This is a genomic window from Glycomyces sambucus (assembly GCF_900102815.1).
Classification (GTDB): Bacteria; Actinomycetota; Actinomycetes; order Mycobacteriales; family Micromonosporaceae; genus Glycomyces; species Glycomyces sambucus.
Window position 1 is genome coordinate 113,058 of record NZ_FNGF01000007.1, and the last position, 56,166, is coordinate 169,223.

Consider the following 56,166-nt stretch of genomic DNA (forward strand, 5'->3'; position numbering starts at 1 on the left):
TGATGTACGTGCCGTCGGGACGGCGCGTCTCCTTGACCGTGCGGACGATGACGGCCTTGACGACGTCACCCTTCTTCACCCCGGCGCCCGGGGTGGCGTCCTTCACGGAGGCCACGATCGTGTCGCCGATACCGGCGTAGCGTCGGCCGGAGCCGCCGAGCACCCGGATGCACAGGATCTCCCGCGCCCCGGTGTTGTCGGCGACCTTGAGCCGCGACTCTTGCTGAATCACGTCCCGGTCCCCCTACTTCGCCTTCTCGAGGATCTCGACGATGCGGAACCGCTTGGTCTTCGACAGCGGGCGCGTCTCCATGATGGTGACGCGGTCGCCGATGCCGGCCTCGTTGTTCTCGTCGTGAGCCTTGTACTTCTTGTTGGACTTGATGACCTTGCCGTACAGCGAGTGCTTCTTGCGGTCCTCGACCTCGACGACAGCGGTCTTGTCCATCTTGTCGCCGACGACCAGGCCCTCGAGGACCTTGCGCCGACCGCGAGTCTGAGTTTCCTCGCTCACTTCTCAACCTCCTCCGGCGCGGCGCTGAGGCCCAGCCGGCGCTCGTTCATGACGGTGTAGATCCGCGCGATCTCCTTGCGGATCAGTCCGAGCTGGTGATTGTTCTCCAACTGACCGGTCGCGTGGCGCACCCGGAGGTTGAACAGCTCTTCCTTCTTCTCCAGGAGCTTCGCCTGGAGTTCCTTCTCGCTGAGCTCGCGCAGCTCACCGGTGTCGATACCAGTAGCCATCACTACTCACCTGCCCCTTCGCGAGAGACGATGCGGCACTTCATGGGGAGCTTGTGGATCGCCCGCTGGAGCGCCTCGTGGGCGGTCTCCTCGCTGGGGTACGACAGCTCGAACATGACGCGGCCGGGCTTGACGTTGGCCACCCAGTACTCGGGCGAGCCCTTACCGGAGCCCTGACGGGTCTCGGCCGGCTTCTTGGTGATCGCGCGGTCCGGGAAGATCGTGATCCACACCTTGCCGCCACGCTTGATGTGGCGGGTCATGGCGATACGAGCGGACTCGATCTGGCGGTTGGTCACGTAGCTGTGCTCCAGCGCCTGGATGCCGTACTCGCCGAAGGAGACCTTCGTGCCGCGAGTGGCCTTGCCCTTGCGCTTCGGAGCGTGAGGCTTCCGGTAACCGCGCGGCGGTTTCCGTGGCATGAGCATGTCGCTTAGCCCTCCTGCTTCTCAGTGGCGGGCGCGGCGGCGGCGGCCTCGGCAGGCTGCGCGGCGGCTCCGCGGCCACCACGGCCGCGTCCACCGCGGGCGGCGCCACCGGCACCGCCGCGGCCGCCGCGTCCACCGCGGTCGCCCCCGGCGTCGCGACGACGCTGCACCTGCTCGGCCTGCTCCTTGAGCGTGGCCTCACCCTTGTAGATCCACACCTTCACGCCGATGCGGCCGAAGGTGGTGGCGGCCTCGAACAGGCCGTAGTCGATGTTCGCGCGCAGCGTGTGCAGCGGGACCTGGCCCTCGCGGTACTGCTCCGAACGGCTCATCTCGGCGCCGCCGAGACGGCCCGAGCACTGCACCTTGATGCCCTTCACGGTCGGGTTGCGCATGGCCGACTGGATGGCCTTGCGCATCGCGCGACGGAAGTTGACACGGCTGGACAGCTGCTCCGCGACGCCCTGGGCGACGAGCTGCGCATCGATGTCGGGGTTCTTGACCTCGATGATGTTCAGCTGGACCTGCTTGCCGGTCAGCTTCTCCAGGTTGCCGCGCAGACGATCGGCCTCGGCGCCCTTGCGGCCGATGACGATGCCCGGGCGGGCGGTGTGGATGTCGACGCGGACCCGCTCGCGGGTGCGCTCGATGTCGACCTTGCTGATGCCGGCGCGCTCGAGACCCTTGGTCATGAGCTTGCGGATCTTGACGTCCTCGCCGACGTACTCGGCGTACTCCTTGTCGGCGTACCAACGCGAGGTCCAGTCGGCGCTGATGCCGAGGCGGTACCCGTGCGGGTGGATCTTCTGACCCATTAGGCGGTCTCCTCCTTCTCAGCGGACTCGGACTTCACGTCGGCCTCGACCGGCTTGGGCGAGGCGGCCTTGGGGCGGCGCACCGACGGCGCGGCGGAGCCCTTGGCCTGGATCGACTCGACCACCACGGTGATGTGGCTGGTGCGCTTGTTGATCCGGTAGGCGCGACCGTGGGCGCGCGGACGGTACCGGCGCATGGTCGGGCCCTCGTCGACCTTGATCTCGGACACCAGAAGCGATTCCGGGTCCAGACCGAGGTTGTTCTCGGCGTTCGCCTGAGCCGACGCGATGACCTTGTAGACGACCTCGGCCGCGCTGAACGGCGCGAACTCCAGGGTCGTCAGGGCCTCGTCCACAGGCAGGCCACGCACGAGGTCGACGACGCGGCGCGCCTTGCGAGGTGCTACGCGGACGTACCGCGCCACCGCGCGCGCCTTCGGAGCCTCCTGCTCCACTGTTGCCATCGTTCTAATCCTTCGTTCGTTTCTCAAACCCGTGGCCTAGCGGCGACGGCTCTTCCGGTCGTCCTTCTCGTGCCCCCGGAACGTGCGGGTGGGAGCGAACTCGCCGAGCTTGTGCCCGACCATGTTCTCCGTGACGTAGACCGGAACGTGCTTGCGACCGTCGTGGACGCCGAAGGTCAGCCCGATGAAGTCGGGGGTGATCGTCGAGCGGCGCGACCAGGTCTTGATGACGTTCTTGCTCTTGGTCTCGACGGCGACGTCCACCTTCTTCTGCAGGTGGTCGTCGACGAACGGGCCCTTCTTGAGGCTGCGAGCCATGGCTTACTTACCCCGCTTCCGGTTGGCGTGGCGACGGCGCACGATGAGCCGGTCGGTCGGGTGGTTCTTCTTCCGGGTGCGACCCTCGGGCTTGCCCTGCGGGTTCACCGGGTGGCGACCACCGGACGTGCGGCCCTCGCCACCACCGTGCGGGTGGTCGACCGGGTTCATGACGACACCGCGGACGGTCGGGCGCCAGCCCTTCCAGCGCATGCGGCCGGCCTTGCCCCAGTTGATGTTGCCCTGCTCGGCGTTGCCGACCTCGCCGATGGAGGCGCGGCAGGTGACCTGGACCAGGCGGATCTCGCCGGAGGGCATACGCAGGTGCGCGTACTTGCCTTCACGGGCGAGGAGCTGGATCGAGGCGCCGGCCGAGCGGCCCAGAGCGGCACCGCCGCCGGGCTTGAGCTCCACCGCGTGCACCGTGGTACCGACCGGGATGTGGCGCAGCTCCAGCGAGTTGCCGGGCTTGATGTCCGCCTCGGGGCCGTTCTCGATGGTGTCACCCTGCTTGATCCCCTTGGGGGCCAGGATGTAGCGCTTCTCGCCGTCCGCGTAGTGCAGCAGCGCGATGTTCGCGGTGCGGTTCGGGTCGTACTCGATGTGCGCGACCTTCGCCGGCACGCCGTCCTTGTCGTGGCGGCGGAAGTCGATCACCCGGTAGCGGCGCTTGTGGCCGCCACCGCGGTGACGCGTCGAGATCTTGCCCGAGTTGTTGCGGCCGCCGGTCTTGGAGATCGGGCGCAGCAGCGACTTCTCGGGGGTCGAACGGGTGATCTCGGCGAAATCGGAGACGCTGGAGCCACGACGCCCGGGCGTCGTCGGCTTGTACTTGCGAATAGCCATATCGGTTAACTCCCTGCGTCTCTTAGGCGATCTGTCCGCCGAAGATCTCACCGAGGCGACCGGGGTCGCCTTCGACGGTGACGATCGCGTGCTTGACGCTCTTGCGCTGGCCCCAGCCGGTGCGGGTGCGCTTGCGCTTGCCCGACCGGTTCAGGGTGTTGACGCTCTTGACGTCCACGTCGAAGATCTGCTTGATCGCGATCTTGATGTGGCTCTTGTTGGCGCGCGGGTCGACCTCGAAGGTGTACTTGCCCTCGCCGAGGAGGGTGTAGGTCTTCTCCGAGATGACCGGCTTGATGATGATGTCGCGCGGGTCGGCGACGGTCACTTCGCTCACGCCGCGACCTCCTGGTCCGTCCGGTCCGCGATGAACGCCTCGATGGCGGCCTCGCTGAACACGATGTCCTCGTTGTTGAGCACGTCGTAGGTGTTGACCTGGCCCCAGTCGAGCAGGTGCACCTCGGGGAGGTTGCGCAGGCTCTGGGCCGCGGTCTCCTCGTCGCGGGACAGGACCACGAGGACCTTCTTCGCGCCGGTGATCGCCTCGAGGGCGGCCTTGGCGGTCTTGGTCTTCGGGGCCTCGTCCGCGATAAACGCGTCGATGACGTGCACGTTCTCGCCGCGGACCCGGTCGGTGAGGGCACCCGCGAGCGCGGCGGCCTTCATCTTCTTGGGGGTCCGCTCGGCGTAGGAGCGCGGCTGCGGGCCGTGGACGACGCCGCCGCCCGCGAACTGCGGGGCGCGGGTCGAGCCCTGGCGCGCGCGGCCGGTGCCCTTCTGCCGGTACGGCTTGCGACCGCCGCCGCGGACCTCGCCGCGGGTCTTGGTCTTGGCCGAGCCCGAACGGGCGGCGGCCAGCTGGGCCGTCACGACCTGGTGCATGAGCGGGATGTTCGGCTCGACGTCGAAGATCGACGCCGGGAGCTCGATGGTCTTCCCGGTCGATTCGCCAGAGGCGTTCTTGACGGTGATTTCAAGGCTCATGGTTATGCCACCTGCTTCACTGCGGAGCGGACGAGCACCAGGCCGTTCTTGGGTCCGGGAACGGCGCCCACGATGAGCAGGAGCCCGCGCTCGGCGTCGACCGCCTGGACGCGCAGGTTCTGCGTCGTGTGGCGCGAGCCGCCGTGGCGGCCGGCCATGCGCATGCCCTTGAAGACGCGGCCCGGGGTCGCGCAGCCGCCGATGGAACCGGGGGCGCGGTGGACCTTGTGCGCGCCGTGGCTGGCGGGGAGACCGCCGAAGCCGTGGCGCTTCATGACACCGGCGAAGCCCTTGCCCTTGGTGGTGCCCGTGACGTCGACGATCTGGCCGGCCGTGAAGGTCGTGGCCTCGATCGTCTGGCCGAGCTCGTAGTCGGCGGCGTCCGAGGTGCGCAGTTCGACGAGGTGGCGCCGCGGAGCGACACCGGCCTTCTCGAAGTGGCCCTGGAGCGGCTTGGTGACGTTCTTGAGTTTGATGTCGCCGAAGCCCAGCTGGACGGCCGAGTAGCCGTCGACGTCGGGCTTGCGGACCTGGGTGACCACGTTCGGGCCGGCCTGCACCACAGTGACGGGAACGGCGCGGCCGTTCTCGTCCCAAACCTGGGTCATGCCGAGCTTGGTGCCCAGGATTCCCTTGATCTGCCTGTCCATTGGTCCCCTACAGCTTGATCTCGATGTCGACGCCGGCCGGGAGGTCAAGGCGCATCAACGAGTCGACCGTCTTCGGGGTCGGGTCGAGGATGTCGATGAGGCGCTTGTGCGTGCGCATCTCGAAGTGCTCGCGCGAGTCCTTGTACTTGTGCGGCGACCGGATAACGCAGAAACGGTTGATCTCGGTCGGCAGCGGCACCGGCCCGGAGATGGCAGCACCGGTACGGGTGACCGTCTCCACGATCTTGCGGGCCGAGGAGTCCACGACCTCGTGGTCGTAGGCCTTCAGCCTGATGCGGATCTTCTGTCCCGCCATGTGTCCTAACCTAACGTAAATTGGCTGTTCAGACCGCTCCACGCGGTCGGGCGTGTCGCGAGTTTGAGACTGGCTCGGGCACGCGAATGCCCTCTGCCGGCCTTTCTGGCTCGCCCGCCTGCCCGTCGTGAACGGTCCCTCTCAGCACAGCAACAGCGCCTACTCGGGCCCGCGGGCCGGGCGTGAGCACCGCGCACGTCGAAAGCGCGCTGGTGCGAACGCAACCTGAATATTATGCCTGGTCTCCCGAATGCCCAGCAAGCTGGGGTCGGGGAACAGTGGGGCAGGTTACGCGGATGCGGGTCTCACCGCGTCCGGGACGTCACAGGGCGACGCGGTCCGGAGGCGAATGAACCGGGGCGGCCCGTTGCGGGGCCGCCCCGGTGTGCGGTCTTACTTGACGACCTTGGTGACGCGGCCGGAGCCGACCGTGCGGCCGCCCTCGCGGATCGCGAAGAGCAGGCCCTCGTCCATGGCGATGGGCTGGATGAGCTCCACCTTCATGTCGGTGTTGTCACCCGGCATGACCATCTCGGTGCCCTCGGGGAGGGTCACGACGCCGGTCACGTCGGTGGTGCGGAAGTAGAACTGCGGGCGGTAGTTGTTGAAGAACGGGGTGTGGCGACCGCCCTCGTCCTTCGACAGGATGTACACCGCGGCCTCGAAGTCGGTGTGCGGGGTGGTCGTACCGGGCTTGACGACGACCATGCCGCGCTCGACCTCTTCGCGCTTGGTGCCGCGGAGCAGGAGGCCCACGTTCTCACCGGCGCGCGCGTCGTCGAGGGTCTTGCGGAACATCTCGATGGCGGTCACCTTGGTGGTGATGGCGCCCTCGCGGATGCCGACGATCTCGACGTCCTCGTTCGGGAGGAGCACACCGCGCTCCACACGACCGGTGACGACGGTGCCGCGGCCCGTGATGGTGAAGACGTCCTCGATCGGCATGAGGAACGGCAGGTCGGTGGCGCGCTCCGGCTCCGGGACCGAGTCGTCGACGGCCTGCATGAGCTCGGCCACGGCGTCGACCCACTTCTGCTCGCCCTCGAGGGCGCCCAGCGCGGAGACCTGGACCACCGGCGCGTCGTCGCCCGGGAAGCCCTGGTCGGACAGCAGCTCGCGGACCTCCATCTCGACGAGCTCGAGGATCTCCTCGTCGTCGACCATGTCGGACTTGTTGAGCGCCACCACGACGTAGGGAACGCCGACCTGGCGGGCGAGCAGGACGTGCTCGCGGGTCTGCGGCATGGGGCCGTCGGCGGCGGACACGACCAGGATCGCGCCGTCCATCTGGGCCGCGCCGGTGATCATGTTCTTGATGTAGTCGGCGTGCCCGGGGCAGTCGACGTGCGCGTAGTGACGCGCCTCGGTCTGGTACTCGACGTGCGAGATCGAGATGGTGATACCGCGCTGGCGCTCCTCGGGAGCGTTGTCGATCTCGTCGAACGGCGTGTACGGGTTCAGGTCCGGGAACTTGTCGTGCAGGACCTTGGTGATCGCCGCGGTGAGCGTGGTCTTGCCGTGGTCGACGTGACCGAGCGTACCGATGTTGACGTGCGGCTTGTTCCGCTCGAACTTGGCCTTTGCCACTTCGTCCTCCTGTGGACTGGGTAAATCTGGTTTGACTTATCTGACCTATTGCGTCGCGTTGGAACTCAGCACCTCTGCTGGCAACAGGTGGTCAGCGGTCCCGCCCAGGCTCGGGCGGGGAGCCGCTTACTCGCCTGTCGCCTTGGCGATGATCTCCTTGGCGACGTTCGTCGGGACTTCGGCGTAGGTGTCGAACTGCATCGAGTAGTTCGCGCGCCCGGCCGTCTTCGACCGCAGGTCGCCGACGTAACCGAACATCTCCGACAGCGGCACGACGGCCTTGACCGTGCGGTCGTTGCCCCGCTCGCCCATCTCCTGGACCATGCCGCGACGGGAGTTGATGTCGCCGATGACATCGCCCATGTTGTCCTCAGGGCAGATGACCTCGACGGCCATCATCGGCTCGAGCAGCACCGGACGAGCCCGCTTCGCGGCCTCCTTCAGCGCCATCCGACCCGCGATCTTGAAGGCCATCTCCGAGGAGTCGACCTCGTGGTACTGACCGTCGATCAGTTCCATCTTCACGCCCACGAGCGGGAAGCCCGCCAGGACGCCGTCCGGCATCGCGGACTCCGCGCCGGCCTTGACCGACGGGATGTACTCGCGCGGGATGCGACCCCCGCTGATCTTGTCGTCGAAGGCGAAGACCTGGTCCTCGTTCGACTTCATCTCGAGCGGCTCGAGGTTGATGAGCACCCGCGCGAACTGACCGGAACCGCCGGTCTGCTTCTTGTGCAGGTACTCGACCTTCTCGACGCGCTGCGTGATGGTCTCGCGGTAGGCCACCTGCGGCTTGCCGATGTTGGCCTCGACGTTGAACTCCCGCTTCATGCGGTCGACCAGGATGTCGAGGTGCAGCTCGCCCATGCCGGAGATGATCGTCTGACCGGAGTCCTCGTCGGTCTTGACCCGGAAGGTCGGGTCCTCCTCGGCGAGTCGCTGGATGGCGGTGGCCAGCTTGTCCTGGTCGGCCTTCGACTTGGGCTCGATGGCCACGTCGATCACCGGCTCGGGGAAGACCATCGACTCCAGGATGACCTGGTCGTTCGAGTCGCTCAGCGTGTCACCGGTGGTGGTGGCCTTGAGGCCCTGCACCGCGATGATGTCGCCGGCCTGCGCGTCCGAGCGCTCTTCGCGCTTGTTCGCGTGCATCTGGTAGATCTTGCCGACGCGCTCCTTGCGGCCCTTGGTCGAGTTGATGACCTGGGTGCCGGACTCCACCGTGCCGGAGTAGATCCGGACGTAGGTGAGGCGGCCGAGGTGCTTGTCGGTCTGGATCTTGAAGGCCAGGCCGGCGAAGGGCTCCTCGACGTCCGCGTGGCGCTCGGCGGGGGTCTCGTTGTCGGTGAGGGTCCCCTGGATAGCCGGGATGTCGAGCGGGCTCGGCAGGTAGTCCACGACCGCGTCGAGCAGGGGCTGGACGCCCTTGTTCTTGAACGCGGTGCCGCAGAGCACCGGGTTGATCTCGTTCGCGATGGTGGCCTTGCGGATCGCGGCCTTGACATCGGCGACGGAGATGTCCTCGCCCTCGAGGAAGCGCTCGGCGAACGCGTCGTCGACGTCGGAGAGGGTCTCCATGAGCTTCTCGCGGTACTCGGCGGCCTGGTCGGCCAGATCCGCGGGGATCTCCTCGACGGTGTACTCCTCGCCGAGACCGGTCTCGCCGCGCCACACCTTGGCGTGCATCTCGACCAGGTCGACGACGCCGATGAAGTCGGCCTCGTTCCCGATCGGGAGCTGGATCACCGCGGTGTTGGAGTTGAGGCGGTCCTGCATCATCTCGACGCAGCGGAAGAAGTTCGCACCGGTGCGGTCGAGCTTGTTGACGAAGCACATGCGCGGGACGTTGTACTTGTTCGCCTGGCGCCACACGTTCTCGGTCTGCGGCTCCACGCCGGCCACGCCGTCGTAGACGGCGATCGCGGAGTCGAGCACGCGCAGCGAACGCTCCACCTCGACGGTGAAGTCGACGTGGCCGGGCGTGTCGATGATCTGGATGGTGTGGTCGTCCCACTCGCACTTGGTGGCAGCGGAGGTGATGGTGATGCCACGCTCCTGCTCCTGCTCCATCCAGTCCATCGTGGCGGCGCCGTCGTGGACCTCACCGATCTTGTGCGACACGCCGGTGTAGTACAGGATGCGCTCAGTGGTGGTGGTCTTACCGGCATCGATGTGGGCCATGATGCCGATGTTGCGGAGCTTGGCGAGTTCCGCGTTGGCCTTGTTAGCCACGATGTCTCCTTCTCACTACCAGCGGTAGTGCGCGAACGCCTTGTTGGAATCGGCCATCTTGTGGGTGTCCTCGCGCTTCTTGACCGCGGCGCCGAGGCCGTTCGAAGCGTCGAGGATCTCGTTCGTCAGGCGCTCGACCATGCTCTTCTCGCGGCGGTCGCGGGAGTAGCCCACGAGCCAGCGGAGACCGAGGGTGGTGGCGCGCTGCGGACGGACGTCGACCGGGACCTGGTAGGTCGCGCCGCCGACGCGGCGGGAGCGGACCTCGAGGGTCGGCTTGACGTTGTCGAGGGCGCGCTTGAGGATCACCACGGGGTCCGAGTCGGCCTTCTGGCGGCAGTTCTCGAGCGCCTCGTAGACGATGCGCTCGGCGAGGCGGCGCTTGCCGTCCTTGAGCACCTTGTTGATGAGCTGGGTGACGAGCACCGAGTTGTAGACCGGGTCGGCGGTAAGCGGCCGGCGCGGCGCGGGACCTTTACGCGGCATGCCTACTTCTCCTTCTTCGCGCCGTAGCGGCTGCGGGCCTGCTTGCGGTCGCGGACGCCCTGGGTGTCCAGCGCGCCGCGGATGATCTTGTAGCGCACACCGGGGAGGTCGCGGACACGGCCGCCGCGGACCAGCACGATCGAGTGCTCCTGGAGGTTGTGGCCGACGCCCGGGATGTAGGCGGTGACCTCGGTGCCGTTCATGAGCCGCACGCGGGCGACCTTGCGCATCGCCGAGTTCGGCTTCTTGGGCGTGGTGGTGTACACGCGCGTGCACACGCCGCGGGCCTGCGGCGAGCCCTTCAGCGCGGGCGTCTTGTTCTTGCTGGTCTTGGCCTGGCGGCCTTTGCGGACCAGCTGCTGGATAGTCGGCACTAGGCGGACCCCTCTCAACAGTCGACGGTTGCGTATTCCTGTGTCGGCGCCATCTGTCCCCCACGTTCGAGCCGCACGGAAGTGCAGCTCAGGTGCCGTGGGTTCCCGTCCCCCGCGTTCGGGCGTGTCGCGTCTCTCCGGACCCATACCCGCGGCCCGGCAGACCGAAGTCCGCCAGAGTGCGAGTTCAGACGCGTTCGTGAAGCGATCTCCTCGGAGACCGGCTAAAGAGCCGTGTTCACGAAGCCCCCAGTGCGAGGGATGCGTGCCGATGGCGCCGGCCTGCGGGACCGAGATCCCGCTGCCTTGCAGGCACGCAACCTGGCCTGGCTCTCACGGGGACCGAGCTGCCGGAGTTGACAGGGCCACCATGCCGCTCAAAGCGGTGTCCAGGCGCAAGGGAGAAGCCTACCTACCCTAACGAACAAGGTCAAAGCCGATTTCGTCCCGAGCGGCATCCGTGTTCAGAGTCACGGAGGCCGGGACGAGGGGGCGGTGTCCCGTTCGATCGGTGCGGTAAGCACACCGCAGCCATCTTATCTCGCGGGACGCGCGCGCCCCGCGCGGGGAGGCCGGTAGGAGTGCTTGTTCACCAGGGCTTCCCCGGGACGTCAGGCGACGTCGCCGCCGTAGGGCGCCTGGCCCGACGCCCGCGCCATCGCGAGTACCCACAGCAGCAGCGCCGCAACCGCAACGGCGCCGGCGATCCCGATCGCGGTCCAGGCGGTGCGCCTGATCGCGGGGAGGCGCGAGGCGCCCAGGAGGAAGCCCTCGGAGGCGCGGATGTCGGCCTCGGCCTGGCGGGCGAGCATGAGCGCGATCACCGCCGGGATCACGCCCCCGACGAAGACCGACAGCGCCGCCCCGACCCCCGCCAGCATCCTGGCCGCCACCACTTTCGTGGACTCCACCGGCTCCGGATCGTCCGGATGCCTGACCCCCTGCTGCACCTGCGTCACCGGGCCATCCTATGGCCCACCGATACACGTGACATGACACACCCTCGACACGCCCTTCAGGATCCTCCTTTGAGGGTTTACCTGAAGGTAGGAGTTACAGGTATGATGACAAGTATGAAAGTAAGCCTGAGCATCCCCGACGAGGACATCCGTTTCCTCGACAACTTCGCGCGCGACCACGGGATCGCCTCCCGCTCCGCCGCGATGCAGCACAGCATCGCGCTGCTGCGTGAAGCGGAGCTCAAAGAGCAGTTCAAGATCGCGATGCAGGAGTGGCGGGAGTCTCCGGACTCCGAGCTCTGGGAGAGCACGGTGGGAGACGGTCTCACCGATGCGTAGAGGCGACATCTACCAAGTCGACTTCGAACCCGTCCGCGGCGCCGAGGCGAACAAGGCGCGACCGGCGATCATCGTCAGTCACAACATGCTCAACGAAGCCGTGGAGGAGTTGCAGTACGGCGTCATCACCGTCGTGCCGCTCACTACGAACATCAAGCGGGTCCTGCAGTTCCAGACCCTGCTCTACGCGAGCGACACCGGGCTTGCGTCCGACTCCAAGACGCTCACCGAGCAGATCAGGGCGCTCAGCTACGAACGGCTCCTTCACCCGGTAGGGGGGCTCAACGCCGAGCTGCTCGCCCGCGTCGACGCCGATCTCCGGCTCTGCCTCAGCCTGTGACGGCGACTCCCCCGTAGCCGCCGTCGGCCGCCGCCGTTTCGAGCAGCGCCAGCAGATACTCCTGCAGCGTCATCCCGCAGAGGGCCGCGCCTGCCGCCAGCAGTTCGTACAGGTCCTCTGGGACATCGCGAATCTCGATCGTCGCCATGCTCATGTTCTACATGCCCGAGACGATCGTTCCGCCCGTGAAACGCCGGTGGGGCCGGCGGCGCTTTCGCGCCGCCGGCCCCACCGGTTCTTGCATGCCGTCGGGATTCGGCGGGTGTTGCTTAGAACGTCCCCAGGTCGTACGAGTCCTCGAGGCTCACGGCCGGGCCGCCGCCGTAGGCGAAGGCCGACGCGGTGGACTCCTCGTAGCCGCCGAGGGAGTAGACCGCGGCCTTGGCCTCCTCGGTGGGCTCGACGGAGACGTTGCGGTACTTGGCGATGCCGGTACCGGCCGGGATCAGCTTGCCGAGGATCACGTTCTCCTTCAGGCCGACCAGCGAGTCGGACTTGCCGGAGATCGCGGCCTCGGTGAGCACCCGGGTCGTCTCCTGGAACGAGGCCGCGGACAGCCACGACTCCGTCGCCAGCGACGCCTTGGTGATGCCCATGAGCTGCGGGCGGCCGGAGGCCGGCTCGCCGCCGTCGGCGATGATCTTGCGGTTCTGCTCCTCGAACTCGAGGCGGTCGACCAGGGAGCCCGGCAGGAACTCCGAGGTGCCCGAGTCGATGATCGTGATCCGCTTGAGCATCTGGCGCACGATGATCTCGATGTGCTTGTCGTGGATCATCACGCCCTGCGACCGGTACACGTCCTGGACCTGCTCCACCAGGTGGCGCTGGACCTTCCGCGGACCGAGCACGCGCAGCAGCTCGTGCGGGTCGATCGTGCCCTCGACGAGCTTCTCGCCGACCTCGACGTGCTCGCCCTCGCCCACGCGCAGGCGCAGACGGCGCGGCACCTTGTCGACCACGATCTCCTCGGAGCCGTCGTCCGGCGTGATGATGATCTTCCGGCTCTTCTCCGCGTCCTCGATGCGCACGGTACCGCTCGCCTCCGCGATCGGCGCCTTGCCCTTGGGGATGCGGGCCTCGAAGACCTCCTGCACACGCGGCAGGCCCTGCGTGATGTCGTCGCCCGCCACACCACCGGTGTGGAAGGTGCGCATCGTCAGCTGGGTGCCGGGCTCGCCGATCGACTGGGCCGCGATGATGCCGACGGCCTCGCCGAGGTCCACCTTCTCGCCCGTGGGCATCGAGCGGCCGTAGCAGGCCGCGCACACGCCCTGGCGGGACTCGCAGGTGAGGACCGAGCGCACCTTGACCGACTCGACGCCGGCGGCGACGAGCTGGTCGATGTGGTCGGAGTTCAGCGGCGTGTTCCGCTCCAGCAGCACCTTGCCGTCGACCTCGACGTCGTCGCCCAGGTTCCGGGCGTCGATCGCGGTCTCGACCTGGTCGGACACGATGAAGCGCCCGTCCACGACGGTGCCGACCTGGAAGTCGAGCGCCCGGTCGGTCCCGCAGTCGTCCTCGCGGATGATGACGTCCTGCGACACGTCCACCAGGCGGCGGGTCAGGTAACCCGAGTCGGCGGTCCGCAGCGCGGTGTCGGCGAGGCCCTTGCGGGAGCCGTGGGTCGAGATGAAGTACTCGAGCACCGTCAGGCCCTCGCGGAGCGAGGACTTGATGGGGCGCGGGATGATCTCGCCCTTCGGGTTCGCCACCAGGCCGCGCATGCCGGCGATCTGGCGGAGCTGGAGCATGTTGCCCCGGGCCCCGGAGTTGATCATCTGCCACAGCGGGTTCTCCGGCTGGAGCGTCTCGTTGAGGTCGTCGAGCACCTCGGCCGTGGCCTTGGTCCAGATCTCGGTGAGCTCGCCGCGCCGCTCCTCGGCCGTCATGAGGCCGCGGATGTACTGCTTGTCGATCTTGGCGGAGTCGGCCTCGTACTTCTCGAGGATCTCGGCCTTGTGGGCCGGCTCAACGACGTCCTCGATGCCGATGGTCACGCCGGACCAGCCGGCCCAGCGGAAGCCCGCGGACTTCAGCGCGTCCAGGCAGGCGCCCAGCTGCACCTTCGAGTAGTGCTCGGACAGGTCGTGGATGATGTTCGACAACTGGCCCTTGCGGACCTCGTAGTTGACGTACTCGAAGTCCGGCGGCAGGCACTCGTTGAAGAACACGCGGCCCAGCGTCGTCTCGACCAGCAGCGGCTCGCCCGGCGTCCACTCCTCCGGAGCGGTCCACGCGTCCTTGCCCGGGCCGTTGTTGATCGACTCGATGCCGTCCAGGCGGATCCGGATGGGCGCCTGGAGGTCCAGCTCGCCGCGGTCCTTCGCCATCTGCGCCTCGCCGACGTCCGAGAACGCCCGGCCCTCGCCCGCGCGCCCCTCGGAGAGGTGCGTCAGGTAGTACAGGCCGATGATCTGGTCCTGCGTGGGCAGGGCCACCGGCTTGCCGTCCGAGGGCTTGAGGATGTTGTTCGACGCCAGCATCAGGATGCGGGCCTCGGCCTGGGCCTCGGCCGACAGCGGCACGTGCACGGCCATCTGGTCGCCGTCGAAGTCCGCGTTGAAGGCGGTGCACACCAGCGGGTGCAGCTGGATGGCCTTGCCCTCGACGAGCTGCGGCTCGAACGCCTGGATGCCGAGGCGGTGCAGCGTGGGCGCGCGGTTGAGCAGGACCGGGTGCTCGGAGATGACCTCTTCGAGCACGTCCCACACGACCGGGCGCGCGCGCTCGACCATGCGCTTGGCCGACTTGATGTTCTGCGCGTGGTTCAGGTCCACCAGGCGCTTCATCACGAACGGCTTGAACAGCTCCAGCGCCATCTGCTTGGGCAGGCCGCACTGGTGCAGCTTCAGGCGCGGGCCGACCACGATGACCGAGCGGCCCGAGTAGTCGACGCGCTTGCCGAGCAGGTTCTGGCGGAACCGGCCCTGCTTGCCCTTGAGCATGTCGGAGAGCGACTTGAGCGGGCGGTTGCCCGGACCGGTCACCGGACGGCCGCGGCGGCCGTTGTCGAACAGCGCGTCCACCGACTCCTGGAGCATGCGCTTCTCGTTGGCCACGATGATCTCGGGCGCACCGAGGTCCATCAGGCGCTTGAGCCGGTTGTTGCGGTTGATGACGCGGCGGTACAGGTCGTTGAGGTCCGAGGTCGCGAACCGGCCGCCGTCGAGCTGCACCATCGGGCGCAGCTCCGGCGGGATCACCGGCACGCAGTCGAGGACCATGCCCAGCGGCGAGTTGCCGGTGGCCTGGAACGCGGCCACAACCTTCAGGCGCTTGAGCGCGCGGAGCTTCTTCTGCCCCTTGCCCGTCGCGATGGTCTCGCGCAGGTTGACGGTCTCGGCGTCGAGGTCGAGGTTCTCGAGCAGGTTCTTGATGGACTCGGCGCCCATCCCGCCCGTGTAGTACTCGCCGAAGCGCTGCTGGAGCTCGCGGTAGAGCATCTCGTCGCCGATGAGCTGGCGCACGTCCAGCTTGCGGAACGTGTCCATGACCTCGTCGAGGCGGTCGATCTCCCGCTGCGCCTTGTCGCGGATCTGGCGCATCTCGCGCTCGCCGCCGTCCTTGACCTTGCGGCGGACGTCGGCGCGGGCGCCCTCGGCCTCCAGCTCGGCCAGGTCGGCCTCGAGCTTCGAGGCGCGCTCCTCGATCGCGGCGTCGCGCTGCTGCTCGAGGTGGCGCTTCTCGGCGACGATCTCGTTCTCCAGCGTCGGGAGGTCGCGCTGGCGCGCCTCGTCGTCGACGGCGGTGATGACGTAAGCCGCGAAGTAGATGACCTTCTCGAGGTCCTTCGGCGCCAGGTCCAGCAGGTAGCCCAGGCGCGAGGGGACGCCCTTGAAGTACCAGATGTGGGTCACGGGAGCGGCGAGCTCGATGTGGCCCATGCGCTCGCGGCGCACCTTCGAGCGCGTCACCTCGACGCCGCAGCGCTCGCAGATGATGCCCTTGAAGCGGATGCGCTTGTACTTGCCGCAGTAGCACTCCCAGTCCCGGGTCGGACCGAAGATCTTCTCGCAGAAGAGGCCGTCCTTCTCGGGCTTGAGGGTCCGGTAGTTGATGGTCTCGGGCTTCTTCACCTCGCCGTGAGACCACTGCCGGATGTCCTCCGCGGTGGCGAGGCCGATCTTCAACTTGTCGAAGAAGTTGACGTCGAGCACTGAACTCTTCTTCCCCTTGTGCTGCTTCTGTAAGGATGGGATGAGACGTAAGGCGGGGGCGGCGGTCGCGCCGCCCCCACTCGACGTCAGGCGCTCTCGAAGTCCACGCTCGAGGGCTCTTCGTGGGACAGGTCGATCCCGAGCTCCTCAGCCGCGCGGAAGACCTCGTCGTCGCTCTCGGTCATCTGGATGGCCTGCCCGTCGGCGGACAGCACCTCCACGTTGAGGCAGAGCGACTGGAGCTCCTTGAGCAGCACCTTGAACGATTCGGGAATGCCCGGTTCGGGGACGTTCTCGCCCTTGACGATCGCCTCGTAGACCTTCACGCGGCCCACGACGTCGTCGGACTTGATCGTCAGCAGCTCCTGCAGCGCGTACGCGGCGCCGTAGGCCTGCATGGCCCAGCACTCCATCTCACCGAAGCGCTGGCCGCCGAACTGGGCCTTGCCGCCGAGCGGCTGCTGGGTGATCATCGAGTACGGACCGGTCGAACGGGCGTGGATCTTGTCGTCGACCATGTGGTTGAGCTTCAGGATGTACATGTAGCCGACCGAGATCGGGTCCGGGAACGGCTCGCCGGAGCGGCCGTCGTACAGCTGCGCCTTGCCGGTCGGGGCGACCATGCGCATCCCGTCGCGGTTGGGCAGCGTGCTCGCCAGGACGCCCTGGACCTCGTCGGGGTGGGCGCCGTCGAACACCGGCGTCCCCACCTTCGAGTCGGCCGGGGCCTCGTCGGCGCCGATGGCCTTGAGGGCCTGCTGCCAGGCCTCGTCGAAGCCCTCCAGCTTCCAGCCCGTCTTGGCCGCCCAGCCCAGGTGGACCTCCAGTACCTGGCCGATGTTCATGCGGCCCGGGACGCCCAGCGGGTTGAGCAGGATGTCGATCGGCGTGCCGTCCGGCAGGAACGGCATGTCCTCCTGCGGCACCACCTTGGAGATGACGCCCTTGTTGCCGTGGCGGCCGGCGAGCTTGTCGCCGACGCCGATCTTGCGCTTCTGGGCGATGTACACGCGGACCAGCTCGTTCACGCCCGGGGACAGCTCGTCGCCGTCCTCGCGGCTGAAGGTGCGGACGCCGATGACCGTGCCGGCCTCGCCGTGCGGGACCTTCAGCGACGTGTCGCGGACCTCGCGGGCCTTCTCGCCGAAGATGGCGCGGAGCAGGCGCTCCTCCGGGGTCAGCTCGGTCTCGCCCTTGGGCGTGACCTTGCCGACGAGGATGTCGCCGTCCTCGACCTCGGCGCCGATCCGGATGATCCCGCGGTCGTCCAGGTCGGAGAGCATCTCCTCGCCGACGTTCGGGATGTCCCGGGTGATCTCCTCCGGACCGAGCTTGGTGTCGCGGGCGTCCACTTCGTGCTCGTCGATGTGGATCGAGGTGAGCACGTCCTCTTCGACCAGGCGCGAGGAGAGCACGATGGCGTCCTCGAAGTTCTGGCCCTCCCAGGTCGTGAACGCGACCAGCAGGTTCTTGCCGAGGGCCATCTCGCCCTTGTCGGTCGAGGGGCCGTCGGCGATCGGCTGGCCGGCCTCGACGCGCTCGCCCTCGGTGACGAGGGGCACCTGGTTGATGCACGAGCCCGCGTTGGAGCGGCGGAACTTGTGCAGCAGGTAGGTGCGGCGCATGCCGTTGTCCTGCGAGATGGTGATGTAGTCGGCGCTGGAGTCCTCGACGGTGCCGTCGGCCTCGGCGACGACCACGTCGCCGGCGTCGACCGCGGCGCGGTACTCCATGCCGGTGCCCACCAGCGGCGAGTCGGTCTTGATGAGCGGCACGGCCTGGCGCTGCATGTTCGCGCCCATGAGGGCGCGGTTGGCGTCGTCGTGCTCCAGGAACGGCACCAGCGCGGTGGCGACCGAGGTCATCTGGCGCGGCGAGACGTCCATGTAGTCGATCTCGCCGGCGGACAGGAGCTCGGCCTCGCCGCCGTGGCGGCCGCGGGCGAGGATCTGGACGTCGACGAAGGAGCCGTCCTCGTGCAGGAGCTGGTTCGCCTGCGCGATGGTGTAGCGGTCCTCCTCGTCGGCGGTCAGGTAGTCGATCTGGTCGCTGACCTTGCCGTCGACGACCTTGCGGTACGGCGTCTCGATGAAGCCGAACGGGTTGACGCGGGCGAAGGTCGACATGGCGCCGATGAGGCCGATGTTCGGGCCTTCCGGCGTCTCGATCGGGCACATGCGGCCGTAGTGCGACGGGTGCACGTCGCGCACGTCCATGGCGGCGCGGTCGCGGGACAGGCCGCCCGGGCCGAGCGCCGAGAGGCGGCGGCGGTGGGTCAGGCCCGTGATCGGGTTGACCTGGTCCATGAACTGCGACAGCTGCGAGGTCCCGAAGAACTCCTTGATCGCGGCCACGACGGGGCGGATGTTGATCAGGGTCTGCGGCGTGATCGCCTCGACGTCCTGGGTCGTCATCCGCTCGCGCACGACGCGCTCCATGCGGGAGAGGCCCACCCGGATCTGGTTCTGGATGAGCTCGCCGACGGTGCGCAGGCGGCGGTTGCCGAAGTGGTCGATGTCGTCGGGCGCGTAGCCCGGCTCGGCCGAGTGCAGGCGCAGCATGAACTCGATCGTCGACGCGAGGTCGTCCTCGGTGAGGACGCCGGTCGAGATCGGGTGGTCGAGGCCGAACTTCTTGTTGACCTTGTACCGGCCGACCTTGGCGAGGTCGTAGCGCTTCTTGTTGAAGAACAGGTTCTCCAGCAGCGACTGCGCGTTGTCCTTCGTCGGCGGCTCGCCCGGGCGGAGCTTGCGGTAGATGTCGAGCAGGGCCTCGTCCTGCGAGTTGATGGTGTCCTTCTCCAGGGTCGCCATCATGAGCTCGGACCAGCCGAAGCGCTCGCGGATGCGGTCGTTGTCCCAGCCGATGGCCTTGAGCAGCACGGTCACGGCCTGGCGGCGCTTGCGGTCGACGCGCACGCCGACGGTCTCGCGCTTGTCCACGTCGAACTCGAGCCACGCGCCGCGGCCGGGAATGACCTTCGCGCTGGTCAGGTCGCGGTCCGAGGTCTTGTCGGGCTGCTTGTCGAAGTACACGCCGGGCGAGCGGACGAGCTGCGAGACGACCACGCGCTCGGTGCCGTTGACGATGAAGGTGCCCTTCGGGGTCATCATGGGGAAGTCGCCCATGAAGACCGTCTGGCTCTTGATCTCGCCGGTGGTGTGGTTGATGAACTCCGCCGTGACGAACAGCGGGGCGCAGTACGTGAGGTCCTTCTCGCGGCACTCCTCGATGGGGGCCTTGACCTCGTCGAAGCGAGGGTTGGAGAAGGACAGGCTCATGGTGCCCGAGAAGTCCTCGATCGGGCTGATCTCCTCGAGGATCTCGTCGAGGCCGCTGACTGCGTCTTCGCCCACCCGGGCGCGGTAGGTCTCGTTGCCGACGAGCCAGTCGAACGAATCGGTCTGGAGCGCCAGAAGGTTCGGGACTTCGAGTTTCTCTTCGATCCTGCCGAACGAGATGCGGCGAGGTGCGTGCTTGCTCTTGCTGGAGCTGGTCTTGCCAGTGCGGGAAGCTGCCAAGATTCGTCCTTCCGAGGACCTGAGTGTTACGACGGCCGGCGCATGCCACAGTCACCGCATCGATGCGGGATCGACGTGGACAGCCGGAAACGGGCACCGAATGAACGACATGCCGAAGAGCATGGCGTTGCACGTTGGTCGATAGCCTGGAATCCCCACCGTCCGCGACCCTCACCGCGTCAAGAAGGCGTGAAGGAGGCAGCGCAAATTATTACCCTAGCGTACACTCCGGCAGACTGTCAACTGCCCCACCGTGCGGCGGGGTAAGTGGTGACGACCATCTCTCTGGCTGCCGAAGTCCCTCCCGGTCCTGGGCCGGTCCCCGCGGGGACCGTCAGTGCTGTCCTGCCTCCGGACCGCCGCTCGCGGCCCGTATCCGCCCGCTCCCGCAGCGTCCGGAGGAGATCCGGGACACGGGGGCGTTGCGCACGCCACGGAGTGGCGCTTGAGGAACTAGTTTGCAGGATCAAGTCACACTTCGTCAAGTCAGGCGTCTAATTCGCCCGGATGCGCCCCTTCGGCCCGGGCGCGCCGAGCGCGCCGGACGGGCGGGCGGCGCGGGGCCGCGCGGGCGGGCGAGCCCCAGCGCAGCGGGCACGGCGGCCGGTATGGAGGGCGGGCGCGGCGGCCGCCGCCGGGCAAGGGCGGCGGGCCGCGCGATCGGCCCGGGCCCGGGCGTGTCGCGAAGCGGGCCGGGCCGGTCGTTCGGTGCGGGCGCGGGACGCCTTGCGTCGCCCGCGGCCGGGAACGGGCCCCGGCCGTGATGCGGCGTCCCGCGCACGTGCACCTTCGGCGGCCGAGCCGCCTCACCTGTACAACGAGCCCGCGCCGTGAAGGTGACGCGGGCTCAGCCGGGTTTTCTCTCAGGCCCCTCCTCAGGCGCCGAGCAGGTCCTGCGCCCGTCCGAGGGCCGCGCGCATGGCGTCCTGGTAGGCGAACATCTCGTCCTCCAGGTCCGTGTAGTACCCGGTCTGGACCTGGTCCCAAGCGGCGGTCGCGGCCTCGCGGTAGCCGCTCTCCTCACCGCAGGCGGTGAAGTCGACGGCGGTGGCGACCTCGAACTCGTAGACGCTCGCGTAGTCGCCGCCGAGGTCGCCGGGCGGCTCGGGGATCTCGCCGGTGTCCGGGTGCAGGGCCTCGAAGTCGGGGCGGTCGCGGAAGTAGGCGTTGTAGAAGTACTCGGACAGGGGCAGGCCCGCGAGCTCGTTGAACTCCCACATGCCGCGGTCCTTCGCGGCCAGGCAGTCGAGGAAGGCGGTCTCGGCGTCGGCGGTCAGGTCCCGGTAGTCGGCGCGGAGGGCGTCGAAGTCGCCGGTGTCGGTGGGGTCCTGGGGCCGCAGGTCCGACGGGCCCTCGTAGTCGCCGCCGACCGGGCCGTACAGCCCCTCGACCACCGACAGGAGGCAGCCGCCGGGCGCGGGCGGGTCGCCGGCCCCGTCGCCCGACGGGTTCCCGCCGAGGGCGCCGGAGCGGAACTCGGCGTACTCGGGGCCGTAGTAGGCGGCGTACCAGGCGTCCTGCTCCTCGGCGGAGAGGCCGTCCCACTCGGAGTTGTCGGGCTCCTCCTCGACGTGGTCCTCGCCGTAGACCGCGGTCTTGTACTCCTCGGCCTCGTCGGACTCGGACCCCTCGGGGGTGGTGAGCCACTGGCCGAAGCCCCACCGGGCCGCCACGTCGGCGTCGGGGAGGAAGTCGTCGTAGGGGTAGGTCTCGACCAGCAGCTCCTGCTCCGCGATCTCGTTCGGCCACAGGACGTACCGGTCGTGGACAGTGAGGCCGCCGTCCTCCAGGCACGCCTCGGCGAGGCGCAGTTCGGCGTCGGCCAGGTCGGATTCCAGGCGGCGGTTCTCGTTGACGAGGTCGGTGAGGGCCACCGCCTCCTCGGGCTGCTCGGTCGGGTCGCCGCTGCTCTCGGAAGCGGTGCAGGCGCTCAGGGCGAGCGCCGCGGCGGCGGCCAGGAACCCCGCGATGCGGGTCCGCTGTGTCATGGGTCTTCGCTCCTCAGGTCGGGTGCGCCCCCTGATACGCCCGCCGGAGCCGTGCCGGTTGCCCGGCCGCGCCCCAAACCCTGTCGCGAACCGCCCCAAGGGAACGGAGCGGCCCGGGCCGCGCCCCATCTGCGCGACCCGGGCCATTTTTCCCCGATAGAGAGGTGGTCTTCGTTCGAACGGTGCCCGCTAGGCGTCCAGGAGCTCCTGGGCCTTGGTGATGGCGTCGTTCATCTCCTCCTGCCAGCCGTACACGTCCTGCTCGATGGCCGCATAGGCCTCGACGTGGACCTCGGCGTACGCCTTCTCGGAGGCGTCGGCGTACCCGGTCTCCTCACCGCACTCGGCGAAGTCGACGGCCGTCTGGATCTCGTACGCCTTCCACTCCTCGTAGGTGGTGCCGGCGGCGTCCGGGATCGGCGGGACCTCCGCGTCGGAGTCGCCGACCATCATGTCCTTCTCCTCCTCGGTGGCGTTCTGGTAGTACAGCGTGCCGAAGAACTCCCACACCGGCAGCGAGTTGTACTGGTCGAACTCCCAGCCCTCGTAGCCGCGGGCGCTGATGCAGTCGACGAGCTCGGTCTGGAGGTCGACCATCTTGTCGCCGTACTCGAGTTCGATGTCCTCCCACATGGTCTCGTCGCCCCAGGTGGGGTTCTCGGGACGGTAGGTCCAGTAGGAGTACGACTCCTCGGCGCCGCCCTCGCCCTCCCAGGTGTCCTCGGTCAGCGTGGGCTCGCCCCAGAGGGCCTCGATCATCTCGAGCTGGCAGCCGCCCGGCTTGGGCTCGGGCTCCATGTCCTCTTCGACGTCGATCTCGCCCTCGGCGGACTCCTCGCCCTCGACGACCTCCTCCTCGGCGAACTCGCCCTCGCCGGACATCATGTCGGCGTAGTCCTGGGCCGAGCCGTACTGCCACTCGGCGTACTCCTGGCCCTGGTAGGCGACGTACCAGCCGTACTGCTCCTCGGGCTCGAGGGCGTCCCAGTCGGTGGTGTCCGGCTCCTCCCAGCCGTCCTCCTGGTACTCCTCCTCCTCGGCGGCCCAGTAGTCCTCGGTGGCCGGGTCCTCCCAGCCGTCGGGGCTGTTGGCCCACTGGCCGAAGCCGTACTCGGCGGCCTCCTCGGCGTCGACGAGGAAGGACTCGTGGGGGTAGTACTCGGTGAGCGACTCCTGCTCGGGGCTCTCGTAGGGCTGGAGCATCCAGGGGTCGTGGACGGTGTACCCCTGCTCCTCCAGGCACTGCTCGACGACCCGGAACTCGGCGCTGGCCAACTCGGCTTCGATCCGGTTGCTCTCGTTGACCATCTCGACGAGGCGGTCCTCATCGGACTTCTCGTCCTCGCCGCCGAGGCCGAGCATCCCGCAGCCGGCGGTGGTCGCCAGCAGCGCGGCGGCGCCAATCGCGGCGGCTGCCCCTCTTCTCCCGGGCATCGTCGTTCTCCTTGCGTGTCAGGTGTGTCTACCCGCAAGACGAGTCGGTGCGCGGCTTTCGTTGCAAGGCTCCGGGGAATCTTCTGAAAATCTCTCAGGTGGCACGAAACCGGGGTCCCGCCGCGCGATGCGGCGGAACCCCGGGTTCCGTACCAAGGGCTGGGAGGCCCCTTGAGCAGATGCAGTCCGAGGACTACTTGAGCGAGACGGTGGCGCCGGCGCCTTCGAGGGCCTCCTTGGCCTTCTCGGCGTCTTCCTTCTTCGCACCCTCGACGACGGCCTTGGGGGCGCTCTCGACGAGCTCCTTGGCCTCCTTGAGGCCGAGCCCGGTGAGGGCGCGCACCTCCTTGATGACCTTGATCTTCGACTCGCCGGCCGACTCGAGGACCACGTCGAACGTGTCCTTCTCGACAGCGGCCTCCTCGCCGCCGGCGGCGGGGCCGGCAGCGGCCACGGCGACGGGGGCGGCGGCGGTGACGTCGAACTTCTCCTCGAACGCCTTGACGAACTCGGAGACCTCGAGCAGGGTCATGCCCTCGAACTGCTCGAGCAGCTCTTCGGTGGACAGCTTAGCCATGGTGTGTTTCCTTTCCTAAAGTCTCGGACCTGCGGGGGACTACTCCCCTGCGGCCGCTTTCTTGTCCTGGAGCGCGGCACCGAGTCGCGCCACCTGCCCTGCGGGGGCGGCGACGACGGCGACGGCCTTCTGCGCGGTGGCCTTGAGCGCACCGGCGAGCTTGGCCAGCAGCACCTCGCGGGATTCGAGGTCGGCGAGCTTGTTGATCTCGTCGACGGAGAGGGCCTTGCCCTCCATGAACCCGCCCTTGATCACCAGGGCCTCGTGGGACTTCGCGAACGCGCGGAGGCCCTTGGCCGCCTCGACCGGGTCGCCTTCGATGAAGGTGATCGCGGTCGGGCCGGTGAACAGGTCGTCCAGACCGGTCACGCCGGCCTGGGTGGCGGCGCGCTTGGCGAGGGTGTTCTTGGCAACGCGGTAACGCGTCCCCTCGCCGAGGGAACGCCGGAGCTCGCGCAGTTCGGCAACGGTCAGGCCGCGGTACTCGGTGAGCACCGTGGCGGTCGCGCTGGAGAACTCGTCGGCGAGCTCGGCGATGGCGGTCGTCTTACCCGCCGGGTATTCCCTGTCAGCCATGTTTCCCTCCTTTCTCGGCTGGTCAATCCACAACCGTGCGGAGGCGACAAAAAAAGGCGCCCTCGCGGACGCCTCATCACTGGGACCTTCGGGCCGGAGCCCGCACCATGGTCGCTTCGAGTAGTCGCCCTACGTCGGTCCCCGGAGGTTTACAACCGCGCGAGGCGGTGGCCGAACGGTCTATGGGTTGTTGCCGCAAGCGTACCAGCGCATACGCGACAGCCCCGGCGCAGGAGTCCTGCACCGGGGCTGCGTCACACTCTGCGAGCGCTACTTGATCTTGACCGCCTGCGGGTCGACCGGGATGCCCGGGCCCATGGTGGTCGAGATGACCGACTTCTTGATGTACACGCCCTTGGAGCTGGCGGGCTTCAGCCGCTGGACCTCTTCGAGGGCCGCGCTGTAGTTCTCCGCGAGCTGCTCGGCCGAGAAGCTGGTCTTGCCGATCGGCAGGTGCAGGTTCGCGTGCTTGTCGACGCGGAACGCGATCTTGCCGGCCTTGATCTCGGTGACGGCCTTGGCGACGTCGGGCGTGACGGTGCCCGTCTTCGGGTTCGGCATGAGGCCGCGCGGGCCCAGGATCCGCGCGATCCGGCCGATCTTGGCCATCTGGTCGGGAGTGGCGACGGCGGCGTCGAATTCGAGCCAGCCCTCGGAGATCCGCTTGACGAGCTCGTCGGAGCCGACCTCGTCGGCGCCGGCGGCCACGGCGGCCTCGGCCTTGTCGCCCTCGGCGAAGACGATGACGCGGACGGTCTTACCGGTGCCGTGGGGCAGGGAGACGGTGCCGCGGACCAGCTGGTCGGCCTGGCGGGGGTCGACGCCGAGGCGCAGGGCGACCTCGACGGTGGCGTCGAACTTGGTGGGCGAGGTCTCCTTGGCGAGACCGGTCGCCTCGGCCGGCGCGTAGAGCTGCGTCCGGTCGACCTTCTTGAGCAGGTCTTGGTACTTCTTGCTGCGCTTCATGTTCATCCTTCGGATGTCGTGGTGAGGGCGGCGCGCGCCCTGCCACTGGGTTCGGTGCCGGCGGACCGGCGACGTTGGGTGGAGCTCTTAGCCCTCGACCGTGATGCCCATGGAGCGGGCGGTGCCGGCGACGATGAGCGACGCGGCGTCGAGGTCGTTGGCGTTGAGGTCGGGGAGCTTCTTCTCCGCGATCTCGCGCACCTGGGCCTGGGTCACCTTGCCGACCTTGACGCGGTGCGGCTCGCCCGAGCCCTTGGGGACGCCCGCGGCCTTGAGCAGGAGCTTGGCGGCCGGCGGGGTCTTGAGGACGAACGTGAACGAGCGGTCCTCGTACACCGTGATCTCAGCGGGGACGACTTCGCCGCGCTGGGCCTCGGTGGCCGCGTTGTACGCCTTGCAGAACTCCATGATGTTGACGCCGTGCTGACCGAGGGCGGGGCCCACCGGCGGAGCCGGGGTGGCCTGGCCACCCGAGAGCTCCAGCTTGAACGTCACAACGGCCTTCTTGTTGGGAGCCATCGTGTCCTTCTCTTCCTGGGATGGCGCGGGGCTGGATCCCCGCGCCTGCTTCGAGCGCACAGCAGCGCCAAGCAGCTGTACGCAACCGTTCCAGGGTACCCGCCCGGCGGCCGGGCCCCTGGAGCGAGGTGTGTGAGCTGTAGCTCGCGCTACAGCTTCGAGACCTGGTTGAAGTTGAGCTCGACCGGCGTCTCGCGGCCGAAGATCGACACGAGCACCTTGAGCTTCTGCTGCTCGGCGTTGATCTCGGCGATCGTGGCGGGCATCGAGGCGAACGCGCCGTCGACGACGGTGACCGACTCGCCCTCGGCGAAGTCGACCTTGATGTCGTCGCCGCCGCCGGAGGCGTCGGCGGAGGACTCGTCCTTGGGCTTCTGCTCGGGCGGGAGCAGCCACTGGATGACCTCGTCGAGCGGGAGCGGGCTGGGCCGGTCGGTGCGGTCGACCACGCCGACGAAGCCGGTCACGCCGGGCGTGTTGCGCACGACGGAGTAGGACTCGGGGGTCATCTCCATGCGGACGAGCACGTAGCTGGGGAAGACCTTGGCCTCCACCTTGGACCGCTTGCCGTTCTTGATCTCCACCTCGGTGTGGGTGGGGACCTCGATCTGGTAGATGTAGTCCTCCATGTCGAAGGACTGGATGCGGTTCTCCAGGTTCGAGCGCACGCGGTTCTCGAAGCCGGCGTAGGAGTGCAGCACGTACCACTCGCCGGGGGCGAAGCGCAGCTTGGCGCGCAGCGCCTCGGCGGGGTCGACCTCGGGCTCGGACGGCCCGGCCGCCTCGTCCTCGTCGATCTCCGGCTCGTCTTCGACGTCCGCGACCTGCGCGGCCGCGGCCTGCGCCGCGGCCTCTTCCTTCAGGGCCTCGTCGAACTCAGACACGCTTGACTCTCATTCCGGCTCGGTGTGCCCGCGGGTCGGCGGGACACGGCGACTGTGCTTCGGTTTCTCGGATGCGGCGGCGCTGCGCCGCCCTGCGGCACGCGGGTCCGCACTGCGCGGATCCCGCCGCCTGTGAAGTCGCGCGCCGGCGGAACCGGCGCGCGTCATACCCACTAGGGTAGCCGCTCTGCGGCGCGGTGCGCCTCAGGCACCGTCGAAACGGCGCAGGTCACGCGAACCGCCCGCGCGCTCGCACGGGGAGCGGGCCGGGACGCGCTAGGAGTCGGCGCCGAAGGCGCGGCGGACGAGGTCGCCGAAGAGGAGGTCGAGCCCGCCGATGTACGCCATCATGATGCCGACGAAGACGAGCACCACGATCGAGTAGGTGATGAGCTGGCGCCGGGTCGGGTAGACGACCTTCCGGAGCTGCTCGACCACCTCGCGCAGGAACCGCCCGAGCTTCTTGAAGGGGTTGCGCTCGGCGGTCTTCTCGCCCTGCCTGCGGGTGGGACGACCCTTGTCGGCGGTCGCATCGGAGCGGCTGGTGTCGTCGGCCACGTCGGCTTCCTCCAGGGTTCGTCTCTGATCGGGGCGGTCAGGGTTGCAGCATACCGGACTAGCCGGACGCGCCCGCGTCGCGGCGTCGCGCTTCGTAAGCGGCGCTGAGTTCGAGGCGGCGCGCGTTCCAGTGCTCGTGCATCAGGCGCATCTCGACCTTGATGAACTCCATGAACGCGGCGGTCTGGACGAGCCGGTCGCGCCCGGGCCCGGCGGGGAGGGAGTCGATGCCGATGAGCGCGGTGTCGCGGTAGCGGTCGAGGAAGCCGGAGCGGTCGAGCATGATCGAGCCCCAGATGTCCTCCTCGTTCAGGCGGTAGACGTCGGCGCGGGTGGAGGGCCGGCGGGTCTTGAAGACCAGGCCGGCGGCGAGGAGTTCGCGCACGGCCCCGGAGACGGCGGCGAGGCTGATGCTCAGGCCCTCGGCGATCTCGGCGGCGGTGTAGGTCTCCTCGTCGTCCACCAGGATGTAGGTGAAGACGCGCGCGGCCATGCGCTGCATGCCGCTGGAGGTGAGGATGCCGGCGAACTGCTCCACGTACTCGAGCATGGCCTCGCGCTCGGCGGTGTGCTCTTCCATCGCTGTCTCCCCGCTCCTGATGGCTCTTGATGATATCTTGACACGCCACGAGTTTCACAAATTTGTGAAATCTATGTTAGCTTGAGTTCATGAACGCAGTGATCCGCACTGAGAACCTGGTCAAGCGCTTCGGTCACGTGACCGCGCTCGATCATCTCAACCTCGAAGTGGCCCAAGGCGAGACCCACGGCTTCCTGGGCCCGAACGGCGCCGGCAAGTCCACCACCATCCGCGTCCTGCTCGGCATGCTCCGCTCCGACGAGGGCCGCGCCGAGCTCTTCGGCGCCGACCCCTGGAAGGACGCCGCCGAACTCCACCGGCGCCTCGCCTACGTGCCCGGCGACGTCGCCCTCTGGCCCGGCCTCACCGGCGGGGAGACCATCGACCTCCTCGGGCGCCTGCGCGGCGGCATCCACCGCGGCCGGCGCGACGAGCTCCTGGAGCGCTTCGACCTCGACCCGCGCAAGAAGGGCCGCTCCTACTCCAAGGGCAACCGGCAGAAGGTCGCCCTCGTCGCCGCGTTCGCCGCCGACGTCGACCTGCTCCTGCTCGACGAGCCCACCTCCGGGCTCGACCCGCTCATGGGCGCGGTCTTCAACGAGTGCGTCAAGGAGGCCGCCGCCCAAGGGCGCACGGTACTCCTCTCCAGCCACATCATGAGCGAGGTCGAGGCGCTGTGCGAGCGGGTGAGCATCATCCGCAAGGGCGCCGTCGTCGAGACCGGCTCCCTCGCCGAGATGCGGCACTTCTCCCGCTCGCGGCTCGTCGCGACCCTCAAGAACCCCGTCGCGGGCCTGGAGGGCGCCGAGGGCGTCCACGACCTGCGGACCGACGGGCTGAACCTCGACTGCTCGGTCGACGCCTCCGCCCTCGACGACGTGCTCGCGCGCATCGCCGCGGCCGGCGTCACCGCCCTCGTGTGCGAGCCGCCCTCGCTGGAGCAGATCTTCATGCGCTTCTACGGCGACGAGCTCGCCGCCCACGGCGTCCAAGAGGAGCAGGCGAAATGACCGCCACGGAGATCGAGGACGGCCTCGGGACGCTCGCCGGCACCGGCAAGCTCCTGCGGTTCCAGGCCCGCCGGTCCCGCCTGTACCTGTTCTGGTGGACCGCCGGCATCGCCGGGTTCACCTTCATGACCGTGCCGGTCCTCGCCGACCAGTACCAGAGCGCCGCCGAACGCGCGGCCTTCGCCTCGACGATGAGCTCCCCCGCGATGCTCTCCATGAGCGGGCCGATGCAGTACGTCGACGCCTACGCCGACTCGATCGGCGCGCTCTTCACGCACCGGATGCTCCTGTGGACCGGCGCCATGACCGCCGTCATGTTCGTCCTCCTCGTCACCCGCCTCACCCGCGCCGACGAGGAGACCTCCCGCTCGGAGGTCATCCGCTCGCTCCCCGTCGGCCGCCGCGCCGACCTCGCGGCGGCACTGCTGCTCAGCGCCGCCGCCGCGGTCGTCCTCGGCGGACTCCTCGCGCTCGCCGCGTCGGGCCTCGACGGCGGCGACGCCGCCAGCGCGCTCCTGTTCGGGGCCGCGCACACCGCGATCGGGATCGTCTTCGCCGCGCTCACGGCGGTCGCCGCGCAGCTGAGCGAGAACGGCTCGACCGCCACCGGCTACGGGCTCGCCGCGCTCGGCGCGTCGGTGCTCTTCGCGGGCGCCGGGAGCGCCGAGGGGAACTGGGTCTCGTGGCTCTCGCCGATCGGCTGGGCGCAGCTGACGTTCGCGTACACGCCCGAGCAGGGGTGGTGGCCGCTCCTGGTCGCCGCGGCCGTGGCGGCGGCGGCCGTGTGGACGGCGTTCACGCTGGTGTCGCACCGCGACTTCGGGCAGGGCATGTTCGCGGCCCGGCGCGGCCGGGCCGAGGCGAAGGCCGGGCTGAGGAGTGCGACGGCGCTGACGTTCCGGCTCACGCGGGGGCTCGTCTGGACGGGCGTGGTCACGACGCTGCTGCTGGGCCTGGCGTACGGGTCGGTGCTCGGCGGCGCGGACGAGTTCGCCGACGGCCTCTCGGAGGCGCAGCAGGCGATCCTGGACCGGGGCGGGAATTCGCTCCAGCTCTCGTTCGCGACGACGTTCATCTCGGTCAACGCGATCGTCGCGGCCCTGTTCGGGGTCCTGGTGGTCGGGCGCGGGCGCAAGGAGGAGACGGTGGGGCGCGGTGAGCTGCTGGCGGCCTCGCCGGTGGCGCGCAGCGGCTGGCCCGGCTCGTACCTGCCGGCGGCGCTGGTCACCGCGACCCTGACGAACGCGGTGGCGGGGGTCGGGCTCGCCGCGGGCGGGTCGGCGGGGGACGGCGACCTCGCGGGCAAGATCCTCATCGGCACGCTCGTGCAGCTCCCGGCGATCTGGGCGCTCATCGCGTTCGTGTTCGCGGCCTTCGCGTGGCTGCCGCGCGCGGGCTGGCTGCGGTGGCTCGCCTGGACGTGGACGCTGCTGGTGGTCTACTTCGGCGGGCTGCTGGACCTCCCGGAGTGGTCGATGGCGCTCTCGCCGTTCGACCACCTCGGGAACTACCCGGCGGAGGACTTCTCTCAGGCCGCGCTCGTCGTGCTCACCGCGGTCGCGGCGGTGCTCGCGGGCCTGGGCTACCTGGGGCTGCGCCGCCGGAGCCTGCACTTCAACTAGAAGCCTCGACTGGAAACCGGGCGCCGCCGGTCCGACACCCCGGACCGGCGGCGCCGACCCGTCCGGGCGGCGGGGACCGGGTTGTCGTACCCCTGTGATTCATTGTGGTTCCATGGGCAGCGTGTTGGACCACCGCATCCACGACCTCCGCTACGAGTTGACCGATCCGCCCGCCGAGGCGGCGTTCGCGCTCGACCCGGCGCAGCGGTCGGCCGTCGATCACGCCGCCGGGCCGCTGCTGGTGCGCGGCGGGCCGCAGACGGGCAAGACCGAGGCGCTGCTGCGGGCGGCGGCCGCGAAGGTGGAGGCCGGGGCGGACCCCGCGTCGATCCTGTTCTTCGGGCTGCGCCGCCAGGACACCGCGTACCTGCGCTCGCGCCTGAACACCGCCACCGCCGGGCTCTCGGCGGCGGAGATCGGGGTGTTCACGTTCCCCGCGTTCGCGTTCGCGGTGCTGCGCTCGGCCGCGGCCGTGGACGGGCGCGAGGAGCCGCGGCTGCTCACCGGCCCCGAGGCCGACGCGCTCATCCGGTCGATGCTCGAAGGCGAGGACTTCGGCTGGCCGGCGGGGTTCGACGAGGCGGTGCGCACGTACGCGTTCGCGCAGCAGCTGCGGGACCTGGTGCTGCGCAGCGGGGAGCGCGGCCTGTCGGCGCCGGAGCTGACCCGGCTGGCGCTCGACCACGACCGGCCGGAGTGGGCGACGGCGGCGCGCTTCTACGACCGGTACGTCACGACCCTCGCGCTCCAGTCGATGTCGAGCGCGCTGTACGACTCCGCGGAGATCGTGCGGGCCGCCGCGGCCGCGCTCCGCGCCCGGCCCGAACTCCTGCCGCGGCCCTCGTGGGTGTTCGTGGACGACCTCCAGGACGCGACCCCCGCGCACCTGCGGCTGCTGGAGCTGCTGGTCGGGGAGCGCGGGAACATCGTCGCGGCCGGGTCCCCGGACGCGGCCGTGTTCGGCTACCAGGGCGGCGACGCGGAGTCGGTGCGGGAGTTCCCGTTCCGGTTCCCCGCCGCCGGCGGCGACGAGGCGCCGACGGTGCAACTGAACGACGTCCACGGGGTGGCGCTCGCGCCGCTCGCGGCGACGGCGGTCCTGTCGCGGCGGCTGCGCGGGTCCGACCGGGACCGGCGGCGGGGCACCACCGCCGAGGCCCAGGGCCGCGCCGACGTCGTCTACCTGCCCTCCCCCACGCGGGAGGCCGTCTACATCGCGGACGTGGCGCGGCGCTCGCACCTGCTCGACGGGGTCCCCTACGGCGACATGGCGGTCGTGGTGAAGTCGGCCTCGTCGATCCCGCAGATGCGGCGGGCGATGCAGCACGCCGGGGTGCCCACGAGGCAGGCCGCCGACGACGTGCCGCTCCCGGCGCACCCCACGGTGCGCGACCTGCTGCGGGTGGTGCTCGTGGGCCGCCACCCCGAGCGGCTCGACGAGACCGTCGCGGCCGGGCTCCTGCACTCCCAGTTCGGCGGCGCCGACCCGTTCGCGGAGCGGCGGCTGCGCCAGGAGCTGCGGCGCCTCGCCGTGGCCGCCGACGACTTCTCCCCCGGCGCCGACCTGCTCGTGGAGGCCCTCGCCGAGCCCGCGAAGATCGCGGCGCTGCCGGAGGAGGACTGGGCCGCGCCCGCGCGGCGCCTCGACGCGCTGTTCACCGCGGCCCGCGAGGGCGGCGGCATCACCGAGACACTGTGGACGGTGTGGGAGGCGTCGCAGCTGAGCGACCGGCTGCGGCGGCGGGCGCTGTCGGCCGATCGGCGGGCGCAGCGCGCCGACGCCGAGCTCGACGCGGTCATCGCGATGTTCGACCTCGCCGCCGACTACGAGAGGAAGCAGCCCGGCGCGCTGGTCGACGTGTTCTGCGAGCACGTGCTCCACCAGCAGCTCCCCGGCGACTTCCTCTCCGCGCGCGCCGAACTCGGCGACGCGGTGACGCTCGCGACCGCGCACGCCGCGCACGGGCGCCAGTGGCAGTTCGTGGTCGTCGCGGGCGCGCAGGAGGGCGTGTGGCCGAACCTGCGGCCCCGCGGCTCGCTCCTGGGCGCCGAGGCGCTGGTCGACGTCCTCGACGGGCGCGCCGACGTCGACCAGGTCGCGCAGCTCCTCGACGAGGAGCGGCGGCTGTTCTACAACGCGTGCACCCGGGCGCGCACGCGGCTGCTGGTGACGGCCGTCGACTCCGACGACGCGCAGCCGAGCCGGTTCTGCGGGGAACTCGGCCTGGACCCGGTCACCGCGCCGAGGCGCGGGCGGCCGCTGAGCCTCGCGTCGCTCGCGGCCCGCCTGCGGGAGGCCGTGGTCGACTCCGGGCACGGCGAGCGCGACGCGGCCGCCGCGGGGCTGCGGCGCCTCGCCGAGTCGGGCGTCCCGGGCGCGGACCCGGCCAAGTGGTGGGGGCTCGCGCAGCTCTCGGACGAACGCGCGCTCGCGCTCGCCGGGGAGACGATCCGCATCTCGCCGTCCCAGGTGGAGACCACGGCGCAGTGCGGGCTGCGGTGGGTCCTGGAGTCGCACGGCGCCGACGACGGCGACCTGCTCCCGCGGCACCTGGGGACGCTCCTGCACGCCGCCGCCGAGGCGGTCACCGTCGACCCGGCGGCCGACCCGAAGACGGTGATGGAGCAGGTCGTGGGCGAGCACTTCGACCGGTTGCCGTTCGAGGCGCCGTGGCACGCCGAGCAGCAGCGGCGCCGCGTCTCCGGTGCGGTGGAGCGCTTCGCGGCCTGGCTGAGCACCAACCAGCGCGAACTGCTCGGGGCCGAGCGGTCCTTCCGGGTGAAGCTCGAACTCGGGCCGCCCGGGGTCGAGGTGGTCATGTCCGGGCAGATCGACCGGCTGGAGCGCGACGGCGACGGGCGCCTGTACGTGGTCGACCTCAAGACCGGGAAGAACGTGCCGCGCGCGAACGAGGTGCAGACGCACGCGCAGCTCGGCGCGTATCAGCTCGCGGTGTCCGAGGGGGCGTTCGCGGAGGGGAGCGAGCCCGGCGGCGGCGAGCTCGTGTACCCGAACGTGGACAACAAGAAGGCCATCCGGATCGTGGCGCAGGGGCCGCTCGGCGAGGGCGAGAACCCCGACTGGGCGCGCGAGGCCGTGGCCGAGGCCGCGAACCGCATGGCCGGCGACGTGTTCGAGGCGCGCAACACCAGCAAGTGCGCCACGTGCAAGATCAAGCAGTGCTGCCCGATCGCGGACGAGGGACGGCAGGTCACGGATGAGTGAGGCGCGGGTGGACGAGGTGCGGGCGGGCGAGGCCCGGGCGCGGCGCTTCAGCGCCCTGGGGCTCGCGAACCGGCTGGGGGCGAACCGGCCGACCGACGAGCAGGAGGCGGTGATCGAGGCCGGGCGCGACCCGATGCTCGTCATCGCGGGCGCGGGGTCGGGGAAGACCACGACGATGGCCGACCGGGTGGTGTGGCTCATCGCGAACCGGGTCGTGCGCCCCGAGCACATCCTCGGGCTCACGTTCACGCGCAAGGCCGCCGCGGAGCTCGCGGCGCGCATCAGGGACAAGCTGCGGCGCCTGACCGAGTCGATCCCCGAGCTGGCGGAGCTGCACGGGGAGCCGTCGGTCTCGACGTACAACGCGTACGCGGGCAACCTCGTCGGCGAGCACGGGCTGCGCATCGGCATCGAGCCGGGGACGCGGATCGTCACCGACACCGGCCGGTGGCAGATCGCCCGGGACCTGGTGTGCGCGTGGGACGGCGAGATGAGCGAGTTCGACGTCGGCATCGACGAGGTCACCAAGCGGGTGCTCCAGCTCGCGGGGCAGCTCGCCGAGCACCTGCGCGACGGCGCCGACCTGCGGGCGTTCGGCCGCGACCTGTACGAGGAGCTGGAGGAGCGCACCAACGGCAAGCCCCTCAACGAGGAGTTCCGGAGCCTGGCGTCGCTGCGGCGCAAGTACGACCAGCTCCTGCCGCTGGTGGAGGCGTGGGACCGGCGCAAGCGCGAGCTCGCCGTCATGGACTTCGCCGACCAGCTCTCGCTCGCCGCGCAGCTCGTCGGGGGCGCGCCCGAGATCATCCGCTCCGAGCGCGACCGGTGGCGCGTGGTCCTGCTCGACGAGTACCAGGACACGTCGTTCTCCCAGGTGTCACTGCTGCGGGACCTGTTCGGCGGCGGGCACCCCGTCACGGCCGTCGGCGACCCGAACCAGTCGATCTACTCGTGGCGCGGCGCCTCGGCCGGGACCCTCCAGCGGTTCCCCGCGGACTTCCCGTCCGCGAGCGGCGTGCCCGCGAAGCTCGCGTACCTGACCAGGTCGTGGCGCAACCGGGAGGCCGTCCTGGAGGTCGCGAACACCGTCTCGGCGCCGCTGCGCGCCGAGAACGTGCCGCCGCTGACCGTGGGCGCGAAGTTCGACGACGAGCACGGCTCCGGCTCGGTCGAGTCGGCCATGCACCTCTCGGCGGCCGACGAGGCCGACTGGATCGCCGCGCGGCTCGCCGCCGTGTGGCGCCCCGGCGAGGAGGAGACCGCGGCCGTCCTCATCCGCAAGCGGCGCCAGATCCCCGCGCTCCACCGGGCGCTCACCGGTGCCGGACTGCCCGTCCAGGTGGTCGGTTCGCTCGGGCTGCTGTACTTCCCGGAGGTGGCCGAGACCGTCGCGATGCTGCGGGCGGCCTCCGACCCGATGAACGGCCCCGCGCTCATGCGGCTGCTCGCCGGGAACCGGTGGCGGATCGGTCCCCGCGACATCGCCGCGCTGTGGGCGCGCGCCCGCGAACTCGCCCCCGACTCGCGCGGCTTCGAACCGGACGCCGGCGTCGAGGCCGAGGCGTCCCTGGCCGACGCGCTCGGCGACCCCGGTCCGGCCGAACGGTACTCGACGATCGGCTACCTGCGGTTCGGGCAGCTCCACGAGGAGCTGAGCTGGATCCGGAGCCGCCTCGGGCAGAGCCTGCCCGACGTGGTGGGCGACGTCATCACCCACACCGGACTCGACGTCGAGGTCATGCTCCACCACGGCGACCTGTCGAACCTCGACGAGTTCACCGACGTGGCGGCCTCGTACGAGAACGACACCGCAGGGGCGAGCATCCCCGGGTTCCTGTCCTATCTGGAGACCGCGGCCGAGCAGGAGCGTGGCCTCACCGTGGAGGGCGCGAACCCCGCCGGGGGCGTGGTGCAGCTGCTCACCGTCCACGCCGCGAAGGGCCTGGAGTGGGACGTGGTCGCGGTGCCGGGCATGTGCGAGGGCATCCTGCCGACGACCAAGCGCGACTCGACGTGGGTCTCCGACGCCGCCCGGCTCCCGTACCCGCTGCGCGGCGACGCCGACAACCTGCCGGTCCTGTACCTCGACGAGGCGCACGTCCCCTCGGAGGTCGCGAAGGCGGTCAAGGCGTTCAAGAAGGACGACCACGAGGCGAACCTGAGCGAGGAGCGGCGGCTCGCCTACGTGGCCGTCACCCGCGCCCGCCGGGCGCTGCTCACCAGCGGCTACTGGTGGGACGCCGACAAGCAGGGCGCGCGCAAGCCGGCGCCGTTCCTCCAGGAGGCGCGCAGCGCGGGCGCCGAGGTGCCGGTATGGGCCGACTCGGGGCCGACGAACCCCCTCGAAGACCAGGCCCGGACCGCGCAGTGGCCGAGCAAGGCGCCCTTGGGGTCCCGGCAGGCGGCGTTCGCCGAGGCGGCCGAACTGGTGCTGTCCTCCCCCGAGCCCGGCCGCGAGGGGCCGCTGGCGCGCCAGTGGCGCGAGGAGGCCGAGCTGCTGCTGGCCGAGCGCGACGAGCGCGAGTCGGGCGTCGTCCGCCTGCCGCGTCCCGTACGGCTGTCGACCTCGCAGCTCATGGCGATGCGCGCCGACGAGGAGGGCTTCGCGGCCGAGCGGCGCCGCCCGATGCCGCAGCCCCCGCGCCCGGCGACCCAGCGCGGCACCGAGTTCCACTCGTGGGTGGAGGAGTTCTTCGGCGGCGGCACGCTCTTCGACCCGGCCGACCTGCCCGGTGCGGCCGACGACGCGGTGGACCAGGCCGACCTCGAACGCCTGAAGACCGCGTTCCGCGAGTCGGCGTGGGCGCGGCGGCGCATCGCGGCCCAGGAGGTGCCGTTCGTCATCGAGTACGAGGGCACGGTGGTGCGCGGCCGGATCGACGCGGTGTTCCATGGCGAGGACGGCGGCTACGACATCGTCGACTGGAAGACCGGCCGCCCGCCGCAGGGCGAGGCCGCCGACCACGCGGCGCTCCAGCTGCGCGTGTACCGGAGGGCGTGGGCGAGGCTCAAGGGGCTCCCGGAGTCCGAGGTGCGGGCGGCGTTCCACTACATCTCGTCGGACCACACCTGGTGGCCGGACCTTCAGTGAGGGTTCAGTCGCGGTCCGCCGCGGGTTTGCAACGCCCTTCTAATGTGGCTTGGGTGTTACACCGGCCCTACCCGGGGCCGGACCCGACCCCCCAGTTGATTGGACCTCATGAGCAGCAACGTCAACCTCCGCCGCGCCACCGCCCTGACCGGCGGCGCCTTCGCCCTCGCCCTCGCCCTGGCCGCCTGCGGCGCCGGGAACGACACGCCCGAGGGCACGGTCGAGGGCTTCCTCAAGGACGGCGCCGAGGACATGGTCAACGCCATGTTCGACGGCGACGGCGAGAAGGCCGCCGACATCGCCGGCGACTACTTCTGCGCCGACGACGTCGCGGGCGTCGAGGACGCCGCCGCCCAGTTCGAGGGCATGACCGACGAAGAGAAGCAGCAGATGGAGGAGATGGCCGGCGACACGTTCTCGATGTTCGAGGACATGTCCTACGAGATCGGCGAGACCACCGAGGACGGCGACACCGCCACCGTCGAGGTCTCCATCACCGCCAACGACGAGACGACCGAGGACTCCTTCGACCTCGTCAAGGAAGACGACGCCTGGAAGATCTGCGGCTACATGGCCTAAGCGGATCCGCACAGCGCGAAGGGGCCCGGCGAGCGATGCCCGCCGGGCCCCTTCGCGCCCAATGGAAATGTCCGTTGCGGCGCGACCCCGCCGGGCCCTACAGTCGCGCCATGACCGAGACCCCCGAAGCGAACGAGCACCCCGAGGCGCCCGCCGAAGACGGCGCGACCGCCGACCGGCGGCTGCGATTCGAAAGGCTGCTCGCCGAGGCCCTGGTCGAGGACCGCGAACTCCTGGACAGGCTGGCGACATGACCGACCGAGTCGACTACCTCGACCTCGCCGACCTGATGGCGGTGGCGCGGGCCGTCACCGGCCTGGCGCACCCGCCGGTGCGCGACCGCGGCCTCCTGGAGTCCGCCCTCGCCCGCCCGGCGACGAGCGTGTTCGGGCAGGAGGCGTTCCCGACGCTGCACGAGAAGGCCGCCGCGCTCTTCCACTCCCTCGCCCGCAACCACCCGCTCGCGGACGGGAACAAGCGCCTCGCGTACACGGCCGCGAAGGTCATGTACGGACTCAACGGCCTGCACCTGACGGTGCCGTCGGTCGACGAGGGCGACGCGTTCGTCCGCGCGGTCGCCAAGGGCGACTTCGAGGTCCCCGAACTCGCGGCCGCACTCGCGGCCTGGACCTCGCCGCGCTGATCCGCGCCGAGCGGCGGCGATCCCCGCTTCGCGGACCACGACGCGAAGGGGCCCGGCGAGCGATGCTCGCCGGGCCCCTTCGCGTCTCGATCTACTGCTTCACGACCGCGGCCTTGACGGTCTCGCCCTCGCCCGCGTCGCCGGTGGTCGCGGTGTCGGGGAGGTCGGCGAAGGCCAGGTCGAGGGCCAGGGTCTCGGCCTTGACGAAGTCGAGGTGGGCCTCGACGGCGGTGCGGAGCGCGGGCGAGGCGTCGACGGTGACCGCCACGCGGTCGGTGACATCGAGGTCGGCGTCCTTGCGGGCCTGCTGGATCACGCGGACCAGGTCGCGGGCCAGGCCCTCGGCGGCCAGTTCGGGCGTGACCTCCGTGTCGAGGACGAGCACGCCGCCCTCGCTGGGCAGGGCCTCGGTGTGCTCGGCGTCGACCGCGACCATCGTCAGCTCGAACTCGCCCTCCTCCAGCACCACGCCGCCGGCGGTGACGGTGCCGTCCTCGGCGGTCCAGTCGCCGGCCTTGACGGCCTTGATGACCCGCTGCACGTCCTTGCCCAGGCGGGGCCCGAGCACGCGCGGGACCAGCTTCAGGTCGGACTTCGAGTATGCCTCGACGTTCGAGTCGAGCTCGACGGCCTTGACGTTCAGCTCGTCGCGCAGCAGGTCGGCGAACGGCGCCAGCCGCTCGGCGTGCGGGGTCGCCACCGTGACCTTCGCCAGCGGCAGGCGCACCCGCAGCTTGCGGGCCTTGCGCATGAACAGCCCGACCGAGGCGATGTCGCGCACCGCGTCCATGGCCTCCACGAGGGCGTGGTCGGCGGGCAGGTCCGCGGCGTCGGGCCAGTCGACGAGGTGCACCGAGCGCCCGCCCGTGAGGCCCTTCCAGATGTCCTCGGCGACCATCGGCAGCAGCGGCGCGGCCACCTCGGTCGCGGTCTTCAGCGCCGTGGCGAGCGTCGCGAACCCGGCCTCGTCGCCCTCCCAGAACCGGTCGCGCGAGCGGCGCACGTACCAGTTGGTGAGCGATTCGAGGTAGGCCCGGAATGCGGCCGTCGCGGCCACGAGGTCGTAGCCGTCCATCGCCTCGGTCATGGTCTCGACCAGTTCGCGGGTCTTGGCGAGCAGGTACCGGTCGAGCCGGTGCTCGGAGGCCAGCGCCGTCGCGCGCGCCTCGGCCGGGCTCGCCTCGTAGCCTGAAGCGCCGGCGTAGAGCGTGTAGAAGTACCACGTGTTCCACAGCGGCAGGACGATCTGGCGGACGGCGTCGCGGAAGCCGGTCTCGGTGACGGGCATGTCGCCGCCGCGCAGGACCGGGGACCCGACGAGCGACCAGCGGACCGCGTCGGAGCCGAACTGCTCGAAGGACTCCCGGACGTCCGGGTAGTTCTTGAGCGACTTGGACATCTTCTGCCCGTCGGCGCCCAGGAGCGTGCCGTGGACGACGGCGGTGCGGAACGCGGGCCGGTCGAACAGGGCCGTGGACAGGACGTGCAGCAGGTAGAACCAGCCGCGGGTCTGCGCCGTGTACTCGACGATGAAGTCGCCGGGGAAGTGGTGCTCGAACCAGTCGGCGTTCTCGAACGGGTAGTGGACCTGCGCGAACGGCATGGACCCGGACTCGAACCAGCAGTCGAGGACCTCGGGCACGCGGCGCATGACGGACTTGCCCGTGGGGTCGTCCGGGTTGGGCCGCTCCAGCTCGTCGATGTAGGGCCGGTGCAGGTCGGTGACGTGCACGCCGAAGTCGCGTTCGAGCTCGGCGAGGGAGCCGTAGACGTCGACGCGCGGGTAGGCGGGGTCGTCGGAGACCCACACGGGGATCGGCGAGCCCCAGAAGCGGTTGCGGCTGATGTTCCAGTCGCGCGCGTTGGCGAGCCACTTGCCGAACTGGCCGTCCTTGATGTGGCCGGGGGTCCAGTCGATCTCCTGGTTGAGTTCGACCATGCGGTCGCGGAACCGCGTCACGGCCACGAACCACGCGGAGAGGGCGCGCTGGATCAGCGGGGAGCCGCAGCGCCAGCAGTGCGGGTAGTTGTGGTTGTAGGTGTCGTGGCGCAGCAGGCGCTGGGTGGCCTTGAGGTCGCCGATGATGAGCTTGTTCGCGTCGAAGACGTGCACGCCCGCGTAGGGGGGCACCTCGTCGGTGAACTTGCCGGAGTCGTCGACGGGGACGACCGGTTCGATGCCGGCGGCGTCGGTGACGACCTTGTCCTCTTCACCGAAGGCGGGGGCGATGTGGACGACGCCGGTGCCGTCCTCGGTGGTGACGTAGTCGGCGGTGAGGACCTGGTGGGCGTTCTCGCGTCCGGCGAAGAAGTCGAACGGCGGGTTGTAGCGCAGGCCGACGAGGTCGGCGCCCTTGTGGCGGGAGAGGACCTCGGGGTCGTCGCCGAGTTCGCGCGCGTAGGCGGGGAGGCGGGCCTCGGCGAGGAGGTAGCGGCCGTCCTCGGTGGCGACGACGGCGTAGTCGACGTCGGGGTGGACGGCGGCGGCGAGGTTGGACGGCAGCGTCCAGGGCGTGGTGGTCCAGACCAGGAGCTTGACGCCGTTCAGGGGGCCGTCGTCGACGACGTCGAGGCCGACGGTGACGGCCGGGTCCTGGCGGTCCTTGTAGGTGTCGTCCATCTTGGTCTCGGTGGCGGCCAGGGGGGTCTCGCAGCGCCAGCAGTACCAGAGCACGCGGTAGCCCTCGTAGACCAGGCCCTTGTCGTACAGGGTCTTGAAGGCCCACATGACGCTCTCCATGTAGGTGAGGTCGAGGGTCTTGTAGTCGTTCTCGAAGTCGACCCAGCGGGCCTGGCGGGTGACGTAGTCGTGCCATTCGCCGGTGAACTGGAGGACGGACGCCTTGGCGGCGGCGTTGAACCGGTCGATGCCGTACGCCTCGATCTCGGCCTTGGTCTTGAGGCCGAGCTCCTTCTCGGTGGTCACCTCGGCGGGCATGCCGTGGGTGTCCCAGCCGAAGCGGCGCTCGACGCGGCGCCCGCGCATGGTCTGGTAGCGGGGGACGATGTCCTTGACGTACCCGGTGAGGAGGTGCCCGTAGTGGGGCAGGCCGTTGGCGAAGGGCGGGCCGTCGTAGAAGACGAACTCGTTGTCGCCGTTGTCGCCTGCGGCCCGGGCCTCGATGGACGCCTGGAAGGTGTCGTCCTTGGTCCAGAAGTCGAGCACGCGGCGCTCGACCTCGGGGAGGTTCGGGCTCGCGGGTACGCCCCGCCGGGGGTCGTCGAGTGGATAGGCCATGGGACCCGGGTCTCCTCACACACGCCTTGCTGGTCGGTGTGCGAGGACGATCCGTCCCTCGGTCGGTGAGGGCGGCCCGCGGTACCACCTCGCTTGGCGCACGGATGCGCCCGCTCGTTCGGCGGCGGTGACGGGCCGCATCCGTCCGGGTCTAGTGGGGCCCTCCCGCGGTGTTCGCACGCCGCGGCGGGCCGGTTCTTCCGGAAGCTCGCCGGTGATGGCCGGGTCGACGCTGTTGGCAGCAAGTGTAGCGCTGCCCGGCGGGGTGCCCGCGAGCGATTTAGGGCGCCGCGCGGCGCGCCGTCACCGGTCGGCGTCCCACGGTGCGGACATGTAGCATTCCGGGTGTGAGCATCCACGCGAACAACTGGTGGTGGCGTCGCTGAGGCGGCGTCCTGCTTTTGCGTGCGAGCGAAGTGAGCGACCGTCTGACAGGCGGTCGCTTCGTCGTATCCGGGGCCGGCCGCTGCTGGACGGTAGTGAGACCCAGTACTTCTTGAGGAAGAGGCCCTGATGACAGTGTTCGATACCCCGTCGGGAGTGACGGTCGAGCGGACGGTGGCCGAGCTCGACTCGCCCGACCTGACGTCCGTGGTGGCGCAGGTCGAGGCGCGCCGCGGCGGCGTGCTCTCCAGCGGCATGGAGTACCCGGGGCGCTATTCGCGCTACCACCTGGCGTACGTCGACCCGTCCCTGGAGGTCGTGGCGCGCGGCCGCTCGGTGACGGTGCGGCGGCTGAACGCCCGCGGCTACCTGCTGGTCGACGTCCTCGCGGACGCGCTGGAGGCGGCCGGGGTCGGCGCGGTGACGCGCACCGACGACGAGGTGCGCGTGGAGGTGCCGGTGCCGGAGGGCCGGGTGCCGGAGGAGCTGCGCTCGAAGCTGCCGACGGCGTTCTCGGCGCTGCGGGTGGTGCTCGACGCGCTGCGCTGCGACGACCCGTACCTGGGCCTGTGGGGGGCGTTCGGGTACGACCTGGCGTACCAGTTCGAGCCGATCCCGTACGCGAAGGACCGCCCGGCCGACCAGCGCGACCTGGTGCTGCACCTGGCGGACGAGCTGTACGTGGTGGACCGCAAGCGCGAGACCGCGCAGGTGCGCCGGTACGAGTTCTCGTTCGGCGGGCGCTCGACGAAGGGCCTGCCGCGCGGGACCGAGTCGCTGGACTACGTTCCGGCCGAGGTGATCCCGGAGGGGCCGGTGCCGGGCGTGTACGCGGACACGGTGCGGCGCGCGAAGCGGGAGTTCAAGGCGGGCAACCTGTTCGAGGTCGTCCCGGGGCACGAGATGTACACGGCGTGCGATTCGCCCACGGCGTTCTACGAGCGGCTGCGGACCGCGAACCCGGCGCCGTACGAGTTCATCTTCAACCTGGGCGAGCGGGAGTACCTGGTGGGGGCCTCGCCGGAGATGTTCGTGCGGGTGCAGGGCGACCGGGTGGAGACGTGCCCGATCGCGGGGACGATCGCGCGCGGCGAGGACTCGCTGCACGACGCGACGCAGATCGCGGCGCTCATCGGCTCCCCGAAGGAGGAGTCGGAGCTGACGATGTGCACCGACGTGGACCGCAACGACAAGGCGCGCGTGTGCGTGCCGGGTTCGGTGAAGGTGCTGGGGCGCAGGCAGATCGAGATGTACTCGCGGCTGATCCACACCGTGGACCACGTCGAGGGCCGGCTGCGGGAGGGCATGGACGCGCTCGACGCGTTCCTGACGCACATGTGGTCGGTGACGGTGACCGGCGCCCCGAAGACGTGGGCGATGCGGTTCATCGAGGAGCAGGAGACGACGCCGCGGCGCTGGTACGGCGGCGCGGTCGGGTTCGTGGGCTTCGACGGGTCGATGAACACGGGGCTGACGCTGCGGACGGCGCAGATCCGCGAGGGCGTGGCGCGGGTGCGCGCGGGCGCGACGCTGCTGTACGACTCGGACCCGGACGCGGAGGAGGCCGAGACGCACCTGAAGGCGCGGGCGCTGCTGGAGACCGCGGCCGGGGGCGTGGGCGCGGCGGCGCCGGTGCCGGAGCCGATCGACGTCGCGGGCGGTCCGGCCGGGGCGGGCCGGCGGGTGCTGCTGGTCGACCACGAGGACTCGTTTGTGAACACGCTCGGCGACTACTTCCGCCAGCACGGCTGCGAGGTGACGACGCTGCGGTTCGGGTTCGACGCGCCGTCGACGCTCGACGAGCTGGCGCCGGACCTGGTGGTGCTGTCGCCGGGGCCGGGCCGGCCGGAGGACTTCGGGACGGCGGCCCTGCTCGACGAGCTTGAGCGGCGCTCGCTGCCGGTGTTCGGGGTGTGCCTGGGCCTCCAGGCGATGGTCGAGCACGCGGGCGGGCGGCTGTCGCTGCTGGACGAGCCGAGCCACGGGAAGCCGGGGAACGTGAAGGTGACGGGCGGGGGCCTGTTCGACGGGCTGCCCGACGAGGTGACCGCGGCGCGGTACCACTCGCTGTACGCGACGGCGGACCAGGTGCGGGGCGATTTCACGCCGACGGCGGCGATCGACGAGGTCGTCATGTCGATCGAGGCGCCGGGCAGGCGGTGGTTCGCGGTGCAGTTCCACCCCGAGTCGATCCTGACGGCGGCGGGCGCGCACGGGCACCGGATCATCGGGAACGCGCTGCGCCTGACGGCGTGAGGCGGACATGAGGCGGGGCCGGGGAGCAGTGCTTCCCGGCCCTGTCACGTTCCGGTCCTTACGAGGTGAACTCCCAGTCCTGGACGCAGCCCCAGGCGCCGTGGCCCCAGTTGCCGTTCCAGTAGACCTCCATCCAGAAATCGCTGGAGAGGCCGCACGCGGTGTACTCGCCGCCGGCGACGCGGGTGCAGGAGGTCTGCACCCAGGCGCCGGCCGGGATGGACCCGATGATCGCGGAGCCCGCCTCGGCCTGGAGCCGGTGGTTGACGTTCTCGGCGAACCGGGCGCGGCAGGTGCGCGGCTCGGCGGCGGTGTCCGGTGCGGTCGCGTTCTCGATGCGCGCGGTGTCGATGAGCAGGCTCTCGATGCGCGACTTGACGGGCGTCGGCACGTCGGGCACGGCCGAGGCCGGTGAAGCGGCTGACAGCGACAGCGCGAACGCGGCCGCCGCGACACCGATGGCAGTGAAGATCCTCTTCAATACCATGATCACCCCTTTGGTGAATCTTGTTCTTGACTGCGCCTTGTGACGCACTCTTTACCTAAGTACGTCGAAGCGGGTAATTCACTACAAAACGGTCAATGTCGGGAACCTGACAGAACTCGTCCGGCGCGTCGGAGCGAATCGGCGCCGCCGCCGGGCCGCGTGTTCGAATGCGGTCATGTTCGGTTCCGGCGCCGGGTGTCGGTCGACCGTGGTTCGCTGTCCCGATGGCGAAAACCGTGTACAACACCGCGACCACCGTCGACGGGTTCATTGCCGACCCCGACAACTCCCTGGAGTGGCTCTTCTCGACCCCGGGGGGAACACCGGAGGCGCAGAGCGACGGCGCCGAGACGCCGCTCGACGAGATGGACGAGTTCATGAAGGGCGTCGGCGCGATCTGCATGGGGTCCACCACCTACGAGTGGATCCTCGAATACGAGAAGCTCCTGGAGCGCCCCGAGAAGTGGGGCTACCCGCAGCCCGCGTGGGTCCTCACCAGCCGCGACCTCCCCGCGGTGCCGGGCGCGAAGATCACGTTCGCGTCGGGCGACGTCGCGGCGGTCCACGCCGCGATGACCGAGGCGGCCGAGGGCAAGGACATCTGGCTCATCGGCGGCGGCGACCTCGTCGGGCAGTTCTACGACAAGGGCCTCCTCGACGAGATCCGGGTCAGCCTCGCCCCGGTCTTCCTCGGCGCCGGCGCGCCGCTCCTCCCCCGCCGCATCCTCGCCGACCGCCTCGAACTCATCGAGGCCAAGCCGAGCGGCCAGTTCGCGACCCTCGCTTACCGGGTGAAGCACTAGGGGAGGTCGACCAACCCCTGAGGGCCGCTTTCCGGCCCGCCCGCCCGGCCCTCTCGGCCCGGCCCGTGAGGGCCGGGCCGAGTGCGGTTTCGGGGCAGAGTGCTCAACGGTTGGAGCTGACTCCGGTCCACAGCCTTCGGGGGGCCTCCCCCCTCCCCCACCCCACCCTCCCCGTATTGCCGTCGGCGGCCGGCATCGTACTGGCCGCGCCGTCGACGGCCGTCGCATGACCGGGTGCCGCTGCCCGAGCTCACGGCCCGGCCCGCGCGAGCCGGGCCGAGAGCTGCTTCGAGTGCGAAGCGGTTCCGGCGGTCAGTTAGTCGTCGTCGCCGTCGTTGTCGTCATCGTCGTCGCGGTCGTCGTTGTCGTACTGGTCGTCGAGGTCGTCGTCACCGTCGTTGTCGTCGTCGACGTCCTCGGCGCTGTCGAGGACCGTGCCGGCGAGGGCGTCGACCGCGACGTCCCATTCGGCGCCGTCGGCCTTGGTGATCTCGACGATCCAGACCGGCGCCTCGGCGGTGCCTTCCAGGTCCGCGTCGGTGACCGTGCCGTCGACCTCGGCGAGCGCGGCCTCGACGGCCGCGTCCTGGTCGACGGCCTCGGCCGGGAGGGCGAAGTCGTCGTCGCCGGAGCCGTTGTCGTCGGCGTCGTACTTGTCGTCGAGGTCGGGGCTGGAGCCGGTGCCGCCGGTGGAGGCGTCGCCCTCGAAGCGGTCGTCCAGGTCCGCGGCGAAGGCCGCGGCGGTGCCGCCGCCGAGGACCAGGAGGCCGGCGGCGCCCGCGATCACGAGGGTGCGGTGGCGGCCGGTGAAGCGGCGGGCCTTGGCGAACTTGGAGTTCTCAGGCTGCTGGGTGGGGGTCTGCTCGTTCATGGCGGGTCCTCTCGGTCCGTGCTGATCTGATGTCGGCAACCTTGCGCCTTTGAACCTGAAGCCAAGCTGAAGTCACCTGAAGACGGCTTCAGGTTCGGGGCGGCAATCTCCGGGCGAGGGGCGTTCGTGCTGGCAGCGGCCGGAATCGGGGTTCCGGGGCCGACTTCAGCTTGGCTTCAGGTTCCTTGTGCCAAGCTTCGGAACATGCGTTTGCTGATGGTGGAAGACGAGCAGCGGCTGGCCGAAGTGGTCGCGGCCGGGCTGCGGGCCGAGGGGTACGCCGTCGATCTGGCCCACGACGGCCGGACCGGCCTGTCGATGGCCCGCAACGGCGGGTACGACGTGATCGTCCTCGACATCATGCTCCCAGGGATGAACGGCTACCAGGTGTGCGCGGCGCTGCGGGAGGAGGGCGACGCGACGCCGATCCTCATGCTCACCGCCAAGGACGGCGAGTACGACGAGGCCGAGGGCCTCGACACCGGCGCCGACGACTACCTCACGAAGCCGTTCTCGTTCGTCGTCCTCCAGGCCCGCATCCGGGCCATGCTGCGCCGCGGCCGGGCCTCCAGGCCCTCGGTGTGGCGCTTCGGGGACCTCGCGGTCGACCCGGCCACCCGCACCTGCCGCCGCGGCGACGCCCCGGTCGAGCTCACCGCCAAGGAGTTCTCGGTCCTCGAGTACCTGGCGACGCGGGCCGGCGAGGTGGTGTCGAAGTCGGAGATCCTGGAGCACGTCTGGGACTTCGCCTACGACGGCGACGTGAACATCGTCGAGGTCTACATCTCCAACCTGCGCCGCAAGATCGACGCGCCCTTCGGCCGGGCCGCCATCACCACCGTCCGCGGGGCAGGCTACCGGTTGGCGGCCGACGGTGGATGAGCAGGTGAAGCGACAGGCGAAGCGGGCGTCCGAGCGGGCCTCCCGGGGCCGCGGGCCGCTGTGGCGGCCCGAGTCGGTGCGGGCCCGGACCACCGTGGGCGCCACGGTGGTCGTCGCGCTCGCGCTCATCGTCGCCGGGTTCCTGGTCGTGGCGCTCCTGCGCGACAACCTCTACGGCCGCGCCGAACTCACCGCCGAGGTCAGCGCCCGCTCGATCGCGGGCCAGCTCGCCTCCGGCACCGCGCCCGCCGCCATCGAGCTGCCCGACGACGACCAGGCGGCGCAGATCCTCGACGCGGACGGTGCCGTCCTCGCCGCGAGCGACGACCTGGAGGGGCTCGGCGCGATCGGCGACTTCGCACCCGCGCCCGACCCGGTCGAGGCGGAGTCCGCCGATGACTCCGACGACGCCGACGACTCGGACGGCCGGACCGAGGATGACGACGACGATGACGATGACGACCGCTCTGATGACGATGAGCCCGACGCGGGCGAGACCCCCGGCGACGACTCGGTCGCGACCGGCGGCGCCGTGGGGTCCTCGATCGCCTACGGGACCGCGACCGTCCCCGACGAGAGCGCGCCGTACCGGTTCGCGGCCCTGACCGCGACCGCCCCGGACGGGACCGCGTACACCGTCTACTCAGGAGCGTCGCTGGAGACGCAGGAGGAGGCCGTCGACAGCGTGGCGGCCATCATGTGGTGGACGCTGCCCGCGCTGGTCGCGATCGTCGCGGTCGTGACCTGGCTGGTGACGCGGCACGCGCTGCGGCCGGTCAAGGCGATCCAGAAGGAGCTCACCTCGATCACAGCGGGCGACCTGTCGCGGCGGGTGCCGGTGCCGGCGAGCCGCGACGAGATCCACTCGCTCGCGGTCACCACGAACACGACCCTCGCCGCGCTCGACCACGCGGTCACGCAGCAGCGCCGGTTCGTCGCCGACGCCTCGCACGAGCTGCGCAGCCCGCTCGCGATCCTGCGCAGCCAGATCGAGATCGCCCGCGAGCACCCGGAGCTGCTCGACCTCGACGCCACGCACGCCGACGTCATCCGGCTCCAGGACCTCGCCGCCGACCTGCTCCTGCTGGCGCGGCTCGACGCCGGAGAGCGGCCGCCGCACACCGAGGTGCCGTTCACCGAGCTCGTCCGCGAGGAGGTGGCGAGGCGGGCCGCCTCCGACCGGGTGCCGGTGCGGCTGGAGGTCGAGGAGGACCTGAGCGTGTTCGGGGTGCGCGGGCACCTGGCGCGGGCGGTCGGGAACCTGCTGGCCAACGCGCAGCGCCATGCCGCGAGCGCGGTGACGGTGACGCTCGCGGCCGAGGACGGCGAGTGGCTGCACCTCGACGTGGGCGACGACGGGAACGGGGTGCCTGCCGGGGACCGGAAGCGGATCTTCGACCGGTTCGTGCGCCTCGACGAGTCGCGCAGCCGCGACGACGGCGGTGCCGGTCTGGGCCTGGCGATCGTGCAGGACGTGGTGCTCGCGCACCGCGGCATGGTCTGGGTCCTGGAGTCGCCGGAGGGAGGTGCGCTGTTCAGGCTGGCCCTGCGCAGGGCCGGCGACCGGCCCCCGCGTGCTGACGCGGAGGCCGGCGGTCCCCGGGCCTAGCGCTCGGGGCCGGTGGCGCCGGTGTCCTCGGTCAGATCCGGTGCGGCCGCGGGCTGCTCGCGGCGGCGGGTGATGAGGAAGAGCACGACGCCGATGACGACGGCTCCGGCAGCGACCGCGATGAACACGATCGAGGAGTTGCCGGTGTTCGGCAGCGAGCGGTCGTCGACCGTGAGGGCCGCGGCGTTATTCGACATGTCGCCGTCGAGGTTCACGCCGTCGACGCCGCGGTAGAAGGCGTCGACCTCGATCCGGCCGGCCCGGCCGGTGGCGTCGGTGGTGTCGATCGTGAGGACGACGTCGATCGACTCGCCCGGGTCGAGGCCGTTGAAGACGCACGCGAAGTCGATGCGGTCGAGTCCGGAGCCGGCCTCCAGCGCCTCGCGGCGGTCGTCGATCTCGGAGTCGTCGAGGCAGCGCCACCCGTAGATGTCGACCTCCGCGACCGAGACGAGCTGCGCCCCTTCGGGAAGCTGTCCGCGCAGGAGGAAGGACGGTTCGGCCTCGAACTCCGGGCGGTAGGCGGCCATGGCGGGGCCGTCGTTCCCGATCGGGACCGTCACCTCGACCTCGCCGCCGCCCAGGTCGGCGCCCGCGACCGTCAGGTCGTACGGGTTGGCGGTGGTCTCGATGACGAGGTCGGCGGCGTCGTCGCCGTCGACCGCGCCCTGGTCTGCGGCGGTGACGAGTTCGATGAGGTTCGCCGAGCCCTCGTCCCACGAGAGCTCGCCGAAGTCGCGCTCGTAGGTCTCCTCGTTCAGGGCGAACACGTGGTAGCCGCACCCGCAGACCGCGAGCGGCCCGGGCGCGTTCGCGTCCACGGTGTACGGGATCGGCTCGGAGAGCTGGTAGGCCGTCCCGGGCGAGTCCTCGAAGTCGAGGAAGAAGCAGAAGTACCCGTCGAACATGGTCTCCCAGATGTTCGGCGTGCAGTTGTCCCACGGCGCGTCGTTGCGAACGCCCTCGGCGCCCATCCCCCGCAGGCCCGTACCGAACCACAGGACCGTGGCGTACAGGTCGCCGGGGAAGGCCGAGCCTGCGCTGAACCTCGGGTTCACGTCGACGACGGCGCCGGGCCCGACCCCGGTTGCGGTGGTGTCCTCGATCGCGTAGTCGGTGAAGACGCCCTCGTAGCGCTCCTCGACCACTTCGACGGTGCCGGTCTCGGTGTGGACCTCGACTGCGCCGTAGTAGATCGTGAGGGTGTAGTCGTACTCGCCGAGTTCGGTGCCGGTCGCGGCGGCGACGGCGAAGCCGAACGCGTTCGCCGTGCCCGCCTCCTCGATCTCGCACTCGATGTACGGCGACGGGTCGTAGGTGTGGCAGCCGGCGCCCTGCCCGAAGTAGACGGTCGAGTCGGGGGCGTCGACGTCGAGCGCCATGACGAGCGGGCCGGTCGGGTCCTCGTCGAACGCGACGTCGAGCGTGGCGGCGCGCGGCGTCCCGCCGGCGACGAGCGGGCCGTCGAGGTCGAGGACCACGGATGAGGGGGCGGGGTTCTGGGCGGCGGCGGGCGGGGCGAAGGCGCCCGCGCCCGCAGCGGACGCCGCGAGCAGCGCGGCCAGCGCCGCCGCGAGGCGTCCTGCCCGGTCGAAGGGTGTGCGCATCGGACACTCCAGGTGCGGTCGCCGAGGGGCGCGGGGCGCCTCGCCGGCGAGACGGCTGATGGAGGGGAAACGTCCAAGAGGGACCGAAGGTTGCGGAGCAGCGGGCGAACGGCGGGTGAACGGGCCGGTCAGGAGACGAGGGCGCCGATCGGGACGTCGGCGTCGGGGGCGAGGAGCACGACCTCGTCGGTGCCGGGGACGGGCACGCCGAGGACGAGCACTTCGGACATGAAGTCGGCGATCTGGCGGGGCGGGAAGTTGGTGACGGCGACGACGGTGCGCCCGATGAGCTCCTCGGGGGTGTAGCGGGCGGTGATCTGGGCGCTGGAGCGCTTGACGCCGAGGTCGCCGAAGTCGATCCAGAGCTTGTAGGCGGGCTTGCGGGCCTTCGCGAAGACCTCGGCGCGTTCGATGCGGCCGGTGCGGATCTCGGTGCGGAAGAAGTCCTCGGCGGAGCTGTGGTCCCGGGTCTGCGACTGGTGTGCCATGCGGGGAGGATATCGCCGCGCGTTCAGGCCCGGAAGCGGGTTTCCAGGTCGTGGAGGGCGTCGGGGGTGAGGCGCCCGTAGAGGCGGAGGCGGGCGATGCCGCCGTCGGGGAAGATGTTGAGCCGCACGGCGGTCGCGGGGCGGTCGCCGGTGAGGACGAAGCGGTGGGGCGTGTCGGGCTGGAGTGCGGTGCGTTCGAGGAGCGGGAACGTGTCGGTGCCGTCCGCGGCGTCGATGGAGGCCCAGCCGGGGGCGTTGTGCTTGAGGTGGGTGGTGTCGAGTTCGGCGACGCGGACGACGCCGCGGCCGGCGAGGCGCACGTCGAGCCATTCGTGGCCGGGGGTGCGGCGGCGGGCGGTCTCCCAGCCGTCGGCCTGGCTGGCGGGGAGGCCGGGCATGATCGCGCCGACCGGGTTGGAGTAGAAGGCGTTCGAGGCGGCGGTGACGGCGGCGCCGTTGGCGAGGGCGGCGAGGTCGAGGGGGAGGTCGGCGAACCCGGCGGGGTCGGGCACGGGGGTGCCGTGGACGCGGAGGCGGGCGACGCCGCCGTCGGGGTGGAGGTTGAGGCGCACGTGCGTGTAGCGGGCGGGGTCGTCCACGTCGTACTCGTTGCGGCTGTCGCCCTTGGCGTCCGAGACGGGGACGATCTGGTGCCAGTCGGCGTCGAGGAGGTCGGCGAGGGCGGGGTGGCCGTCGCGGCGGCAGGCGTCGACGGAGATGCGCGGCGGGTAGTTGCCGGTGAAGTAGGCGGTGTCGACCGCGATGCCGTGGAGGACGCCGGGGACGCCGAGGCGGACGATCGCCCAGTCGTGGCCCTCGCTGCGGCGCCGCCGCGTCTCCCAGCCGTCGTAGACCTGGCCGTTGGCGCCGAAGGTGTGCGCGGCGTGTACGACGGGGTAGGGGCGGATGAGGTTCTCCTTCTCGGCGAAGGCGTCGTCGTTGGCGGCGAGGACGGCCCCGCCGAGGGCGCGGGCGGCGAGGTCGGGGAGGGCCCAGCGGGCGTCGGCGGCGGTGCGGGGCTCGGGGATCTGCGCGGTGTCGGTCATCGGGGGCTCCTTTTCAGTTGCCGGCCGCGCGGGGCGGCCTCGGTGTCGATGCGCTTGCCGCGCAGCCAGGTGGCGACGACGTCGCCGGTGAGGGCGCGGCCGTCGTAGGGGGTGACGGGGTGGCGGTGGAGGAGGTCGGCGGCGTGGACGGTCCACGCGCGGTCGGGGTCGAAGGCGACGAGGTCGGCGTCGGCTCCGGCGGCGATGCGGCCCTTGCGGGGCAGGTCGGCGAAGTCGGCGGGGCCGCGGGACATCCAGGCGGCGAGGTCGGTGAGGCCGTGTCCGCGTGCGCGGGCTTCGGTCCAGACGACGGGGAGGCCGATCTGGAGGGAGGCGATGCCGCCCCAGGAGGTCGCGAAGTCGCCGGTCTTCAGCTCGGGCGGGCTGGGCGAGTGGTCGGAGACGACGAAGTCGATGCGGCCGCGGGCGAGGCCGTCCCAGAGGGCGTCGCGGTTGGCGGCGCCGCGCACGGGCGGGCAGCACTTGTAGGCGGTGGCGCGGTCGGGGACCTGCTCGGCGGTGAGCGCGAGGTAGTGGGGGCAGGTCTCGGCGGTGATGCGGACGCCGTCGCGGCGGGCGCGCTCGATCTGGTCGAGGGCGCCGGCGGCGGAGAGGTGGAGGATGTGGACGCGGGCGCGGGTGGCCTTGGCGGCGTCGATGACGTCGCGGATCGCGTCGGTCTCGGCCTCGGGCGGGCGGGTGGCGAGGAAGCGGTCGAAGCCGGGGGCGGAGTCGGTGTCGCGGAGGCGGTCGGGGTGCTCGGCGTGGACGAGGAGGACGGTGCCGAGCGCGGCGGTGGTGGTGCAGGCGCGGATGAGCCCGGCGCGGTCGAGGGGCGGGAACTCGGGGACGCCGGAGGGGGCGGTGAAGCACTTGAAGCCGAACACGCCGGCCTCGTGGAGGGCCTTCAGCTCGGTCTCGTTGCCGGGGATCGCGCCGCCCCAGAAGCCGGTGTCGATCCAGGTCTTCCCTTTGGCCGCTTCGCGTTTGGCGGCGAGGGCGGCGGTGTCGACCGTGGGCGGGAGGCTGTTGAGGGGCATGTCGACGAGGGTGGTGACGCCGCCCGCGGCGGCGGCGCGCGTGGCGCTGGCGAACCCCTCCCAGTCGGTGCGGCCGGGTTCGTTGACGTGGACGTGGGTGTCGACGAGGCCGGGGAGGAGGGCGAGGTCGCGGAGGTCCTCGGTGCGGCGGGCGGGGATCGGTTCGGTGTAGTCCCCGATGACGGCGATGCGTTCGCCCGCGACGGCGACGGCGGCGGGCCGCTCGCCGTCGGGCAGGACCGTGCGGCGGGAGCGGAGCACCAGGTCGTAGACGACGGGCGCGGAAATGTCGGAGGGGTCGGTCATCATGGTGACTCCATGTACGCGCATGGTGACGATGGAGGGGAGGTGGTGAGGAGGCTCCGGCCGTGGCGGTGAGGGCGACGGCTCGCCTGAAGTGGGGTCCGGTGGCGGCGCGACGTGGCGGTCCGGTGTTCGCCTCGGTTGCCCTGCAAGTCGGCACGTGCGCAGTCTCGTGTCGGCGACGGGCCGCGGCGGTTCACGGCGACTCGCCCTTCGCGGTCTTGTAGGCCCGCCAGGAGCCGTACTCGGTGATGTCGACCAGGCCGGGAAGGTCGGCGGCCGAGTCGCGGAGGCGCATGCCGAGGGCTTCGGTGCCGTCGGCGAGGCCGACGACGCCGAGTTCGAGGTCCGGGGGTTCGGCGGGGAGCAGGGAGGTGCGCAGGACGGTGAAGTCGATGTCGTAGAGCTCGCCTTGGATGGCGGCGCCGTCGCCGAGCCCGGTGTGCTCCAGCGCGGGGTGGTCGTCGGCCGCGCCGTCGAGGGGGACCGAGTGGAGCCGGTAGATCGGCAGCGTCGTCGCGGCGCCCAGGAAGGGCGCCCCGCCGATGAGGTGGTGGAGGTTGCCGCCTTTCATGCCGCCTCCGTTGAGGAACATGTGGACCATCGTCGGCTCCTTCGTGTCGCTGCTGGTTCGGTCTGCTGGTGCTCGTCTGCTGATGCACGTCGGTTGATGCGCGGTCGGCCGGTGTCGCCATGACCGGTGGCCTTCGGTCGGTGGTCGGTGGTCGGTGGTCGGTGACCGGTGGCCTTCGGTCGGTGGTCGGTGGTCGGTGGTCGGTGGTCGGTGGCTGGCGGCTGGCGGCTGGCGGCTGGCGGCTGGCGGCTGATTGTCGAGTCGGACGGGTCGTTTCGGTTCGGGCGGTGCGGCTCCGGCCGCACTGCGGTCAGCGGTGGATGGGGCCGCGGGCCTCGGTGAGGAAGCCCGCGGCGGCGCCGTTGCGGACGGCGGTGATCTCGGCGAGGATCGACAGCGCGGTCTCCTCTGCGGTGCGGCCGTTGAGGTCGAGGCCGATCGGGGACCTGAGCCTGGCCAGCGCGGCCTCGGGCACGCCGGCGTCGCGGAGCCGGGCGAGCCGGGCCCGGTGGGTGGCGCGCGATCCCATGGCGCCGATGAAGCCGGCGTCGGAGGGGAGGGCGCGTTCGAACAGCGGCGTGTCGAACTTCTCGTCGTGGGTGAGCACGCAGACCGCGGTGTCGGCGTCGACGGCGGCGGCCGCGAAGTGGCGGTGGGGCCAGTCGACGACGACCTCGTCGGCTTCGGGGAAGCGGATCTCCGTGGCGAAGACGGGCCGGGCGTCGCAGACGGTGACGCGGTAGCCGAGCTGCTTCGCGATCCTGACGAGCGGTCCGGCGAAGTCGATGGCGCCGTAGACGAGGAGCCGCGGCGGCGGGGTGTGGACCTCGACGGCGTAGTCGCCGGTGCGCCCGGAGGCGGCGGGGAGGTCGGTCGCGCCGAGTTCGAGCGGGCCGGAGAAGCCGTGCGCGGTGAGGGCGACGGCCTGCCCGAGGTGCGGCCCGGCGGCGGCGCGGACGAGGGTGACCGGTTCACCGTCGATGACGGCGTCGAGTGCCGCGGTGATCGCGGCGTCGTCGGGTTCGACCCGGACGACGAGGACGTCCATGGTGCCGCCGCAGGTGAGGCCGACGGCGACGGCGTCCTCGTCGCTGTAGCCGAAGGACTCGACCGCGGGCGTCCCGCTGGCGAGGACCTCCTGGCACTTGAGGTAGACGGCGGCTTCGACGCACCCGCCGGAGACGCCGCCGAGGGCCCTGCCCTCCGCGTCGACGGCGAGCGCGGTGCCGAGCGGGCGCGGCGAGGATCCGGTGGTCCCGATGAGGGACGCGAGGGCGAAGGGGCGGCCCGCGCGCATCCAGGCGCGCAGTGCGGCGGCGACGGTGTTCATGACGGCCTCCCGACGGTGAGGTGCTCGGGTCTGACGGGGACGCGGGCGAGGGGCAGGCCGGTGGCGTCCCGGATGGCGGCGACGATCGCGGGGGTGGAGGAGAGCGTCGGGGGCTCGCCGGCGCCGCGGAGCCCGTAGGGGGCGTCGGGGTCGGCGTTCTCGACGATGCGCAGGCGCATCGGGGGCATGTCGAGGATGGTGGGGATGAGGTAGTCGGTGAAGGAGGCGTTCCGGACGCGGCCGGCGTCGGTGACGATCTCCTCCATGACGGCGAGGCCGAGCCCTTGCGCGGTGCCGCCGTGGATCTGGCCTTCGAGGGCGACGGGGTTGAGGGCCTTGCCGACGTCCTGGACGCAGGTGAGGTCGACGACCTTGACGAGGCCGAGTTCCACGTCGACGTCCACTGTGGCGCGGTGGACGCAGAGGGCGAGCTGGACATGGCTCTCGCCCTGGCCGGTGACGGGGTCCATGGGCTTGGTGGCGCGGTGGCGGAACACGCGGGTGGCCTCGATGGGGCCGTCGGCGAGGTCGCGGTCGCGCCAGAGTTCGCGCACGGCCTCGCAGGCGGCCTTGACGGCGCCGCCGGTCATGTAGGACTGGCGGGACGCGGAGGAGGACCCGGCGGAGCCGGCCCGGGTGTCGTTGGGGAGCAGGACGACGTGTTCGACGCCGAGTTCGGTGCGGGCGATCTGCTGCTGGAGGTTCCAGTGGCCCTGGCCGACCTCGGCGGCGGCGGTGTGCAGGTACGCGACGGGTTCGCCGCCGTGCTCGGGGCCGCCGAGTTCGAGCCGCACGTGCGCGGTGGAGTAGTCGTCGAACCCTTCCGAGTAGCAGATGTTCTTGAGGCCGACGCCGTAGCCGACGCCGCGGCGCACGCCTTCGCCGTGGGTGGTGTTGCCGGTGCCGCCGGGGAGTTCGACGATGTCGCGGCCGGCGGGGACGGGCGGGACGGGGATGCCGTCGAAGCGGTCGAGGAGGTCGCGCAGGGGCGAGAACGGCTGGCCCGCAGGGGCTTCGTCGGGGTCGTAGGCGTCGACGACCTGGCCGGTGATGAGCTTGTCGCCTCGTGCGAGGGCGTTGCGGCGGCGGATCTCGCGGGGGTCGAGGCCGAGGGCGTCGGCGAGGGCGTCCATTTGGGACTCGTAGGCGAAGCAGGTCTGGACGCCGCCGAAGCCGCGCATGGCCCCGCACGGCGGGTTGTTGGTGCGGGCGCCCCAGGCGTCGACGCTGACGTGCTCGACGTTGTAGGGGCCCACGGCGAGTGAGGCGGCGTTGCCGACGACGGCCTCGGTGGTGGAGGCGTAGGCGCCGCCGTCGAGGACGATGCGGGCCTTGACGTAGACGAGGCGGCCGTCCGCGTCGGCGCCGTGCTCGTAGCGCATCCGGGCGGGGTGGCGGTGGACGTGCCCGAGGAAGGACTCGGCCCGGTCGTACA

The 56,166-nt window shown here is 70.6% G+C and carries 52 protein-coding genes (2 of these 52 running past the window's edge); 13 read left to right on the top strand and 39 right to left on the bottom strand.

The genetic code is table 11. The features are described 5' to 3' along the window. The 17 genes from rplN to BLS99_RS20880 all read right to left on the bottom strand — a co-directional run. On the bottom strand, positions 1-232 hold the 5' portion of the coding sequence (rplN, locus tag BLS99_RS20800; protein ID WP_091039823.1) for a 50S ribosomal protein L14. It extends 134 nt beyond the left edge of the window; the window shows 232 of its 366 coding nt (coding positions 1-232); the start codon lies at positions 230-232; its stop codon lies beyond the left edge, outside the window. Positions 233-244: 12 nt separating this feature from the next. After that, positions 245-514, bottom strand: coding sequence for a 30S ribosomal protein S17 (gene rpsQ, locus BLS99_RS20805; RefSeq protein ID WP_091053649.1), 270 nt, complete (start codon positions 512-514; stop codon positions 245-247). Then, positions 511-744, bottom strand: coding sequence for a 50S ribosomal protein L29 (gene rpmC, locus BLS99_RS20810; RefSeq protein ID WP_091053650.1), 234 nt, complete (start codon positions 742-744; stop codon positions 511-513). The genes rpsQ and rpmC overlap by 4 nt, the downstream gene beginning before the upstream one ends. A gap of 2 nt (positions 745-746) precedes the next feature. Continuing rightward, complete coding sequence (rplP, locus tag BLS99_RS20815) at positions 747-1,172, bottom strand: 50S ribosomal protein L16 (RefSeq protein ID WP_030155127.1); 426 nt, start codon at positions 1,170-1,172, stop codon at positions 747-749. A 5-nt stretch (positions 1,173-1,177) separates the two neighbouring features. After that, entirely contained in the window at positions 1,178-1,987 is an 810-nt protein-coding gene (gene rpsC, locus BLS99_RS20820) for a 30S ribosomal protein S3 (protein WP_091053651.1), read from the bottom strand. Then, positions 1,987-2,451 (bottom strand): 50S ribosomal protein L22, encoded by a 465-nt coding sequence (gene rplV, locus BLS99_RS20825; protein ID WP_091053652.1) that lies wholly within the window; start codon positions 2,449-2,451, stop codon positions 1,987-1,989. Before rplV ends, rpsC begins: the two co-directional genes overlap by 1 nt. Positions 2,452-2,487: 36 nt before the next feature. Next, positions 2,488-2,769: a 30S ribosomal protein S19 gene (rpsS, locus tag BLS99_RS20830; protein ID WP_091053653.1), complete on the bottom strand. Its 282-nt coding sequence runs from the start codon at positions 2,767-2,769 to the stop codon at positions 2,488-2,490. A 3-nt stretch (positions 2,770-2,772) separates the two neighbouring features. Beyond that, positions 2,773-3,615, bottom strand: coding sequence for a 50S ribosomal protein L2 (rplB, locus tag BLS99_RS20835; RefSeq protein ID WP_091053654.1), 843 nt, complete (start codon positions 3,613-3,615; stop codon positions 2,773-2,775). Positions 3,616-3,637: 22 nt separating this feature from the next. Next, positions 3,638-3,952: a 50S ribosomal protein L23 gene (gene rplW, locus BLS99_RS20840; protein WP_091053655.1), complete on the bottom strand. Its 315-nt coding sequence runs from the start codon at positions 3,950-3,952 to the stop codon at positions 3,638-3,640. Then, complete coding sequence (rplD, locus tag BLS99_RS20845) at positions 3,949-4,599, bottom strand: 50S ribosomal protein L4 (RefSeq protein WP_091053656.1); 651 nt, start codon at positions 4,597-4,599, stop codon at positions 3,949-3,951. The genes rplW and rplD overlap by 4 nt, the downstream gene beginning before the upstream one ends. Before the next feature lie 2 nt (positions 4,600-4,601). After that, positions 4,602-5,249: a 50S ribosomal protein L3 gene (rplC, locus tag BLS99_RS20850; protein ID WP_091053657.1), complete on the bottom strand. Its 648-nt coding sequence runs from the start codon at positions 5,247-5,249 to the stop codon at positions 4,602-4,604. A gap of 7 nt (positions 5,250-5,256) precedes the next feature. Further along, positions 5,257-5,565: a 30S ribosomal protein S10 gene (rpsJ, locus tag BLS99_RS20855; RefSeq protein WP_026922761.1), complete on the bottom strand. Its 309-nt coding sequence runs from the start codon at positions 5,563-5,565 to the stop codon at positions 5,257-5,259. A 393-nt stretch (positions 5,566-5,958) separates the two neighbouring features. Next, entirely contained in the window at positions 5,959-7,152 is a 1,194-nt protein-coding gene (gene tuf, locus BLS99_RS20860; protein ID WP_091053658.1) for an elongation factor Tu, read from the bottom strand. 126 nt (positions 7,153-7,278) lie between these two features. Further along, entirely contained in the window at positions 7,279-9,333 is a 2,055-nt protein-coding gene (fusA, locus tag BLS99_RS20865; protein ID WP_218126780.1) for an elongation factor G, read from the bottom strand. A gap of 66 nt (positions 9,334-9,399) precedes the next feature. After that, positions 9,400-9,870, bottom strand: a complete 471-nt coding sequence (gene rpsG / locus BLS99_RS20870; RefSeq protein WP_091053660.1) for a 30S ribosomal protein S7 — start codon at positions 9,868-9,870, stop codon at positions 9,400-9,402. A gap of 2 nt (positions 9,871-9,872) precedes the next feature. After that, the gene (gene rpsL / locus BLS99_RS20875; protein WP_091053661.1) at positions 9,873-10,244 is read right to left on the bottom strand and encodes a 30S ribosomal protein S12; all 372 of its coding nucleotides are present in this window, start codon (positions 10,242-10,244) and stop codon (positions 9,873-9,875) included. A 611-nt stretch (positions 10,245-10,855) separates the two neighbouring features. Next, on the bottom strand, positions 10,856-11,203 hold the full coding sequence (locus BLS99_RS20880; RefSeq protein WP_091053662.1) for a hypothetical protein: 348 nt from the start codon (positions 11,201-11,203) through the stop codon (positions 10,856-10,858). A gap of 114 nt (positions 11,204-11,317) precedes the next feature. Here BLS99_RS20880 and BLS99_RS20885 point away from each other — a divergent pair, with 114 nt between their 5' ends. Then, positions 11,318-11,542 (top strand): ribbon-helix-helix domain-containing protein, encoded by a 225-nt coding sequence (locus tag BLS99_RS20885; protein WP_091053836.1) that lies wholly within the window; start codon positions 11,318-11,320, stop codon positions 11,540-11,542. Beyond that, positions 11,535-11,882 (top strand): type II toxin-antitoxin system PemK/MazF family toxin, encoded by a 348-nt coding sequence (locus tag BLS99_RS20890; protein WP_091053663.1) that lies wholly within the window; start codon positions 11,535-11,537, stop codon positions 11,880-11,882. Before BLS99_RS20885 ends, BLS99_RS20890 begins: the two co-directional genes overlap by 8 nt. On the opposite strand, the gene BLS99_RS26400 is transcribed toward BLS99_RS20890, so the two are convergent. The 12 genes from BLS99_RS26400 to BLS99_RS20945 all read right to left on the bottom strand — a co-directional run bounded on the left by BLS99_RS26400 (position 11,872) and on the right by BLS99_RS20945 (position 27,642). After that, entirely contained in the window at positions 11,872-12,030 is a 159-nt protein-coding gene (locus tag BLS99_RS26400) for a hypothetical protein (protein ID WP_176953465.1), read from the bottom strand. The two genes, BLS99_RS20890 and BLS99_RS26400, sit on opposite strands and share 11 nt — an antisense overlap. A 121-nt stretch (positions 12,031-12,151) precedes the next feature. Then, positions 12,152-16,039, bottom strand: a complete 3,888-nt coding sequence (locus BLS99_RS20895) for a DNA-directed RNA polymerase subunit beta' (RefSeq protein ID WP_091053664.1) — start codon at positions 16,037-16,039, stop codon at positions 12,152-12,154. 86 nt (positions 16,040-16,125) lie between these two features. Further along, positions 16,126-19,560 carry a DNA-directed RNA polymerase subunit beta gene (gene rpoB, locus BLS99_RS20900; RefSeq protein ID WP_091053665.1) on the bottom strand — a complete coding sequence of 1,145 codons (3,435 nt, stop codon included), beginning with the start codon at positions 19,558-19,560 and terminating at the stop codon, positions 16,126-16,128. A gap of 875 nt (positions 19,561-20,435) precedes the next feature. Beyond that, positions 20,436-21,548: a hypothetical protein gene (locus BLS99_RS20905; RefSeq protein WP_091053666.1), complete on the bottom strand. Its 1,113-nt coding sequence runs from the start codon at positions 21,546-21,548 to the stop codon at positions 20,436-20,438. 189 nt (positions 21,549-21,737) lie between these two features. Continuing rightward, positions 21,738-22,982 (bottom strand): hypothetical protein, encoded by a 1,245-nt coding sequence (locus BLS99_RS20910; RefSeq protein ID WP_091053667.1) that lies wholly within the window; start codon positions 22,980-22,982, stop codon positions 21,738-21,740. Between the two features lie 193 nt (positions 22,983-23,175). Continuing rightward, entirely contained in the window at positions 23,176-23,559 is a 384-nt protein-coding gene (rplL, locus tag BLS99_RS20915) for a 50S ribosomal protein L7/L12 (protein ID WP_091053668.1), read from the bottom strand. A gap of 39 nt (positions 23,560-23,598) precedes the next feature. Then, positions 23,599-24,135: a 50S ribosomal protein L10 gene (gene rplJ / locus BLS99_RS20920; protein WP_091053669.1), complete on the bottom strand. Its 537-nt coding sequence runs from the start codon at positions 24,133-24,135 to the stop codon at positions 23,599-23,601. Between the two features lie 270 nt (positions 24,136-24,405). Next, positions 24,406-25,101, bottom strand: coding sequence for a 50S ribosomal protein L1 (rplA, locus tag BLS99_RS20925; protein ID WP_091053670.1), 696 nt, complete (start codon positions 25,099-25,101; stop codon positions 24,406-24,408). Between the two features lie 87 nt (positions 25,102-25,188). After that, complete coding sequence (gene rplK, locus BLS99_RS20930; RefSeq protein ID WP_091053671.1) at positions 25,189-25,620, bottom strand: 50S ribosomal protein L11; 432 nt, start codon at positions 25,618-25,620, stop codon at positions 25,189-25,191. A 149-nt stretch (positions 25,621-25,769) separates the two neighbouring features. Continuing rightward, positions 25,770-26,483 carry a transcription termination/antitermination protein NusG gene (gene nusG, locus BLS99_RS20935; protein ID WP_425432630.1) on the bottom strand — a complete coding sequence of 238 codons (714 nt, stop codon included), beginning with the start codon at positions 26,481-26,483 and terminating at the stop codon, positions 25,770-25,772. Positions 26,484-26,780: 297 nt separating this feature from the next. Next, positions 26,781-27,062, bottom strand: a complete 282-nt coding sequence (gene secE / locus BLS99_RS20940; protein WP_218126763.1) for a preprotein translocase subunit SecE — start codon at positions 27,060-27,062, stop codon at positions 26,781-26,783. A 58-nt stretch (positions 27,063-27,120) separates the two neighbouring features. Further along, positions 27,121-27,642 carry a GbsR/MarR family transcriptional regulator gene (locus BLS99_RS20945; protein ID WP_091053674.1) on the bottom strand — a complete coding sequence of 174 codons (522 nt, stop codon included), beginning with the start codon at positions 27,640-27,642 and terminating at the stop codon, positions 27,121-27,123. Between the two features lie 89 nt (positions 27,643-27,731). Here BLS99_RS20945 and BLS99_RS20950 point away from each other — a divergent pair, with 89 nt between their 5' ends. The 7 genes from BLS99_RS20950 to BLS99_RS20980 all read left to right on the top strand — a co-directional run bounded on the left by BLS99_RS20950 (position 27,732) and on the right by BLS99_RS20980 (position 37,813). Next, a complete protein-coding gene (locus BLS99_RS20950) occupies positions 27,732-28,652 on the top strand; it encodes an ABC transporter ATP-binding protein (RefSeq protein ID WP_091053675.1) in 921 nt (306 codons plus the stop codon). Continuing rightward, entirely contained in the window at positions 28,649-30,274 is a 1,626-nt protein-coding gene (locus tag BLS99_RS20955) for an ABC transporter permease (protein ID WP_091053676.1), read from the top strand. The genes BLS99_RS20950 and BLS99_RS20955 overlap by 4 nt, the downstream gene beginning before the upstream one ends. 112 nt (positions 30,275-30,386) lie before the next feature. Beyond that, a complete protein-coding gene (locus tag BLS99_RS20960; RefSeq protein WP_091053677.1) occupies positions 30,387-33,500 on the top strand; it encodes an ATP-dependent DNA helicase in 3,114 nt (1,037 codons plus the stop codon). Beyond that, positions 33,493-36,591, top strand: coding sequence for an ATP-dependent helicase (locus BLS99_RS20965; protein WP_091053678.1), 3,099 nt, complete (start codon positions 33,493-33,495; stop codon positions 36,589-36,591). Before BLS99_RS20960 ends, BLS99_RS20965 begins: the two co-directional genes overlap by 8 nt. Before the next feature lie 108 nt (positions 36,592-36,699). Continuing rightward, positions 36,700-37,170: an Rv0361 family membrane protein gene (locus tag BLS99_RS20970; RefSeq protein WP_091053679.1), complete on the top strand. Its 471-nt coding sequence runs from the start codon at positions 36,700-36,702 to the stop codon at positions 37,168-37,170. Between the two features lie 110 nt (positions 37,171-37,280). Then, positions 37,281-37,424 (top strand): hypothetical protein, encoded by a 144-nt coding sequence (locus tag BLS99_RS26405; protein ID WP_176953466.1) that lies wholly within the window; start codon positions 37,281-37,283, stop codon positions 37,422-37,424. Continuing rightward, positions 37,421-37,813 carry a type II toxin-antitoxin system death-on-curing family toxin gene (locus BLS99_RS20980; protein WP_091053681.1) on the top strand — a complete coding sequence of 131 codons (393 nt, stop codon included), beginning with the start codon at positions 37,421-37,423 and terminating at the stop codon, positions 37,811-37,813. Before BLS99_RS26405 ends, BLS99_RS20980 begins: the two co-directional genes overlap by 4 nt. 91 nt (positions 37,814-37,904) lie before the next feature. Here BLS99_RS20980 and ileS read toward each other — a convergent pair whose 3' ends face one another. Then, positions 37,905-41,051, bottom strand: coding sequence for an isoleucine--tRNA ligase (gene ileS / locus BLS99_RS20985; RefSeq protein ID WP_091053682.1), 3,147 nt, complete (start codon positions 41,049-41,051; stop codon positions 37,905-37,907). A gap of 513 nt (positions 41,052-41,564) precedes the next feature. Between ileS and BLS99_RS20990 the strand changes: the two genes are divergently transcribed. Further along, positions 41,565-43,691 carry an anthranilate synthase component I gene (locus BLS99_RS20990; protein ID WP_091053683.1) on the top strand — a complete coding sequence of 709 codons (2,127 nt, stop codon included), beginning with the start codon at positions 41,565-41,567 and terminating at the stop codon, positions 43,689-43,691. A 58-nt stretch (positions 43,692-43,749) separates the two neighbouring features. Here BLS99_RS20990 and BLS99_RS20995 read toward each other — a convergent pair whose 3' ends face one another. After that, positions 43,750-44,178, bottom strand: a complete 429-nt coding sequence (locus BLS99_RS20995; RefSeq protein WP_143034893.1) for a hypothetical protein — start codon at positions 44,176-44,178, stop codon at positions 43,750-43,752. Positions 44,179-44,402: 224 nt separating this feature from the next. On the opposite strand from BLS99_RS20995, the gene BLS99_RS21000 reads away from it, so the two are divergent. Beyond that, positions 44,403-44,981, top strand: a complete 579-nt coding sequence (locus BLS99_RS21000) for a dihydrofolate reductase family protein (protein WP_091053685.1) — start codon at positions 44,403-44,405, stop codon at positions 44,979-44,981. 316 nt (positions 44,982-45,297) lie between these two features. Here BLS99_RS21000 and BLS99_RS21005 read toward each other — a convergent pair whose 3' ends face one another. Next, complete coding sequence (locus BLS99_RS21005; protein ID WP_091053686.1) at positions 45,298-45,852, bottom strand: PepSY domain-containing protein; 555 nt, start codon at positions 45,850-45,852, stop codon at positions 45,298-45,300. A gap of 204 nt (positions 45,853-46,056) precedes the next feature. Here BLS99_RS21005 and BLS99_RS21010 point away from each other — a divergent pair, with 204 nt between their 5' ends. Continuing rightward, complete coding sequence (locus tag BLS99_RS21010) at positions 46,057-46,734, top strand: response regulator transcription factor (protein WP_091053687.1); 678 nt, start codon at positions 46,057-46,059, stop codon at positions 46,732-46,734. Between the two features lie 76 nt (positions 46,735-46,810). After that, positions 46,811-48,343 (top strand): ATP-binding protein, encoded by a 1,533-nt coding sequence (locus BLS99_RS21015; protein ID WP_091053837.1) that lies wholly within the window; start codon positions 46,811-46,813, stop codon positions 48,341-48,343. Here BLS99_RS21015 and BLS99_RS21020 read toward each other — a convergent pair. The 7 genes from BLS99_RS21020 to BLS99_RS21055 all read right to left on the bottom strand — a co-directional run. After that, positions 48,340-49,950 (bottom strand): LPXTG cell wall anchor domain-containing protein, encoded by a 1,611-nt coding sequence (locus tag BLS99_RS21020; RefSeq protein WP_091053688.1) that lies wholly within the window; start codon positions 49,948-49,950, stop codon positions 48,340-48,342. The genes BLS99_RS21015 and BLS99_RS21020 overlap by 4 nt on opposite strands. Positions 49,951-50,078: 128 nt before the next feature. Then, on the bottom strand, positions 50,079-50,438 hold the full coding sequence (locus BLS99_RS21025; RefSeq protein WP_091053689.1) for a tRNA-binding protein: 360 nt from the start codon (positions 50,436-50,438) through the stop codon (positions 50,079-50,081). 23 nt (positions 50,439-50,461) lie between these two features. Continuing rightward, on the bottom strand, positions 50,462-51,484 hold the full coding sequence (alc, locus tag BLS99_RS21030) for an allantoicase (protein ID WP_091053690.1): 1,023 nt from the start codon (positions 51,482-51,484) through the stop codon (positions 50,462-50,464). Next, positions 51,481-52,833, bottom strand: a complete 1,353-nt coding sequence (allB, locus tag BLS99_RS21035; protein ID WP_245712353.1) for an allantoinase AllB — start codon at positions 52,831-52,833, stop codon at positions 51,481-51,483. Before allB ends, alc begins: the two co-directional genes overlap by 4 nt. Before the next feature lie 190 nt (positions 52,834-53,023). Beyond that, positions 53,024-53,431, bottom strand: a complete 408-nt coding sequence (locus BLS99_RS21040; protein ID WP_091053691.1) for an allophanate hydrolase-related protein — start codon at positions 53,429-53,431, stop codon at positions 53,024-53,026. 280 nt (positions 53,432-53,711) lie between these two features. Beyond that, a complete protein-coding gene (locus tag BLS99_RS21050; protein ID WP_091053692.1) occupies positions 53,712-54,731 on the bottom strand; it encodes an XdhC family protein in 1,020 nt (339 codons plus the stop codon). Next, a protein-coding gene (locus tag BLS99_RS21055; protein ID WP_176953467.1) for a molybdopterin cofactor-binding domain-containing protein crosses the window boundary here: on the bottom strand, positions 54,728-56,166 show its 3' portion. Its footprint extends 946 nt past the window's final position; 1,439 of the gene's 2,385 nt are visible here — the last part of the coding sequence; its start codon lies beyond the right edge, outside the window — the gene reads right to left on this strand; its stop codon occupies positions 54,728-54,730. The genes BLS99_RS21050 and BLS99_RS21055 overlap by 4 nt, the downstream gene beginning before the upstream one ends.

Excerpts from the sequence above, each read along its gene's own strand:
- rpsG (WP_091053660.1), bottom strand. The coding sequence starts at position 9,870 with ATGCCGCGTAAAGGTCCCGCGCCGCGCCGGCCGCTTACCGCCGACCCG.
- rplD (WP_091053656.1), bottom strand. The coding sequence starts at position 4,599 with ATGAGCCTTGAAATCACCGTCAAGAACGCCTCTGGCGAATCGACCGGG.
- BLS99_RS20890 (WP_091053663.1), top strand. The coding sequence starts at position 11,535 with ATGCGTAGAGGCGACATCTACCAAGTCGACTTCGAACCCGTCCGCGGC.
- BLS99_RS21010 (WP_091053687.1), top strand. The coding sequence starts at position 46,057 with ATGCGTTTGCTGATGGTGGAAGACGAGCAGCGGCTGGCCGAAGTGGTC.
- fusA (WP_218126780.1), bottom strand. The coding sequence starts at position 9,333 with ATGGCCCACATCGATGCCGGTAAGACCACCACCACTGAGCGCATCCTG.
- BLS99_RS20990 (WP_091053683.1), top strand. The coding sequence starts at position 41,565 with ATGACAGTGTTCGATACCCCGTCGGGAGTGACGGTCGAGCGGACGGTG.
- BLS99_RS21050 (WP_091053692.1), bottom strand. The coding sequence starts at position 54,731 with ATGAACACCGTCGCCGCCGCACTGCGCGCCTGGATGCGCGCGGGCCGC.
- BLS99_RS26400 (WP_176953465.1), bottom strand. The coding sequence starts at position 12,030 with ATGGCGACGATCGAGATTCGCGATGTCCCAGAGGACCTGTACGAACTG.
- BLS99_RS20945 (WP_091053674.1), bottom strand. The coding sequence starts at position 27,642 with ATGGAAGAGCACACCGCCGAGCGCGAGGCCATGCTCGAGTACGTGGAG.
- BLS99_RS20950 (WP_091053675.1), top strand. The coding sequence starts at position 27,732 with ATGAACGCAGTGATCCGCACTGAGAACCTGGTCAAGCGCTTCGGTCAC.
- rplV (WP_091053652.1), bottom strand. The coding sequence starts at position 2,451 with ATGGCAACAGTGGAGCAGGAGGCTCCGAAGGCGCGCGCGGTGGCGCGG.
- rplB (WP_091053654.1), bottom strand. The coding sequence starts at position 3,615 with ATGGCTATTCGCAAGTACAAGCCGACGACGCCCGGGCGTCGTGGCTCC.
- BLS99_RS20955 (WP_091053676.1), top strand. The coding sequence starts at position 28,649 with ATGACCGCCACGGAGATCGAGGACGGCCTCGGGACGCTCGCCGGCACC.
- BLS99_RS20960 (WP_091053677.1), top strand. The coding sequence starts at position 30,387 with ATGGGCAGCGTGTTGGACCACCGCATCCACGACCTCCGCTACGAGTTG.
- rpsJ (WP_026922761.1), bottom strand. The coding sequence starts at position 5,565 with ATGGCGGGACAGAAGATCCGCATCAGGCTGAAGGCCTACGACCACGAG.
- rpmC (WP_091053650.1), bottom strand. The coding sequence starts at position 744 with ATGGCTACTGGTATCGACACCGGTGAGCTGCGCGAGCTCAGCGAGAAG.
- BLS99_RS21005 (WP_091053686.1), bottom strand. The coding sequence starts at position 45,852 with ATGAACGAGCAGACCCCCACCCAGCAGCCTGAGAACTCCAAGTTCGCC.
- rplP (WP_030155127.1), bottom strand. The coding sequence starts at position 1,172 with ATGCTCATGCCACGGAAACCGCCGCGCGGTTACCGGAAGCCTCACGCT.
- BLS99_RS21000 (WP_091053685.1), top strand. The coding sequence starts at position 44,403 with ATGGCGAAAACCGTGTACAACACCGCGACCACCGTCGACGGGTTCATT.
- BLS99_RS20965 (WP_091053678.1), top strand. The coding sequence starts at position 33,493 with ATGAGTGAGGCGCGGGTGGACGAGGTGCGGGCGGGCGAGGCCCGGGCG.
- BLS99_RS20885 (WP_091053836.1), top strand. The coding sequence starts at position 11,318 with ATGAAAGTAAGCCTGAGCATCCCCGACGAGGACATCCGTTTCCTCGAC.
- BLS99_RS20910 (WP_091053667.1), bottom strand. The coding sequence starts at position 22,982 with ATGCCCGGGAGAAGAGGGGCAGCCGCCGCGATTGGCGCCGCCGCGCTG.
- BLS99_RS20970 (WP_091053679.1), top strand. The coding sequence starts at position 36,700 with ATGAGCAGCAACGTCAACCTCCGCCGCGCCACCGCCCTGACCGGCGGC.
- rpsS (WP_091053653.1), bottom strand. The coding sequence starts at position 2,769 with ATGGCTCGCAGCCTCAAGAAGGGCCCGTTCGTCGACGACCACCTGCAG.
- rpsC (WP_091053651.1), bottom strand. The coding sequence starts at position 1,987 with ATGGGTCAGAAGATCCACCCGCACGGGTACCGCCTCGGCATCAGCGCC.
- rplJ (WP_091053669.1), bottom strand. The coding sequence starts at position 24,135 with ATGGCTGACAGGGAATACCCGGCGGGTAAGACGACCGCCATCGCCGAG.
- BLS99_RS20905 (WP_091053666.1), bottom strand. The coding sequence starts at position 21,548 with ATGACACAGCGGACCCGCATCGCGGGGTTCCTGGCCGCCGCCGCGGCG.
- alc (WP_091053690.1), bottom strand. The coding sequence starts at position 51,484 with ATGACCGACACCGCGCAGATCCCCGAGCCCCGCACCGCCGCCGACGCC.
- allB (WP_245712353.1), bottom strand. The coding sequence starts at position 52,833 with ATGATGACCGACCCCTCCGACATTTCCGCGCCCGTCGTCTACGACCTG.
- rplC (WP_091053657.1), bottom strand. The coding sequence starts at position 5,249 with ATGGACAGGCAGATCAAGGGAATCCTGGGCACCAAGCTCGGCATGACC.
- rplL (WP_091053668.1), bottom strand. The coding sequence starts at position 23,559 with ATGGCTAAGCTGTCCACCGAAGAGCTGCTCGAGCAGTTCGAGGGCATG.
- BLS99_RS21040 (WP_091053691.1), bottom strand. The coding sequence starts at position 53,431 with ATGGTCCACATGTTCCTCAACGGAGGCGGCATGAAAGGCGGCAACCTC.
- BLS99_RS26405 (WP_176953466.1), top strand. The coding sequence starts at position 37,281 with ATGACCGAGACCCCCGAAGCGAACGAGCACCCCGAGGCGCCCGCCGAA.
- BLS99_RS20980 (WP_091053681.1), top strand. The coding sequence starts at position 37,421 with ATGACCGACCGAGTCGACTACCTCGACCTCGCCGACCTGATGGCGGTG.
- ileS (WP_091053682.1), bottom strand. The coding sequence starts at position 41,051 with ATGGCCTATCCACTCGACGACCCCCGGCGGGGCGTACCCGCGAGCCCG.
- rplA (WP_091053670.1), bottom strand. The coding sequence starts at position 25,101 with ATGAAGCGCAGCAAGAAGTACCAAGACCTGCTCAAGAAGGTCGACCGG.
- BLS99_RS21025 (WP_091053689.1), bottom strand. The coding sequence starts at position 50,438 with ATGGCACACCAGTCGCAGACCCGGGACCACAGCTCCGCCGAGGACTTC.
- rplK (WP_091053671.1), bottom strand. The coding sequence starts at position 25,620 with ATGGCTCCCAACAAGAAGGCCGTTGTGACGTTCAAGCTGGAGCTCTCG.
- BLS99_RS21020 (WP_091053688.1), bottom strand. The coding sequence starts at position 49,950 with ATGCGCACACCCTTCGACCGGGCAGGACGCCTCGCGGCGGCGCTGGCC.
- BLS99_RS20995 (WP_143034893.1), bottom strand. The coding sequence starts at position 44,178 with ATGGTATTGAAGAGGATCTTCACTGCCATCGGTGTCGCGGCGGCCGCG.